45 protein-coding genes and 8 tRNA genes (1 of these 53 only partly in view) are annotated in these 49,537 nt (G+C 43.2%); 41 read left to right on the forward strand and 12 right to left on the reverse strand.

Annotated elements, in window-relative coordinates; all coding sequences use genetic code 11:
• Both ileS and BUC50_RS03165 read left to right on the forward strand, forming a co-directional pair.
• Positions 1-239: the end of an isoleucine--tRNA ligase gene (gene ileS / locus BUC50_RS03160; protein ID WP_013048349.1), read on the forward strand. 2,542 nt of this gene lie to the left of the window's left edge; 239 of the gene's 2,781 nt are visible here — the last part of the coding sequence; the start codon falls outside the window, past its left edge; the stop codon is at positions 237-239.
• Between the two features lie 55 nt (positions 240-294).
• Positions 295-1,275 (forward strand): RluA family pseudouridine synthase, encoded by a 981-nt coding sequence (locus BUC50_RS03165; RefSeq protein WP_273312207.1) that lies wholly within the window; start codon positions 295-297, stop codon positions 1,273-1,275.
• On the opposite strand, the gene BUC50_RS03170 is transcribed toward BUC50_RS03165, so the two are convergent.
• Complete coding sequence (locus BUC50_RS03170; protein ID WP_286677138.1) at positions 1,205-2,914, reverse strand: Rqc2 family fibronectin-binding protein; 1,710 nt, start codon at positions 2,912-2,914, stop codon at positions 1,205-1,207. The genes BUC50_RS03165 and BUC50_RS03170 overlap by 71 nt on opposite strands.
• Positions 2,915-3,035: 121 nt before the next feature.
• Here BUC50_RS03170 and BUC50_RS03175 point away from each other — a divergent pair.
• The 10 genes from BUC50_RS03175 to BUC50_RS03220 all read left to right on the forward strand — a co-directional run bounded on the left by BUC50_RS03175 (position 3,036) and on the right by BUC50_RS03220 (position 6,934).
• Positions 3,036-3,110 (forward strand) — tRNA-Ala (locus tag BUC50_RS03175).
• Between the two features lie 10 nt (positions 3,111-3,120).
• Positions 3,121-3,198: transfer RNA gene (locus BUC50_RS03180), tRNA-Pro, on the forward strand.
• A gap of 112 nt (positions 3,199-3,310) precedes the next feature.
• On the forward strand, positions 3,311-3,655 hold the full coding sequence (locus BUC50_RS03185) for a DUF3870 domain-containing protein (protein WP_013048346.1): 345 nt from the start codon (positions 3,311-3,313) through the stop codon (positions 3,653-3,655).
• Positions 3,656-3,818: 163 nt separating this feature from the next.
• Positions 3,819-5,015, forward strand: coding sequence for a DUF819 family protein (locus tag BUC50_RS03190; RefSeq protein ID WP_013048345.1), 1,197 nt, complete (start codon positions 3,819-3,821; stop codon positions 5,013-5,015).
• A gap of 1 nt (position 5,016) precedes the next feature.
• The gene (locus tag BUC50_RS03195) at positions 5,017-6,105 is read left to right on the forward strand and encodes a dipeptide epimerase (RefSeq protein ID WP_286677139.1); all 1,089 of its coding nucleotides are present in this window, start codon (positions 5,017-5,019) and stop codon (positions 6,103-6,105) included.
• Positions 6,106-6,476: 371 nt separating this feature from the next.
• Positions 6,477-6,553 (forward strand) — tRNA-Gly (locus tag BUC50_RS03200).
• A 21-nt stretch (positions 6,554-6,574) separates the two neighbouring features.
• Positions 6,575-6,651 (forward strand) — tRNA-Arg (locus BUC50_RS03205).
• Positions 6,652-6,660: 9 nt separating this feature from the next.
• Positions 6,661-6,737 (forward strand) — tRNA-His (locus BUC50_RS03210).
• Positions 6,738-6,754: 17 nt separating this feature from the next.
• Positions 6,755-6,831, forward strand: a tRNA-Arg gene (locus tag BUC50_RS03215).
• A gap of 27 nt (positions 6,832-6,858) precedes the next feature.
• A tRNA-Lys gene (locus BUC50_RS03220) sits at positions 6,859-6,934 on the forward strand.
• A 274-nt stretch (positions 6,935-7,208) separates the two neighbouring features.
• Here BUC50_RS03220 and BUC50_RS03225 read toward each other — a convergent pair.
• Genes BUC50_RS03225 through BUC50_RS03235 form a run of 3 tightly spaced genes read right to left on the reverse strand, consistent with a single transcriptional unit; the run spans position 7,209 to position 8,486 of the window.
• The gene (locus tag BUC50_RS03225) at positions 7,209-7,673 is read right to left on the reverse strand and encodes a protein-export chaperone SecB (RefSeq protein ID WP_013048334.1); all 465 of its coding nucleotides are present in this window, start codon (positions 7,671-7,673) and stop codon (positions 7,209-7,211) included.
• The gene (locus BUC50_RS03230) at positions 7,642-8,073 is read right to left on the reverse strand and encodes a helix-turn-helix domain-containing protein (protein ID WP_013048333.1); all 432 of its coding nucleotides are present in this window, start codon (positions 8,071-8,073) and stop codon (positions 7,642-7,644) included. The genes BUC50_RS03225 and BUC50_RS03230 overlap by 32 nt, the downstream gene beginning before the upstream one ends.
• Positions 8,074-8,084: 11 nt before the next feature.
• Positions 8,085-8,486, reverse strand: a complete 402-nt coding sequence (locus tag BUC50_RS03235; RefSeq protein WP_013048332.1) for a type II toxin-antitoxin system RelE/ParE family toxin — start codon at positions 8,484-8,486, stop codon at positions 8,085-8,087.
• A gap of 168 nt (positions 8,487-8,654) precedes the next feature.
• Here BUC50_RS03235 and BUC50_RS03240 point away from each other — a divergent pair, with 168 nt between their 5' ends.
• Entirely contained in the window at positions 8,655-8,777 is a 123-nt protein-coding gene (locus tag BUC50_RS03240) for a hypothetical protein (protein ID WP_274531981.1), read from the forward strand.
• A 380-nt stretch (positions 8,778-9,157) separates the two neighbouring features.
• Here BUC50_RS03240 and BUC50_RS03245 read toward each other — a convergent pair whose 3' ends face one another.
• Positions 9,158-10,315 carry a metallophosphoesterase gene (locus tag BUC50_RS03245; RefSeq protein ID WP_013048331.1) on the reverse strand — a complete coding sequence of 386 codons (1,158 nt, stop codon included), beginning with the start codon at positions 10,313-10,315 and terminating at the stop codon, positions 9,158-9,160.
• Between the two features lie 15 nt (positions 10,316-10,330).
• On the reverse strand, positions 10,331-11,917 hold the full coding sequence (cls, locus tag BUC50_RS03250; protein ID WP_013048330.1) for a cardiolipin synthase: 1,587 nt from the start codon (positions 11,915-11,917) through the stop codon (positions 10,331-10,333).
• A 198-nt stretch (positions 11,918-12,115) separates the two neighbouring features.
• Between cls and BUC50_RS03255 the strand changes: the two genes are divergently transcribed.
• Positions 12,116-12,200: transfer RNA gene (locus BUC50_RS03255), tRNA-Leu, on the forward strand.
• 420 nt (positions 12,201-12,620) lie between these two features.
• On the opposite strand, the gene BUC50_RS03260 is transcribed toward BUC50_RS03255, so the two are convergent.
• A complete protein-coding gene (locus BUC50_RS03260; RefSeq protein WP_273312252.1) occupies positions 12,621-14,126 on the reverse strand; it encodes a glutamate synthase-related protein in 1,506 nt (501 codons plus the stop codon).
• A 402-nt stretch (positions 14,127-14,528) separates the two neighbouring features.
• Between BUC50_RS03260 and BUC50_RS03265 the strand changes: the two genes are divergently transcribed.
• Together BUC50_RS03265 and BUC50_RS03270 are read left to right on the forward strand one after the other, a co-directional pair.
• Positions 14,529-15,479, forward strand: a complete 951-nt coding sequence (locus tag BUC50_RS03265; protein ID WP_286677140.1) for a restriction endonuclease — start codon at positions 14,529-14,531, stop codon at positions 15,477-15,479.
• Between the two features lie 384 nt (positions 15,480-15,863).
• Positions 15,864-16,580, forward strand: a complete 717-nt coding sequence (locus BUC50_RS03270) for a PDZ domain-containing protein (RefSeq protein WP_273015485.1) — start codon at positions 15,864-15,866, stop codon at positions 16,578-16,580.
• A gap of 165 nt (positions 16,581-16,745) precedes the next feature.
• On the opposite strand, the gene BUC50_RS03275 is transcribed toward BUC50_RS03270, so the two are convergent.
• Both BUC50_RS03275 and BUC50_RS03280 read right to left on the reverse strand, forming a co-directional pair.
• Positions 16,746-18,626 carry a TRAP transporter permease gene (locus tag BUC50_RS03275; protein ID WP_273312256.1) on the reverse strand — a complete coding sequence of 627 codons (1,881 nt, stop codon included), beginning with the start codon at positions 18,624-18,626 and terminating at the stop codon, positions 16,746-16,748.
• Between the two features lie 128 nt (positions 18,627-18,754).
• Entirely contained in the window at positions 18,755-19,741 is a 987-nt protein-coding gene (locus BUC50_RS03280; protein WP_213700254.1) for a TAXI family TRAP transporter solute-binding subunit, read from the reverse strand.
• Positions 19,742-20,013: 272 nt separating this feature from the next.
• Here BUC50_RS03280 and BUC50_RS03285 point away from each other — a divergent pair, with 272 nt between their 5' ends.
• Both BUC50_RS03285 and BUC50_RS03290 read left to right on the forward strand, forming a co-directional pair.
• On the forward strand, positions 20,014-20,976 hold the full coding sequence (locus tag BUC50_RS03285) for a helix-turn-helix transcriptional regulator (protein WP_286677141.1): 963 nt from the start codon (positions 20,014-20,016) through the stop codon (positions 20,974-20,976).
• Between the two features lie 76 nt (positions 20,977-21,052).
• Positions 21,053-21,385 (forward strand): ARPP-1 family domain-containing protein, encoded by a 333-nt coding sequence (locus BUC50_RS03290; RefSeq protein ID WP_213700252.1) that lies wholly within the window; start codon positions 21,053-21,055, stop codon positions 21,383-21,385.
• A 47-nt stretch (positions 21,386-21,432) separates the two neighbouring features.
• Here BUC50_RS03290 and BUC50_RS03295 read toward each other — a convergent pair whose 3' ends face one another.
• Entirely contained in the window at positions 21,433-21,900 is a 468-nt protein-coding gene (locus BUC50_RS03295; protein WP_213700251.1) for a pyridoxamine 5'-phosphate oxidase family protein, read from the reverse strand.
• Between the two features lie 161 nt (positions 21,901-22,061).
• On the opposite strand from BUC50_RS03295, the gene BUC50_RS03300 reads away from it, so the two are divergent.
• The 5 genes from BUC50_RS03300 (at position 22,062) to BUC50_RS03320 (ending at position 27,279) form a co-directional block, all read left to right on the forward strand.
• Entirely contained in the window at positions 22,062-22,391 is a 330-nt protein-coding gene (locus BUC50_RS03300) for a metallopeptidase family protein (RefSeq protein ID WP_013048304.1), read from the forward strand.
• Between the two features lie 136 nt (positions 22,392-22,527).
• Positions 22,528-23,541 carry an ABC transporter substrate-binding protein gene (locus tag BUC50_RS03305; protein WP_052292802.1) on the forward strand — a complete coding sequence of 338 codons (1,014 nt, stop codon included), beginning with the start codon at positions 22,528-22,530 and terminating at the stop codon, positions 23,539-23,541.
• A 43-nt stretch (positions 23,542-23,584) separates the two neighbouring features.
• On the forward strand, positions 23,585-25,207 hold the full coding sequence (locus BUC50_RS03310) for an ABC transporter permease (protein ID WP_052292838.1): 1,623 nt from the start codon (positions 23,585-23,587) through the stop codon (positions 25,205-25,207).
• A 3-nt stretch (positions 25,208-25,210) separates the two neighbouring features.
• Positions 25,211-26,293, forward strand: a complete 1,083-nt coding sequence (locus tag BUC50_RS03315) for an ABC transporter ATP-binding protein (RefSeq protein ID WP_013048301.1) — start codon at positions 25,211-25,213, stop codon at positions 26,291-26,293.
• 59 nt (positions 26,294-26,352) lie between these two features.
• Complete coding sequence (locus BUC50_RS03320; protein WP_013048300.1) at positions 26,353-27,279, forward strand: DUF4236 domain-containing protein; 927 nt, start codon at positions 26,353-26,355, stop codon at positions 27,277-27,279.
• A 132-nt stretch (positions 27,280-27,411) separates the two neighbouring features.
• Here BUC50_RS03320 and BUC50_RS03325 read toward each other — a convergent pair whose 3' ends face one another.
• Positions 27,412-29,358: a DUF2207 domain-containing protein gene (locus tag BUC50_RS03325; protein ID WP_013048299.1), complete on the reverse strand. Its 1,947-nt coding sequence runs from the start codon at positions 29,356-29,358 to the stop codon at positions 27,412-27,414.
• A gap of 26 nt (positions 29,359-29,384) precedes the next feature.
• Entirely contained in the window at positions 29,385-29,936 is a 552-nt protein-coding gene (locus BUC50_RS03330; protein WP_013048298.1) for a LemA family protein, read from the reverse strand.
• A 208-nt stretch (positions 29,937-30,144) separates the two neighbouring features.
• On the opposite strand from BUC50_RS03330, the gene BUC50_RS03335 reads away from it, so the two are divergent.
• The 18 genes from BUC50_RS03335 to meaB all read left to right on the forward strand — a co-directional run bounded on the left by BUC50_RS03335 (position 30,145) and on the right by meaB (position 49,432).
• Positions 30,145-31,296 carry a DVU_1551 family NTP transferase gene (locus tag BUC50_RS03335; RefSeq protein WP_013048297.1) on the forward strand — a complete coding sequence of 384 codons (1,152 nt, stop codon included), beginning with the start codon at positions 30,145-30,147 and terminating at the stop codon, positions 31,294-31,296.
• Positions 31,253-31,600 carry a 2Fe-2S iron-sulfur cluster-binding protein gene (locus BUC50_RS03340; RefSeq protein WP_041459338.1) on the forward strand — a complete coding sequence of 116 codons (348 nt, stop codon included), beginning with the start codon at positions 31,253-31,255 and terminating at the stop codon, positions 31,598-31,600. The genes BUC50_RS03335 and BUC50_RS03340 overlap by 44 nt, the downstream gene beginning before the upstream one ends.
• Positions 31,597-32,922 (forward strand): amidohydrolase family protein, encoded by a 1,326-nt coding sequence (locus BUC50_RS03345; protein ID WP_013048296.1) that lies wholly within the window; start codon positions 31,597-31,599, stop codon positions 32,920-32,922. Before BUC50_RS03340 ends, BUC50_RS03345 begins: the two co-directional genes overlap by 4 nt.
• Before the next feature lie 10 nt (positions 32,923-32,932).
• Positions 32,933-33,064, forward strand: coding sequence for a hypothetical protein (locus tag BUC50_RS03350; RefSeq protein ID WP_273015488.1), 132 nt, complete (start codon positions 32,933-32,935; stop codon positions 33,062-33,064).
• Positions 33,065-33,261: 197 nt separating this feature from the next.
• Positions 33,262-33,465, forward strand: coding sequence for a cold-shock protein (locus BUC50_RS03355; RefSeq protein WP_013048294.1), 204 nt, complete (start codon positions 33,262-33,264; stop codon positions 33,463-33,465).
• 246 nt (positions 33,466-33,711) lie between these two features.
• Positions 33,712-35,082 (forward strand): trigger factor, encoded by a 1,371-nt coding sequence (tig, locus tag BUC50_RS03360; protein WP_013048293.1) that lies wholly within the window; start codon positions 33,712-33,714, stop codon positions 35,080-35,082.
• Between the two features lie 45 nt (positions 35,083-35,127).
• Positions 35,128-35,709 carry an ATP-dependent Clp endopeptidase proteolytic subunit ClpP gene (gene clpP, locus BUC50_RS03365; RefSeq protein WP_013048292.1) on the forward strand — a complete coding sequence of 194 codons (582 nt, stop codon included), beginning with the start codon at positions 35,128-35,130 and terminating at the stop codon, positions 35,707-35,709.
• Between the two features lie 100 nt (positions 35,710-35,809).
• Positions 35,810-37,099: an ATP-dependent Clp protease ATP-binding subunit ClpX gene (gene clpX / locus BUC50_RS03370; protein WP_013048291.1), complete on the forward strand. Its 1,290-nt coding sequence runs from the start codon at positions 35,810-35,812 to the stop codon at positions 37,097-37,099.
• Positions 37,100-39,439 carry an endopeptidase La gene (lon, locus tag BUC50_RS03375; protein ID WP_013048290.1) on the forward strand — a complete coding sequence of 780 codons (2,340 nt, stop codon included), beginning with the start codon at positions 37,100-37,102 and terminating at the stop codon, positions 39,437-39,439. It abuts the gene before it with no gap.
• A gap of 2 nt (positions 39,440-39,441) precedes the next feature.
• Entirely contained in the window at positions 39,442-40,035 is a 594-nt protein-coding gene (yihA, locus tag BUC50_RS03380) for a ribosome biogenesis GTP-binding protein YihA/YsxC (RefSeq protein ID WP_013048289.1), read from the forward strand.
• A gap of 62 nt (positions 40,036-40,097) precedes the next feature.
• A complete protein-coding gene (locus BUC50_RS03385; protein WP_013048288.1) occupies positions 40,098-42,764 on the forward strand; it encodes a valine--tRNA ligase in 2,667 nt (888 codons plus the stop codon).
• Between the two features lie 3 nt (positions 42,765-42,767).
• On the forward strand, positions 42,768-44,102 hold the full coding sequence (locus BUC50_RS03390; protein WP_013048287.1) for a bifunctional folylpolyglutamate synthase/dihydrofolate synthase: 1,335 nt from the start codon (positions 42,768-42,770) through the stop codon (positions 44,100-44,102).
• Positions 44,102-44,872, forward strand: coding sequence for a purine nucleoside phosphorylase YfiH/LACC1 family protein (locus BUC50_RS03395; RefSeq protein WP_013048286.1), 771 nt, complete (start codon positions 44,102-44,104; stop codon positions 44,870-44,872). Before BUC50_RS03390 ends, BUC50_RS03395 begins: the two co-directional genes overlap by 1 nt.
• Before the next feature lie 87 nt (positions 44,873-44,959).
• The gene (locus BUC50_RS03400; RefSeq protein WP_013048285.1) at positions 44,960-45,928 is read left to right on the forward strand and encodes a Gfo/Idh/MocA family protein; all 969 of its coding nucleotides are present in this window, start codon (positions 44,960-44,962) and stop codon (positions 45,926-45,928) included.
• Between the two features lie 192 nt (positions 45,929-46,120).
• Complete coding sequence (locus BUC50_RS03405) at positions 46,121-46,321, forward strand: hypothetical protein (RefSeq protein WP_013048284.1); 201 nt, start codon at positions 46,121-46,123, stop codon at positions 46,319-46,321.
• Between the two features lie 43 nt (positions 46,322-46,364).
• A complete protein-coding gene (locus tag BUC50_RS03410) occupies positions 46,365-48,050 on the forward strand; it encodes an acyl-CoA mutase large subunit family protein (protein ID WP_013048283.1) in 1,686 nt (561 codons plus the stop codon).
• 15 nt (positions 48,051-48,065) lie between these two features.
• On the forward strand, positions 48,066-48,485 hold the full coding sequence (locus BUC50_RS03415) for a cobalamin B12-binding domain-containing protein (protein ID WP_013048282.1): 420 nt from the start codon (positions 48,066-48,068) through the stop codon (positions 48,483-48,485).
• 2 nt (positions 48,486-48,487) lie between these two features.
• Positions 48,488-49,432: a methylmalonyl Co-A mutase-associated GTPase MeaB gene (gene meaB, locus BUC50_RS03420; RefSeq protein WP_013048281.1), complete on the forward strand. Its 945-nt coding sequence runs from the start codon at positions 48,488-48,490 to the stop codon at positions 49,430-49,432.
• Positions 49,433-49,537 lie beyond the last annotated feature (105 nt).

Genomic DNA, 49,537 nt, shown 5'->3' on the forward strand with positions numbered 1-49,537 from the left:
AAGACTATGACCATTCCCTTTTCACTCCAGAAGAGTGGGGCATGTTTGCTATTGTTTCTGACTTTAAATGGGTAGAAGAAACTGGAAATCTGGCCATTACATGGCAAGATGAAGAAACAGGTTTGACTGTGGCAGTGGACAAGGCGAAGGGAGAAAAATGCCCTCGTTGCTGGAAATACTCAGAGGATGTAGATGCTCGGGGACTGTGTCCTCGCTGTGCCGAAGTAATAAAAGACTAACAATGCCAAGGGGCGGAGCTCGTTTCCGCCCCTGTTTTTTAGAAAAGGGATAAAAATGGTAGACAAAGAACGTGGCGAATTTTTCGAAGAGCAGGAAGAAAACATAGAACATAAAGTTACCCTTATACCACAAGGGGATGAAGAAGGCAAGCGAATTGATGCGTTCCTTGCCGAAGAGCTTGGTCTGACTCGAAGCTACGTTCAAAAACTGATTCGTCTGGGCAACGTGGAAATTTCAGGAATTCGACGCGCTCTGAAACCTGCCCTTAAAGTTACGGCAGAAATGGCTATACATATAGTGGTTCCCCCTGCTGAAACTCTGGAAATTGAGCCAGAACCGGTAAAATTCGGGATCATTTACGAAGACCCCTATATTATTGTTGTCAATAAACCAGCAGGCCTCGTTGTTCATCCTGCTCCCGGCAACTGGCATGGGACCCTTGTCCATGGCTTATTGTATAAATACCGAGACATGAGAAAATTCGATGAAGAGGTTCGCCCAGGAATTGTCCATCGCCTCGACAGCGGCACCTCTGGCCTTCTTGTTGTTGCTCGAACCCCAAAGATCTTACAGAACCTCCAAAACCAGTTTCGAAGCCGCTCTGTGGAGAAAAAATACCTTGCTCTCAGCTGCGGAAAACTTCGAAAGGCCGCAGGCTTTATAGAAGAACCCATAGGTCGAAGCCAACGGAACAGACTCATGATGACAGTAACAGACACGGGGCGCCCTGCATTGACAGAATATCGCATTCTCTGGACACACCAAAAGTATAGCTTTATTGAATGCACCCTTCATACAGGCCGTACCCATCAGATTCGGGTGCACCTCAAACATAGGGGGTGCCCTATTGTGGGCGATGGCCTCTACGGCACAAAACAAAGTCTGCAAAGAACACCAGGCAGGATGTTTCTTCATGCATGGAAATTGGCTTTTGATCATCCCATAAATGGAAGTCGAATGAGTTTCAGAGCCTGTCTCCCTCAGGAATTATCTCTTTTTCTGAAAAATATTCTTTCCACAGGTCAGGGTCAATAATAATCGTTTCAGGGTGGGTATAGGTTACATGAGCTATACCGCTGCCGGAAATATGGCGCACATGTTTTCGTTCCGTATAATCCACCTGAACCCTTGTTGAATGGCGGCCTTTACTAAAGAACGCGGCCAGTGATGCCGCTAACGTCAGCAAATCTGTACCCTCCAAATCTTCCTTTGTTCCTTCTGGCCGTTTAATAACTACATGGGAGCCAGGCAATTCGTGAACATGAAGCCAGATATCTTCCTGAGACGCCTCTTGGAATGTTACGTAACGGTTTCCTCTGGCATTAAGTCCTACAAGAAGAATGGCATCTTCATAAAACAAGCGAAGATGAGGTGGTCGCGTCGCTTCTTTCTTTGCTTTCTTCCCCTTTTTCTTCTTAGCAGGTGCCAACCATTCTCGAATATCACGACAAAGAGTATCTATAAGAGACGGAATCTCTAGCTCCTCTATAATTTCTAACTGATCCTCAAGTTCTGATATGCGCCCCTCAAGCGCTGTTATATTCTGTTCTATCTCTTCAAGATCGCCTTTTGCCTTCTTGTATTTCTTAAAATAGAGAGAAGCATTATCTGAAGCAGATCTATTGGGATCTAGTGGAATCTCCACAGTTATTTCCCCTTCGTCATTCCATCCCGAAAGAGACACGTTATCGGCTCTGGATGAAATAGAGTAAAGGTTGGCTAGCAACAATTCCCCACATGTTCTGTACCATGTCGCCTTTAGTGATTCGTTTTTTTGCTTCTCAACTCCTTTAAGATGCCGTTCAAGTGACTTTATCTCCCGCTTTACAATTTTCATTGTTTCTTTTTTTATCCGTTCGCTTCTGTCACGAATAAAGGGATCAACCACAAACATCTTTGACGCTATAAGGGCCTTGTTTTCCCCCACAGATGCCATATCTTCCAAGGAAAGGGGAAATATTGTTATATAACTGTTGTGCTTCTGTATGAGGCCTTTTGAAGGCTTCGTTTCTTCATATATCTTTCGAATGTTTACAGCCCACTCAAATGGGGAAAGATGGTGCCAGTAGTCTTTCATATAAGATCTCAGCCCTCGGCCAATGCCTTTCACCTGCATCATATCTTCAAGAGATGTCTCTGGCGACAGTTCTAATGGAGACGGTCCCTGCAGGGGAGGCGGCGTCACATAGGGGTGAGATGGCACAATGGTTCTGTAGCGGTTTATCTCAGGATGAATATGTTTTACACAGTCAATGATCACTTTGTTTTCATCGAGAAGGATAATATTGCTATTCCTATCCATAAACTCTAAAATCAGTGTTCTCTCGACATCGAAACCGGCCCCAACCTTACGTGAAAAGTTGAGAGCGATGATCCTGTCATAATCCACCTGCTTTACGGCAGTTACTTCTCCTTTGACCACATGGCTTTTCAGTGCATCTACGAACCTGTGTTTGCCGTCCGAAAAACGTTTTACCTGATCAAGCTCATTTTCACTGAGAAGGCAGCATCCAGAACTTTGAGGATGCCAGCTTATAAATAGTGAAAGGGGAATAGAAGAAAACCGCATCGCTAGCCAATTTTCAGCTCCCTCTACCCGAAAAAGGCGTTGGCCAGAAAGGATTTCATCAAGTTCTTCTGCCCATTGATGTACAAATTCTGCTCCATATATCATGATATATTTTCCTTTCTTTTTATAATAGAATAATAGATACAAACTATCGCGAGAGCAAGTATTCCGCTAAAAGCTTGACAAGTGCTGCTGCGATCATTACAATATTCGCCGTTGATCATGTGGGGCTGTAGCGCAGGGGGAGCGCGCTTCCTTCGCACGGAAGAGGCCGGGGGTTCAAATCCCCCCAGCTCCACCAGTGCTTAAACCGGGGCGTAGCGCAGTCTGGTTAGCGCACCTGCTTTGGGAGCAGGGGGTCGAAGGTTCGAATCCTTTCGCCCCGACCATTTTAGATAAGGGGGAAGCTGCAAATATGCAGTTTCCCCCTTTTTTTGTATAAAATCTAATGCTCCGGGGCGAAGGTAGACAAATTTTATTAGAACATGATAGAATTTCATCATGTCAAATTATGTTAAATATCCGGAGAATTCCATCCTTATAGTGGGGAATTCGCAAACAACAAGTTTTAATCCGATCAATCAGCAATTTGGAGCTTTCTTCATATCTTTCATTCTGTTGAAAGACAGTGAGGAAATTATTGATTGTGGCGTTTCCATGACTCTTAAAGTAACAGAGAGGTTTGTTCAGGAGGTCTTTTTAGGGCGCCGTCTTGTTCAGGATGAAGAAGTAATTGTTTCAAATGTTCTGACACGATATTTCGGGTCTTCCCAAAAAGCTATTATAGCAGCATACCGAGATGCAATAAAAAAGTATAAAGAGGTTACCGCCTTAAAGAAAGTTTAATAGGGAAAGGCTGCTTCGTCCTTAAGTTCGTTTGAGTTTGGCTCACGGATGTCAGGGGATGAAATCCAGCGGTTACCGGCGTATATGCGTCGGCAGCTGCTGGATTTTTTTATGTAAAGGCTCTAAATATAGGCCTAATATTTCATTTTGAGGAGGGGTTGCAGTGATAACCCAGGGTTTCGCGTATTTTGCTTTCTTGTTTTGCTTCGCAGGAATCGTTTCAACCTTAGAAATGAAGTACAAGAACTCTACCTTTTTTAAGTATGTACCAACTCCTGTCATTCTCTACGTTTCTTGTATGATCTTTGCTACCTTCGGTCTATGGGAGAACAATGACAGTATCAAGGCTACCTACCGAGTAATAAGAGGAAATCTTATCCCCGCAATGATTTTTATCATGTTATTACGGTGCGACATAAGAAAGATTCTCAAATTAGGGCCTCGCATGCTTATTGGTTTCTTTTCTGCGACTTTTACCATCATGATAGGCTTCGTAGTGATGTTTTTCCTCATGAAAAATGGTTTCCCTGGAGAATCGTGGAAGACCTGGGGAGCTTTAGCTGGAAGCTGGATTGGCGGCACAGCCAATATGGTAGCTATCCAGGGTGCATTGGGTATTAGCGACTCTTCTATGGGATACACTCTTCTGGTGGATAACGTAAACTATTCTATTTGGGTGATTCTACTTCTTGCAAGCGTTCCTTACGCACGGTTTTTTAATAAATGGACAAAGACCGATACTTCTACCATCGATTCTGTAGGAATGATGCTATCTGAAATGCAAGATAACGCTCGCACAAAAATGGAAACAGGAGACTTGGTACTCTTGGTAGGTTCCGGACTTTTTGTTTCTGCTCTATCAAGTTACGGTGCTTCAGTTTTATCGCCTATGCTAATCAATATTTTTGGCAAAAGCGACTTTCTGTCTGTGAGCACGGTTACCATCATAATAGCCACATTCCTTGGCATCATATGCGCCATGACTCCTATGAACAGCATTCCTGGCTCATCTCCAGTTTCTGTTACCATGCTTTATATTATTATCTGCCTCATTGCTTCCCGGGCTTCCTTCAAAGAGCTTACAGATGCTCCTTACTATCTGGCGGCGGGATTTGTTGTCTTGGGAATCCACGCATTGCTCATGGCTATCATAGCTAAAATTATCAAACTTGATCTTTTTACATGCGCCGTGGCAAGTCTTGCTAATATAGGGGCTGTTGCCGCTGCTCCTATTATTGCCGCTGCATATAAAGAAACCTTGGTGCCAATAGGTGTTCTTATGGCTCTTATGGGGTATGTAGTAGGTACATGGGGAGGACTTTTCGTCGCCAAAGTTCTTTCAATAATCGCGGGAGTTTAAAATGAGGATTCAAGATATTTATCTGAGACAACTGTCTATCCCCTTGAAAAAAACTTTTAAAACGGCCTTGAGATCCGTCTCAGAAGTAACAACCAATGTGGTGGTAATTGAAACAGACAACGGAGTTTGCGGATATGGGGAGGCACCTCCCACGGCGGTTATAACGGGAGACACTAATGGTGCCATTCATGGTGCCATTCAGGAGCGGATACGCCCTCTTCTAATAGGCAAAGATATTGACGATCTGGGGGCAATCCTTGATGTTGTAGATCGCGCTATATTACATAACACTTCGGCCAAAGCAGCAATAGATATAGCCCTTCATGATCTGTGGGGGAAAATGCTGAATCTGCCTCTCTACGCCCTTTTAGGCGGAATAAAACGAAAAGTGGTCACAGACTATACTATTAGTGTGAATGCCCCCGATGAAATGGTGAAAGACAGTCTTGAAGCCGTAGGGGAGGGGTACACAGCCCTCAAAATCAAAGTGGGTACTGATTTCCATCAGGATATGGTCCGTCTAAAAGAAATTCGCTCAGCGGTAGGGGATAAGATATTGTTGCGGGTAGACGCAAACCAGGGGTGGACACCCAAGGAAGCCATTCGCATCATTCATTTTATGGAAGATAACGGTCTAAATATTGAACTGGTAGAGCAGCCGGTTATTGCTTATGATTTTGAAGGCCTGAAAATGGTAACCGACACAGTAAACACCCTGATTCTTGCTGATGAAGCAGTATTTTCTCCCCGAGATGCCCTTACTCTCCTTACTATGAGGGCTGCGGATCTACTCAACATAAAACTTATGAAGACGGGCGGCATTCGCAATGCTCTTGCCATTTGTGCCATGGCTCGCTCCTCTGGGGTAGAGTGCATGATCGGTGCCATGATGGAAAGTAAAATCAGCGTAACGGCAGCATGTCATCTTGCCACTGCCATGTCTGTTATCACCAGAGCTGATCTAGACCCGCCTATTTTATGTTCAGCAGATCCAGTGGAAGGTGGCGCCCAATACGATGGCCCGGCAATCACTCTTTCAAAAGGACCTGGGCTTGGCATTACTAAAATCAATGGGCTTAAACCGGTGTAGCATGTTCATTAAACAAATTAAGAGCAGCGGGGCTACCCCCGCTGCCTCAAATATTATAAGGAGACCAACGCGATCTTTTTTGTTAAAACCAGGTTTGAGATGCTCAACCCTGGTTAGCATTACCTCGGAAAGGCCGTAATATTCGACCAGCAGAGCACAACTTAGCAACTTTGCATCCTCCGATAGCTTGTAGAACGTTTTGAAGCACCAGAGCCATAAAAACCGCTTCTTTAAAAGTTCAAACATAAAAAGAGCAAAGTCCTTCAAAAAATATAACAGTAGAACTTAAATAAGTCACAAAAAATGGTTGCAGGAATGCTGGTCATATGGTAGTATTTCCCGTGCTGAACGAAAGAACTTCGTTGCAACGAGCGGGAATAGCTCAGTTGGCTAGAGCGATGGCCTTCCAAGCCGTAGGTCGCGGGTTCGAATCCCGTTTCCCGCTCCATTTATTTAGACGCGTTCGTATGCGCCTGTAGCTCAGTCGGATAGAGCAACGGCCTTCTAAGCCGTGGGTCGCGGGTTCGAATCCTGCCGGGCGCGCCACTTGATACGGTGAGCGTAGCTCAATTGGTTAGAGTGCTGGACTGTGGCTCCAGTGGTTGGGGGTTCAAGTCCCCTCGCTCACCCCATTTAAAAATTGCGGTACGCGCCCGTAGCTCAGTTGGATAGAGCGACGGACTTCGGATCCGTAGGCCGCGGGTTCGAATCCTGCCGGGCGCACCATTTTAAAATAAATAGAATGTTTATCGTGGACCGTTAGCTCAATCGGCAGAGCACCTGACTCTTAATCAGGGGGTTACAGGTTCGATTCCTGTACGGTCCACCATTTCATGCCTTGAAATAGACAAAATCAGTAATAGTCAACTTTTCGCCTAGTTTTACCTCTGAACGAGAAACTTCTGAAAACATCTTACACGGTTTTGAAACAAAAACATCCGTCTACTTTTTTAATGAGTATGGTTGTCCAAATACTGTAATTGAGCGGCAGTTAGCTCAATTTGAATGTTGATAACAAAAGCAAAAGCCTAGTGCGAAAATCACGCTAGGCTTAAATGTTTTAGTATAAATTATACGGATTAATTATTGGCCAAATCTGTTTCTTATTCGTTTGGAGATTCAGGTGTTAAGGATCCTTCCTCCGTTCCTGGCACAAAAGAAATAGGTTTGAGGATATAAGGTGGAGAATAGGGACCGATTCCTGTTATAGTTTGGAGCATATTTCTAACGCCACTATAAAGGATACTTAACCCCGTAATGACTAACCTTTCTTCAAAGGCTTTCCTTTCTTTTTCACCAGGAGGAAATCCATTGCTCCATTTGAAGATGCCTACAGCTGCTATACTGAATTTATAATAGTAGTGCTCTGACTTTTCATCTTCATTCGATATAACTCGAAGAAAAACCTGAAATGTTCCAGAATTATCAAGAGGCGTATGAGAATAATTTACATTACAGTCAGGGACTACTTTTTTCTTTTTCTTTCCTGGCGGAAAAGCCTTAAATACTATCTCTGGGAAAAAATAATGATCGATTTCAAGCGGCACCGGGACATTCATTATGTTCATAAAATTTCTCCCCATGATTTTTCATTAATGGCACAAGAACGGTCTCATCACTGCTTCCCCATAACACGGGAACGACTTCATGTGCGTTTGTTAATCCTTGCCAATTAAAATCTGATACAGGTTCGATGTCTTCAATTTTTAAGGAAATCTTGGAATCAAGGGCAAGACAAAGTTGTATCATAGTTTTCAATGTAAAATTTGAAGAATTGGAATTAATAACTTTACTGATATATGCTTCCGATTTCCCCAAACGCTTTCCTAACTCCTTTTGAGAAATCCCTTTTGCTTCAATCGTTGCAATAAGAGAATTCAAGAAATCGAGTCTTAAATCTTCCATCCAATAGTCAACTGATTTTCTAGCCTTCTCGAAGGCTTTCTTAAACCTTCTTCCGTATTCCATGTTTAATCACCTCATTTAAACACTATGGCCCCAGATTCTTTTGCTTTTAAGTAATCCTCCCTAGCTTTTATTGCCCTATCCCTTTCAGCTTTTGGAGTTTTTTTCTGCTTTTTTACGAAGACATGGGAACAGATAATTAACTTTCCCTCATCGTAAAACCAGGGAATTCTATATGGGCCACTCTTAAATTGCCAAATTTCAGGAGCAATGGAGTGGCAACATATCGTTACAAGCTTTGGATCTTTTGCAGCAAGGTCGATTTGTCTCATTAATTTAATTCTGCTTCTTTCCCACCTAGAATTAGGAGGCATCCATTCTTCAGAAAAGAAAAAAGTACAATCAAGATCATCATTATTAGGCATAACAATTCCACAAACAGTGAAATTTCCTTTAACGATGATCTCTAATATCATTTTATTAACCTATAAGTTAAGTAAATTATGGTGTACCTCTTTATATTTGTCAAGTTCTCATTACACCTTATTGGATAACCCTTATTTAAGGTAGGGGAATAGTAGGCCAACTTCTTCACGCTCATATTGTTGAAAGGGGTAAAGTAATAATAATCTTTAGGTGGTTTTATGAGCCACGATTTCGTTTCTGTAATTTCACCATTTTCAACAATAGTTATCCCAAGAATAGATGGGCTGCATCTTTTCTCATTTGCTGCTTCAAAATCTATGGCAGAAAAACTGGTTATCTAAATAACCCCCTCTTGTAATAAAAGCGCATTAACTGCGAGACTCCTCACAATGACTTATTTTGATAAATATTTCCATGATCTAATTTTACGTTCGGAATAAGAGGGTCAATTTTTTATATTAAAAATACGTTTGCAAAACGCGTAAGTGCAGAATGTTGAAATAAAAGCATACAAAGTAGTAGGATCATATCTTTTAACTATGTGAGAACTTTCGGTGGGTTGTTATCATCATTAACTGCAAATCGTATGTGTTTCAGGCTTCTTTGCGGAAAGCCATATAACCATATCTTACGCCGACGTAGTTAATATTAAATACAGGTTACTTATAAATCTCGTAGAAGTCAAGACAAGTTAGATAAAACATGTTAATAGCTGCTTATACTATATACGGTCCACCATTTCATGCCTTGAAACCAGGTCGATTACGGTCAACTCAGGAAAAGCAAAGATTCGCACAGGCGGCCCCCATGTACCGGTGCCGCGGCTTACATAGAGCCATGAGCCCTTTCCCAAATCCATAAGTCCCGCAGTATGCTTATAAAAAAGCCATGTAAATACCATAAAAGGGAAGAGTTGTCCCCGATGCACATGTCCGGAAAGCTGCAAATCAAACTTCCCAACGGCATCGCGATGAATAAGGGGCCTGTGTTTTAAGAGTAAAGTAAATGTTGGCGTCTGATGCGAGTCTCTCAATAGCTGGCTTTCGTCCACTTCCGGTTGCCCCAGAATAAAATGTCCGCCTGGATCATCTACTCCGGCTATGCTAATAGGACCAATATTCACGACGGAGCCCCGCAGCACCTGAAACCCCGCTCTCCCAGTGAAATCCAGTGCATGTTCTATCCCTGCATAAAATTCATGATTTCCAGTTACTGCATATTTCCCATAAGGCGGATTGTAGTGAAGCATCATTTGAGAAATTGTTTCTACATCTTCAATTTCGCCATCTAAAAGATCCCCAGTCGAAACAATGACATCTGGATTTTCTTCTTGAATCTGTTTCATGATCTGTCGCAACATTTTCTTATTGATTAATATGCCAAGATGCAGGTCGGATATCTGTAAAATCCTAAAATTACTAATGTCATCAGGCAGCTTGTCTGTTTCTAGTTGAACACGGATGATACGAACTTTCATGCTCTCTCTGTAACCGTAAAAGCAGAGGATTAAAGCCACGCCTGCGGCTATCCATAACTCGCCGAAAGGGGAAAAGGGGAAATGCATCGTGGGCAAAAAGTAGAGAATGGCGTCAAAAACAATTGATGCAAAAATAAAGTAAAAGCCAAAAGCGATGCCTGTTACTCCCATCCATGCCAGAAGCGTATGTATTTCACAGAGTAGGGGAGAAGACCAGCGGGCTGGAATGACAGAGACTAATATCAACACAGTTCCGCAACCCCATGCCAAAACAACGCTTTCCCAGGAAAAGGGCGGCATATTTTTTAGCTGGAAGTAAAAATATAAAAAGTAAGAAAGGGCAGCATACAGAGCTATATAGGCAGCTATAACGCCACCCTCTGACCTTTTGATTCTTGTCAAAAAACTCATACTCCTTTACAACAGAGCCGACCAAAGCCTCCCAAGAGACTCTCGCACCTTATCATAAACGGGGCGCTGAGAATGAGTGCGCAAATCAAGCTCTACGCATTCTTTGAGGTCTTCTAGAAATTGTATTTCAAAATCCTTAGTTTTAGAACGACTATATATGAACGCCTGAATCTCAAAATTGATATCTAAACTACGGTTATCCAGGTTAGTGGTTCCTACAGAAACCCATTTCCCATCTACCATAACGATCTTCGAGTGAATAAATCCGTTTGCGTAGGTATATATTCTCACTCCGGCGCGAAGCATGTCATCAATATTTGATCGGGTTGCCCAAAAAACCACTTTATGATCAGGACGGGAGGGGAGAATAATACGCACATCAACACCGCTTAACGCTGCTGTTACCAATGCCATTTTCAAGCTATCATCCGGGACCAGGTAAGGTGTGGTTATCCAGACTCTTTTACGGGCCGCAGTAATAAGGAAAAAGTACCCTTGCAATATTGAGCGCCAGTCGGAATCTGGACCGCTCGCGGCAATTTGAAGAGGTAAAACAACATCAGGCAGGGCATTGCTATCCCAGAATGTTTCTGTTTCAGGCAGACTATGCCCGGTACAAAAAAACCAGTCGTTTAAAAAAATCTCATGAACACAGGCTACGGCTTCACCTTGGATGCGAATATGGGTATCCCGCCAAAAACCCATACGGGGGTCAAGGCCACGATAGGTATCGCCTATATTCAGGCCTCCGGTAAAAGCGACTTTTCCGTCGACCACAACTATTTTTCTGTGGTTGCGAAAATTTAAATCTCGACGGATCATGGGAAACGAAACAGGCAAAAATGGCTCGGCGTCAATTCCCTGCTGCCTCAGTTCCTTCACAAAACGGCGTCCCAACCGCCAGCTTCCGACGCTATCATATATAACCCGTATCTTAACCCCTTCCCTTGCCTTCTTTCGAAGGATTTCAAAGAGAGCAGACCCTGTTTCGTCATTTGATATAGAAAAGTATTCCAAGTGTATGTATCGCTTGGCCTCTTCTAAAGCTTCACGAATTGCTGGAAAAACCTCATCACCATTTAATAGCATGTCTACTATATTGTGGTAGGTGAGCCGACCGTGAGATGTTAATTCTAGAAGAGAAACAAGGCGTGAAGGTATTTCTTCGTTTTCCACATCCAACGGCGGTAAAAACGTTTCTCTATGGATAGAACGGTAAAAACGTTTTTTCTTATACCGTTTAAAAATGGCTCTCCGCTTGGGATCCGGCCCTAAAAGAAAGTAAAACAAAAACCCTATCACAGGAACAAGTATCAAGGCCAAAAGCCAGGCTATTGTGCGATCAGGGTTCTTCTCTTCCATAAAAATAACTCCCGCTGCGGTAATAATGTAGAGAGTGAAAATATAGGGCACATAGTCAAGAAAGATTTTCCAGCCCATCCTGGCTAATCTGAGAAGAGTAGGAAGAACAGCAATTTCCCCTTCCACCGTTTTTATAGCAAGGTACTCTATGTTTATCCATATCCACGGAATAGAGAAGACAAGAGCAAGCACAAATATTGTAAAAAGCAGGGCTTTTAAGGAAAAACGCAATAAGGCTCCTCCTTTCTCAAACTTAACTTTGAACGTTATGATTATAGCTGATAAAGAACTTGTTCAGAACACACTTCACTGCTTGCATAAGAGACATCAAAAGAAAGGGCTATGAGTTTCTAACGCTAATGTTGCCAATAGAAAAAGATGATGCTATGATAACGCACTGAACATCAAGGATACGACCTTTCAATATGTGCGAGAGTGGCGGAATTGGTATACGCGCTGGACTTAGGATCCAGTGGTTTCGGCCGTAGGGGTTCGAGTCCCCTCTCTCGCACCATTTCATTTCTAAAACGAATCTATCAGGATTATCCTTCTCTCTGCAATTTAAGGGAAATTGCTTCTGCCAGATTGACAACATTGATTTTGCTAATCATGTTGCGAATGGCTCTTTACAGATGATCGGAGGTAGCAGGGTCCCAATTCTTTTGAATTTATTCTACGTAAGGGCGCCAACAAGTCTGATGGAGGCGGGCAAAATGATAGCATTATAAGACTAAATTCAATAAAGATAGTATTTGCGATGTTTTAAAGCATCTCTGGCTGTGAAGTGGGCTTACCTTCGCCTCTACCTAAAAGTATCAGCAGCCAGCAGAAGAATTTTTACTGGCTGCCGATCTTATGTTTAGAGTTGATCAATATTAGGATATTGATCCCAAAGTTGCCTAAAAGGATTTGCTCAGAATGGCCGGTCTCTTATTTAACCCATAAGGTCGCTTGCGTAGTATGTGAGCGGAATCAAATCGCTCCTGTCAAAATATTTTAGATCAAACTTGCGGTTTAAAGCAGCAAAATGTCTCAGGCCAAATGCCAATTTATTGAGATAGGAGAAAACTCCAATTGCTCCTGTAGAAAAGTTGTCAGCTTCTTTTCCATATATCCCTCTGAGGTCAGCCAGATCATGAAAAACCTCATCTACAGTACTGCCAAATTTCTTGAAGAATTCGGGCGTTCTGCCTGCCTTTATCTCGTCTCCAATTGTCTTTCCTGTCATGGCAGCTGCCATAGAGGCACGACAGACACCAATAGCATTAATAAATCCATCTCCATATGCAAGAGACTTGAATATCTGATCTTCACTGGCAAAACCACCAGTCATGACCATTGCAGGAAGAACCTTGCCCTGTTTTTGTAGTTTTGCACAGATATCTACGACAACTTTTTCAAGCAAAATTGTCGGGAGAGACCATTCATTCATCATCTTCGAGGGGCTATAACCTGAACCACCACCAGCGCCATCAAATGTTACCATGTCAACTCTGTTTTCCACTGCCATATTGATTACACGTTCCACATCAGACGGATCGAAACCAGCCATTTTGAAGTAGACGTTTTTCATCCCCATGGCACGTAGTTCAGAAATCCGTTTTGCCATTGATTCTTCCGTCCACATCGGCAGTCTTCCGTAAGTGTAAAAATTAGGACAACAACCCTTTTCCTTAAGTTCTATTATTTTAGGATCAAATGGATTGGGAAATACAAGAGCTCCGCACTCAACTTTTTTTACGGCCTCGTCATAGTCCTTAATCCTGTTGGCCGGTTGAGTTCCCTTGGCACCCTGACCGAACTTAAATTCCAGAGCCTCAAAGCCATATTTGTTCAAAGCTATTTCAGGAACGCCCATAAGGTGGTCATCTACGTTGCACTGAAGCACCATCTGCCCGACTCCTCGATAATATTTATAAAAGCTATCATGGATTTTTTGAAGCATAGGGAACGATGAAATTTTACCGTTCTCTATTTTCAGTTCATCGTCTTTGTTCCTTGCATCTTCCCCTATCATGCAGGTAACTCCTGCCATAGCAGCGCCACCAAAATAATCAACCCAGTTCATTTTTATTAAAGCGGGCAAAACAATAGGCAGATCCAGCTTTATTTTATTATCATTACCATATTCAGAAGCCAGATTAACGTTAAATATCTCAGCATGTTCATAATCAGCCTCTGTCCCTATGGCGCCAAAAGCACGACCGTTTATGTTGAAATGAGAAAAATCTACTGGATAATCCTTTTCCGACGCAATCTGATTAGGGCCTGTAGTTGTGGGATAAACAGACATCTTTCCCAGAACTGCTGCCTGACCAATCTCACAAGTTCCCAAACATTTATCTGCACACAAAGAACACATTCCTGACTGAGGAGAAATATACTTACTTCTGTTTCTTGCTGCCGTAAAGCCTGAACTTAAACTTGGTGAAAATGACATAAAAAAACCTCCCCTTAAAAATTTTACCTTATCTCTTATATAACCTCTGTTTTGGTTAGAGCCATTGTATCACTTAATTTATATTGCGTGATCCATAAAGTACTCATCTTACCGCCTAATTCTTTCAATATTAATAATTTCTGTTCAATAAGCAATTTTGCAATTCCTTGTCTTGATATTTCGATATAAAAATTAGACCTAATCCGTACCAATCTGAAGTACAGTATGCCGCAAAACGCTGGAATTTCTGTCTCACACTAGAGATGTTCTTCAAAAATAACGTTTTGTCTCTGTTTGTAGAACTTTACTTGTAAAAAGGAGTGTTAGTAGTATTGTTGTGTGAGTAGAATTAATTTTTTGTTTGTCAAATCCAAATTCAGGAGTGGACAGAAATAGAGCACTATGAAAGATAATAAAGGAGTGGTTCAGATCATGACCATACCGGATTATCAATCTCTATTGTTACCGTTCTTAAAACACCTTTCCAATGGTAAGGAACATACGAAACAAGAAATGATCGATTTGCTGGCAACGGATTTCAAACTGACTTCGGCAGAACGTAAGGAACTGTTACCGAGTGGAAGGCAAAAAGTCTTTGATAATAGGGTTAGCTGGACAAGGACATATCTCAAGAAAGCCTTATTGTTGCAATCGCCAGCCAGGGGTAGATATACCATTACAGACAGAGGCAGACAAGTTTTAACTGAAAACCTAAGCAAGATTGATGTGAGCTACTTAAAGCAGTTCCCGGAGTTCGTCACTTTCTTGAATACCTCTAAGAATAACAACAAAACCCCCGTTAACAAAAGAGTCGCGAGAGCTGAAAGTAAAGATACCCCAGAAGAAATTCTGGAGGCATCATATCAGATCTTGCGGCATAATCTGGCCCAAGAACTACTCTCAAAGGTTATTGAGTGTAGCCCAGCCTTTTTTGAGAATCTTGTGGTAGAGCTATTACTTAAGATGGGTTATGGGGGATCTCGTAAGGATGCAGGTCAGGCCATAGGCAAAACCGGTGATGGAGGTATAGATGGAATTATAAAGGAAGACCGTCTGGGCCTGGATGTAGTATATATCCAGGCAAAAAGATGGGAGGGTACTGTGAGCAGGCCTGAAATACAAAAGTTTGTAGGGGCACTTCAAGGTAAAAAGGCACGTAAAGGAATTTTTATTACAACCGGATTTTTTTCTTCTTATGCCAGAGACTATGTAAAAGACATACAGAATAGCGTGGTTTTGATAGATGGAGAAGAGTTATCCAGTTACATGATCGATTTCGGCGTAGGGGTTTCTCCGCTAGCATCTTATGAAATTATGTCCATCGACTCTGACTATTTCATGGATGAACAATAAATAATGAATAATCAAACACCAGAAATTTGTGCATCTGCTGATTTGAAAGATGGAAACCTTGAAATCAAGAAAATTCATTTAAGACTGGGGGTTTTGGAACACGTACTTTAAAACTAAGGATTGAGTCTCTATAATGCTGTAAATTTCACAGAGCTAAAGTGGGATGGGATGAAAGGTTGAAAAAAGCCATACTATGATTAACAATATGAAATTTCTTTTCAGCAATGCCTCCTAACGCTCTAATAAAGAGTTGATAAGATTAGAACGCACCTATAAACCAGCTGATAAAGCCACAAACATCTGTTATTGAGAGCCCCCATAAACTGTCGGTCTGCCTCCTTAAAATGTTTTGAATAGCAAGGTTTAAATAAAGGAGGTAAAGAGATGAAACGTATTCTTGGAATGCTTCTTATCATATTAACCTTATTGATAGTTATGGCATCATCTTCCTTCGCCGCTAAACTCTATACTACGACAATCCATGAAACAACAGTGGAAGAAGTGCAAGACATGATTTTAGAAGTCATGACTGGCAAAAATTTTACAGTTGATGAAGTAGACAAATACAAAATTATAGTTGCAAAGAATTTTGGTGATGGGTTTTGGGTGACATCACAGCTATGCAAGGTAAAATTCAACATGTTAGAGCGTGACGGGAACATCAAGTTGATGGTTAGTGAAACGGAGTTAGTGCAGGGTCAACTTGCACGTCAACGATCAATCGACCATCTTATTCCTCTTATTAAAGAAATTCGCAATAAAATTGACGGAACACCAATGGATCAGATTGCCAGCGAAGCCGTTAATCAACTTCCTGGCTCCGGAAATGAACGGCAAAAAGCTCTTGGGATTATTCTAGGAGATAAAAATGGTGAGGGATACATTCTTATTGCAAAAGTAGAACCTGGGAGCTTAGCTGCAGATGAAGGTCTGCTGCCTAAAGACATCATTATTGAAGTCAACGGCCGTAGTACCAAAGAAATGGAAAGCAGCGCTCTAAAATCTTACCTGGCGAATAAATTTGCAGCAAATGCTTCAATCATGCTTTTTTATAATCGGAATGACACGACAGAAATGGTTATTTTAAAACAACAAATGTAGCTCTCTCTTTTTAAAATTTAAAAAACAGCAGTGAATTTTAAGAATAAGATCAACAAGGTGATAGAGCTTTTAAAACAATTTCTGCCATTGGCAGTATAAAACTGGGCGGCTTAAAGGCCGCCCATACTGTTTGTTATGCGTATAGAGTTTGTTATGTTAGTCAGGTCAGCAAGTAACTTCAACAACTTTTGGCTTGGATAGCATAAAAAGAAACACGGTGAATACCACACTGGCCATTGAAAGCAACGGATGATGATAGAGCGCAGCCAAAGCTGAGATGGCAAAAGCTGCTCTGTGCCATAAGGGCAGAGGACCACGGGCATAACCTGTCAAAGCGAAAGCGATGCCGGTAAGAGCTCCTATTCCGCTTATGAGAGACGTTAAATTCTCTGTAAGTATGCCCTGAAGTATAAGACCTGGATCGTAGCAGAAGGCGAAGGGTACAATAAATGCTAAGATACCCAGTTTACAAGCAGCAAAACCGGTTTTGTTAGGCGATGACTCCGCAACAGATGCAGCAGCATAAGCTGCCAAGGCTACTGGCGGAGTTATGTTAGACACAATAGCATAGTAGAATACGAAGAGATGTGCCGCTATGGGCAAAAAGCCTATTTTTACAAGTGCTGGAACACCGAGCGCAGCACCGAGAATGTAGGCGCTGGTCGTGGGAAGCCCCATTCCAAGAATAAGAGAAACCAGAGCGATGAGAATAAGGGCCAGCAGGGAATTTCCGTGGGCAATGCTGATAACAGCACTGACGAACTTAAAACCGATACCTGAAAGAGCTACCGATCCAACCACCAATCCAGCAGAAGCACATGCCGTACAGATAATGGGGATGTTTTCAGATCCATCGTGTATGGCTTCAAGAACCTTTTTGGGTCCCATACGCAGGGCAGGATTAATGAGCGACAGAGCCCAGGCTAAAGTTATGCCGGCAATGGCCCCATACATGGGGGTATATCCAACCAGAAGCATATAAACAAGCAGAACAACGGGAGACATCATATAAAGCCGCTTGAACACAGCTTTTTTAGAGGGCAGCTCATCAGCTGGAAGCCCTTTAAGCCCGTCTTTGACAGCAGTAAGGTGAACCATCAGAAGAACAGCGCCATAGTAGAAGAGAGAGGGGAGAATAGCGGCAACCATAATCTTATTGAACGGAACCCCTAAAAGGGCTGCCATAACGAATGCCCCGGCCCCCATGATAGGAGGCATAATCTGTCCCCCGGCACTGGCAACAGCTTCTACGGCTCCGGCAAAATGAGGTTGGTAGCCAATGCGCTTCATTAGTGGGATGGTAAAAGAGCCTGTGGCATAGACGTTGGCCACAGCTGATCCAGATATGGAACCGAACAGGGCCGAACTAACCACAGCGATCTTAGCTGGTCCCCCAGCTGCAGTTCCGGTAAAGGCCTGCGCAAAATCCATGAAATATTCGCCGACGCCGCTTTTCTCAAGGAAACCGCCAAAAATAAGAAAGATCATTACAAAGGTTGCGGAAACCCCTAGCGACGAAGAGAAAATCCCCTCATCTGTTAGGAACATACCCTCGATAATTCTGTCGAATTCTGTAGGCACTCCTCTAAGTACAGAGGGAAGAAAACTGGCATCACATACGTAAGTATAAACTGTAAAGACTAATGCTACGATCACAAGGGGCAGCCCTACGATGCGCCGAGTTGCTTCCAGAAGAAGCACGATCAACATGGTGCCAAGTATGAGCTGGGCGGTGGTGAGTTCATCAACTCCCTGCATACGCATCATGAGTTGGTCATAATTAATCATGATGTATAGGCCAGGAGCCGCGGAAGCAGCAGCAAGAATCCAATCATACCAAGGCACTGTTGTATCTGGAAGCTGGTCTTTTTTAAAGGGGACAAGGGGATAGAGCACAAAGGCCATAGGCAGCACCCACGTTAAGTGAATTGCCCTTTGGAGAAAGGCCTCAAAGGTACCAAATACAGCAGTATAAAGATGGAAGAAACCCATAGCAAGGACATAGACATATAATGCCTTTGCTACAAAACCGTCAAGTTTTCTCATGAAATGGAACCCTCCTTGACAAACAGATCGAAACTACGTTTCCCCCTAAGATTAGAAACATAAACGACAAAGGCGGGCTTGATGCCCGCCTTATTGGTTTTGAGTGTGCATAAAAAAGTTCTTTTAGGCTATTTCTTGGCGGCCTCTGTCCAGTATTTTATTGCTCCTGCATGGCTCCTGATAGGATCTCCAGGAATCGCCGTAGCGGGATTCAGTTCTTTTATGTCCACCACTGCCTTGGAAAGGGATTCCTGATTCTCATGCATTGTTTTGCAGAGGTCGTAAACCATTTTTTCGTCGAGGTCGTTGCGTACCACTATGCAGGTGTAGTCTCCCACAACCTTTACAGGTGTATCTTTAACGGATTTGTAGATGCCGGGATCTACTGTAAAGGTTACAGTACCGTAATCGGCACCAACTTTATCAAGGGTTTCCTGTTCCATTCCAAGTATCACAATATCAGTCTGGCTCTCTACCTGCATAACGATGGAGGCGACCTTGCCTACTGAGAAGGCAAAAATATCAATATGTTTGTCTGCGATAAGATCTGCGCCGTCAGAGTAGGAGGCATATTCTACAGAGCCACCCCATTCCTTCAGGGCCTTGCGATAGTCAAGCCCAAAGCCAGATTTAAAAATACCGTTGATAATAAACTCGGAGCCTGTACCGGTCTTAAGAGTTGCAAAACGTGTTGGGATCTTGCGGGCAACCAAATCATCAAGGGACTTAATGTTATGTTTTTCTACGAAATCTTTGCGGGCGAGGAAATATGTGTACTGTGTATAGAGGTTAGCAAGTATAGTAGCATTTTTAACCTGCTCTTCGAAGGGAGCGCCAGCGCCTTTTTGGGCTACGGCAACCATGGACGTGTTAGAAAAACCGAAATCACCTTTACCCTTATCAGCGTTGATGATGTTGGCCACGGCACCACCGGTAATGCTAGTGGTGGGAACAGTTTTCTGAGACCATAGGTCAGCAAGAGCACCACCCAGGGCAAACCAGTTACCACCCGGCGGTCCCGCCATAAAACGCAGCTGATCAGGCGTGTCAGCAGCAACCATTGAAGCGGAAAACACACAGGTCAAGGCAAGGAGTAAAATAACGAATTTTTTCAAACGAAACCCTCCCTTATAATTTTTAGAAAATGAAAACATAAACCCAGCTCATTCTGCGTACACCTTTAATATTTAATATATCTATCTTCAAAGATATTGTCAAATTTGATGTATAATTTACAGATGAATGTATTTAAATAAATACAATTGTTTTAAAATTTAAAATACGGTTGCATCCATATAATGAAAAAATAATAGATGAATTGCACTTTAAGGTTTTCTTTGAACTATAATAAAAAGGAGGGGTAATCTTGCCCAGAGACCTGAGCTCCGTGAGACTTTCCCGCCTAAATAGCCTTGTTCTTGCTTTTTACTCCACGCCTCGGATGAGTAAGAGAGAAATAATAACCCGCCTTGAGTACTCTAGTGATCGGACCTTTGAACGAGACCTTGCCTACCTCCGAGATGAATACGCGGTAGACATTTCTTACAACCGAAACACTAGTCAGTATGTTTTTTATGGCCGGGGGAAGTTTCTTGTCTCCACAGCATTGACAGAAAGAGAAGTTACATCTATGGCAGCAGGCCTTAAAATGGCTGCCCATTTTTTGCCACATCTGGAAGATGCCTGCACAGAACTTTGGGGAAAACTGAAAGGAGTTCTTCCTGAGGATATTCCTGAGAAAGGAGAGCAGCTTGCCCTTTCTACTGTAGTAGCTCTTCCTGTTTCTTTCATGGACTCTGCTGTATTTGAAACACTTTTTAACGCTATACAAGAGAAAAAAACTGTCAGACTCAGGTACTGTTCTCCTTACGGGGATGGTGCTCCTAGAGAACATGAAATTTGCCCCTGGGGAATGTACTTCCGTGCTCATGCCTGGTATTTATGGGCTTGGAGCTGTAGCAAAAATAGCCCTATGACTCTCAGGATTGGGCGAATCTCTTCTATAGTAGCTTACGGAACGCCTCCATATGTTGAGCCGCCAGAGAATTTTGATGTTGGAGATTATGCTTCTTCTGCGTGGTATGGTTGTACAGGAGAAGGAATCCATGACGTTTCGTTGAAGATTGAACCACCCCTCGCAGCTGTAGTAGCGGAAACCACCTGGCATCCTACCCAAAAGATAGAAGAAAATGAAGATGGTTCCATCATATTGTCGGCAACGGTGCCTAATCTTGGCGATGTTGCACGATGGGTAATGGCCAGCGCTCCCTATGCCAAAGCGCTCGAGCCCACAGAACTGAAAAGTCAGCTTTATGAACTGGGGACAAGCATAGTTAATAGCCATAGTTGATAACATCCATAACCTGTCGCCCTGAGTCCTTAAAATGGTTTGTAAATGGATAGAGCCATTAAGAGGAGGTTTTTTAATGGTTTTTTCGGCGATGGAAACATTAAACAAATTTGAGATTGGCGAAATACAGAATAAGAAAACCAAAAAAAGAATAACTAAAGAACGTGCCAGGCTTTTTTTACAATCCATCGTTGAAGCTGAGGAAACAAAACATCCTTCTGTAAGCTGCGGACACGACTATCGCTACGAAGGAATACAAGTAATAGCCTCTGCTCTCGTTGGGGGAAAGGAGCTTATTCATCTAACGGCTTTTTCTATCGATCAGAGCAGCTCTCTCAGCAAAAAAACCAAGAGAAGGCTGACACGTTATCGAAACAAGATGGAATTGAGGAGGTTCAACAACAAGTAGGCATGTATATGACCAAACTCATGAGTAGAGGATTCTGATATTAACTTTTAGCCCCTTCTAGCCTTCCCAGTTATCCTTTCAAGAGAGATGCCTATAACTTTTGTTCTATCGGAAGCTCGTTTTATATATTCCCTCCCTTCAGAGATATGCTCCGGTGAATATTTCCCAATGAGGGCAATCAGCGCGATTTCTTTTTCATCCCCTTTTACTTCTTTAGCCCTTCCAAAGGCTATGACACTCTCGTAGTTTGTAGTGAACTTTTCTGGCACTACTTCAGCTTTGCCCACCACACAAATTGAAACTTTATCGTTGTAAGCAATGTTTTCAAGTTTATGCCCTTCAATCGCACAGTGAAAATAAATGGAGTCATTTATAAAAACATAGTGGAGAGGTACTCCATAACAATATCCATCCCGTGAAAGAGTAGAAAGCACCATATAATTTCCCTCTTCAAGCAGTGCCAGAGCCTCTATATTAGAAAGTTCCCTGTCTTTACGTCTCATTTCTTTAAACATGGGGGCACATCCTCCTCTTTGTGATGAAGGAACACAAACTTTTTATCTAATGTTAAATTTGTAGAATATTAAGGGTAACTCTATCTTCCTAAAGTGGCATTGTCAAGATTAACGAGGGGATAGGATATAATTTTTAAAAATCCTTCTGGAGGCATTCAGACATGAATATTAATAAGTTTCGTGAAACGGCAAATAATATAATGGAAGGATTGCCAGAAGAGCTTTTTAAGCAACTTAACGGAGGAATCATTGTTCTTGACGAGAAAAAAGAAGATGGCGAGTGTCTAGTGATGGGAGAGTATGTGGAGGACCCATTCTTGGGGAAAACCATTCTACTTTATTACGGATCTTTTGTTGAGGATCTGGAAGACGCTTCGTTCAAGGAATGGGCAGAGGAGATAGAAGACACCATAATACATGAACTTCGTCACCATATAGAATCTCTGGCCGGTGTAGATTACCTTTCTGACGAGGAGAAGTTGGAACCCTAGGCATAAAAGAACAACTGGTATGCCTCACGATAGGACCACTTTGTTTTTTATTTAATGCAAATCTGGATATGGAGGGCTGTGTCAATAACAAGTATATTTATTTTAATAAATTTGCTAATGGGGAAGTGAGAGAAACATGAAAAAGTACACTTTTTGGGGTAGGATTGCTGCTTTTGCCATAGGAGGAATAATGATTTTCTCCGGCTTTGCCATGGCAGCTGAACAAGCTCTCAATGCCTATACCATATGGTCAGAGCGATATGCTAACGCAGTATTTAGCGCTTTTACAGAAGACACCGGAATTAAGGTGAACTGGATGCGATTTTCTTCTGGCGAAGTACAGGCCAGGCTAGAGGCTGAAAAGGGCAATCCTCAGGTGGACGTTGTTTTTGGCAACATGGCTGAAGCCTTCGTGAGCGGAACTCCCAAAGGTCTTTTCGAACCTTATATACCTCAGGGGGCCGAACCTATTCCCGCTAAATTTAAAGATCCTGACGGCTATTGGACAGGCGTTGCAATTGACCCTATATGTTTTATGTTCAATACAAAATTCCTGAAAGATCATGGCCTGGAAGCACCTGCTTCGTGGGAAGATCTTACCAATCCCGCCTATAAGAACCAACTGCAAATGGCCGATGCCAGAACATCTGGAACCGCCATGTACCGCATACTGAGCCTCATACAGGCCATGGGCGAGGATAAAGCATACGAATACCAGAAAAAGTTAAACGAAAATGTTCAGGTCTATACGAAAAGCGGCGCTGGCGGAGCTTTGCCAATAGGTAGGGGACAGGCAGCTGGAGGAATATTCTTTCTCGTAGACGCTTTGGAGATGCAGCAGAAAGGCTACGATGTAACTATCAGCTATCCAAAAGATGGGGTAGTTGCTGGCATCGAAGCTATGGCCCTGGTAAAGGGAGCTAAACAGCCGGAACTTGCGAAAAAGTTTCTTGATTGGGCCTCTACAGAAAGAATGCAGAGGATTTACGAAAAGAGTCAAATCAATCTGATTCCCAGCAATCCTGAAGTACAAATTTCTAATCCTGGTTTAGATATGTCAAAGGTGAATGTGCTGCCGCTAGATATTAAATGGGCCGGGGAAAACCGCGATCGGCTGGTGGAGCGCTGGGTCGATGAAGTTCTCAAATAACAATAAGCTTACGAAAAGGCTCGATCTCCCATTAACGCCTTTTATGATGGTGTTATGGGCCCTATTGGGCCTTTTTGTACTATATCCTCTGGCACGCCTCATGTACATGGTCTTTACCATCGATGGGGCTGCCAGCTTTACCAACTTTACACAGGTGTTTACAAACTGGTACAACCGCAAGGCTTTTTTTAACAGTCTTATTTTGGCAACTTCCGTAGCGGCAGGCGGAACCCTGGTAGGCTTCATTTTCGCCTTCGCGGAGACCAGGCTTTCTTTACCTGTTTTTATCAAGTGGTTTATTGGAGCTGTAGTTGTTCTGCCTTTTGTTTCCCCTCCTTTTACGAGCAGTATCGCTCTCACCCTGGTGCTGGGGCCGAATGGACTGCTGTTAAACTTTTTGGGCATACCGGATTTCAACATATATGGATTCTTGGGAACGTGGATAGCTGAAACGCTGACGTACTTTCCCGTAGCTTTCTTAACTCTGGCTGCCGTACTTAGGGCTATTGATCCTAATTTGGAGGATGCGGCTATGAGCATGGGCAGCTCACGGTGGCGAACATTTCGCACGGTTACTTTGCCTCTCAGTGCCCCAGGCCTGGCTAATGCCTTTTTACTTCTTTTTGGCAGCTCATTGGCAGATTTTGCCACCCCCCTCGTTATGGCTGGTCATACATTTCCTGTGCTGACCACGCAGGCATACCTTCAGATAACTGGAATGTATGACTTGCGTGGGGGAGCGGCTATTTCATTTGTATTGTTGATACCAGCAGTTTTGGTCTATCTTTTACAGCACTACTGGGTAGAACGCCGCAGTTACGTTACGGTAACTGGGAAGGTAGGAATTCGTACTACTCCCAAGGGAGCCAGTGGTTTTATTGAAATTCTTATTTTGGCTTTTATTTTTTTAGTAACGATCTTTATCATTTTTCTGTATTCCATTATATTTCTGGGTTCCTTAGTTAATGTCTGGGGTGTAGACAATAGTTTTACTCTTGAAAATTATGTTTATGTTTTTACTGTGGGGCTAAAGGCAGTTAAAGATACGGTTATCATTGCAATTGCTTCTACACTTGTTGGCAGCGTAATAGGCGTTGCTATAGGATATCTTGTGAGCCTGAAAGACCTTCCCTGGCGCAAGACTCTGGAGTTTACTTCGCTTCTAAACTACGTTTTACCAGGAACAGTGATCGGAATAGCTTATGTCATCGCCTTTAACTCTGGTCCAATTGTTTTAACAGGAACAATGTCTATTATTGTAGCCCTTTGCGTCTTTCGCTATGATGCCACTGGAATTCGAGCTACAATAGCATCGCTGCAACAAATTGATAAGTCTATGGAAGAAGCATCTCTTAGTCTTGGCGCATCCAGGCTGACGACCTTTTTTAGAGTCACTCTCCCGCTGATCATTCCTGCTGTCACAACAGGAATGCGCTATCTGTTTGTTGTTTCCATGACAGCGGTAAGTGCTACTATTTTTTTAGTATCTGTCCGCTGGAGCCTGTTGACCATTCGTATTCTGGAGTGTATTACTGAACTGCTCTTTGCACAAGCTGCAGCATTCTCTGTGGTTCTTGTGCTTATAGTTTTTATAGCTATCGGGATTATATCTGTTATGTTTCGTATAGCCTATCCTGATTATGTCTGCCAGACAAGGAGGCCATAGCGAATGTCTCTTTCTATTTCTCTCACCCATTTAACAAAGATATTCACCAAAGGAAAGGAATCTTTTAAAGCAGTAGATGATGTCCACCTCGACATAGATGCGGGCGAACTGATAACATTTCTGGGTCCTTCCGGTTGCGGCAAGACCACGATCCTCAGAATGATCGCCGGCTTTGAAAAACCTACTGAGGGGCAAGTGCTAATAGGAGGACGAGACATTACACATCTGGCAGTGAACAAAAGAGACATCGGCTTTGTTTTTCAAAACTACGCCCTTTTTCCCCACATGAGTATTTTTGACAATGTTGCCTACGGTCTGAAAGTGAGGGGACTTTCTCGCAAAGAAGCGGAGCTAAAGGTCAAAGAGGTCTTAAATCTGGTGGGATTAATTGGAGTAGATGAGCGCTTTCCTCACCAGCTTTCGGGGGGGGAACAGCAGCGTGTAGCTTTAGCGCGAGTTCTCGTTATTGACCCCAGGGTTCTTCTTATGGATGAGCCCCTTTCCAATCTGGATGCAAAACTAAGAATATATATGAGGGCAGAGATCCGGAAGATCCAGAAAAAACTTGGAATAACGTGTATCCATGTTACCCATGATCAGAAAGAGGCCCTTACCATAGCTGACCGGATTGTAGTTTTGAACAAAGGGAAAATAGAACAGGTCGCTGCTCCTTTTGAGCTATATGCCAATCCAGCCACCCTTTTTGTCGCCGATTTTATCGGCCAGGCCAATATTTTCAAAGGACAGGTTGAAGCCCTTTCAGAAGAAAAAATAGATGTTTTTATCTATAATCGCATCGTAACAGTTAACTACAAATCTAACTGTAGTTTTAAAATAGGAGATGAAGTGGCGCTCATCGTAAGACCCGAAGCTGTAAGCCTGGGACAGTCTGAAAAATCAATGCTGAGCGGGCAAGTTCTTAGCTCAGTTTTCGTAGGGGATAGGATAGAGTACAATATTGAGATTAAATCAGGTCAGCTTGTCCATGCCTTTGTACCCTATAGTCACGACAGCACTATTTTCCCAGAGGGAAGCAGAGTGGGGCTGCTTATCGACCCTGAAGATGTATTAGCCCTTCCACTTTAGCGAGGTTGAATGACTGGATGGGATGTGCTATGTTAAAAACATTAAAGGGAGGAGATGAAATGGGCTTCCGTTTTTTTAGACGTTTCAGGATTGCTCCTGGCATTGCCATTAATTTGAGCAAAACAGGAATTTCGGCCTCTTTAGGCCCCAAGGGGGCAAAAGTAACCCTTGGACGACGCGGCACTAGAACTACAATTGGGTTGCCCGGGACAGGGCTTTACTACACAACCTTACACTCAGGTAAAAAAAGAGCTTCACCAAAATCCAAAAAACCAGCAACACCTCAGTATGAATCTCTTACACGAGAAGAAATTATCAAAAAGAAGCTAACCCTCAATTTTTTAAGCAGGCTTTTTTTACCTAAATCAGAAGAAAACTTTGTTGACGGGCTAAAGGCCTTTTTGGAAAAAGATGAAAAGAGAGCTTTAGCTTGTTTTCAAAAGTCATTAAACCTTCCTGACTCAGCTTTTATGGCCGGCCTCATTCTCCTGAACAACGACAATCCCCAACAAGCCATTATTGCTTTTCACCACGTGCAGAACAAAATTGACCTTCTCGGATCTCTTTTTAAAAAAATTGGCATCTATATGTCCCTATACTTACCTTTAACAGAAGAGATGCAAGTGGAGATATGGCCCGATAATAGAGGTCTGTATCTTGCTTTAATAGAAGCCAAGCAACGACTGGCGAAGCATGACGAAGCCATCATGTTGTTGAGAAAAATCGTAGATGAATCCCCAAATGATATAGCCTTTCGTCTTTCATTAGCCGAATTGCTCGCAGATGCTTCTGAAAGAGAAGAAAAATCTCATGGTATTTATAAAGAAATTGTAGCCCTAAGCAATAATGTTGAGAACGAGACAGCCCTGCACAGTGCTTTGTTGTTTTACAGGGGGAAGGCCCTCTATTATCTTGGATACCATACTTTAGCACGTAACACTCTGACTACAGCCCTTGGACGAAAAAAAGGCAGGCCCAGAGAGTAGCTCACTGCGATAAGATATGAGCGTGCACGAGTATACGAGGCATTGGGACAAAAGAAAAGAGCCCAAAACGAATTCGAAATCGTAAATGAGGAACGCAAAGTTCTTGACCTTATCAATCGATAGAAAAAAGCATTACCAGCCCCCACCGCCCCCGCCACCCCCGCCGCCTCCGGAAAGGCCTCTGCCGCCACTCCCGCTTTTTGAGCCGGGAGCAACGGAAGCCGACGCTATGGATGAAGCAATGGAGGAAGCCATATTAGCCATTGCTCTGCCAGTGTAAAGGTCGGAGATATCTGTTCCCGTATACCACTCAGGGTGATAGTCGCTTTCTTGGAGAATACTATCGAATCGGTTCGCCCAGGTATCAGCTGTGTCAAGGGCAAAGGCGTAAGGGAGCAAGCGTTCGAATATTTCAGGTGTTTCCTGTGGAGGGTGGAACATTTCAAGACGATAACGCTCAGCAGTGCCCATATACATGGCAAGCCCGTCAACTTCCCCTAGAACGTCATTTCCTTTCTCTGAGCGAATTGTCATAAGCTTGCGAAAGAGGAGAATCATAACAACAGTCGCTAATATGGGAATAAGTATGTACCAACTCTTTTTGTTCAGCCCAAGAAAGAAAAATTGAGCGATGCCTGCAAAGAATAAGATTGGGAAGAGTGTGGCAAAGATTTTCTTCATGATTTGCCCTCTTTCCCTCCAAATATTCCAGACTGACAGAATAACAGACCCTACTATGGAAAATATAAACGTTCCTGCTACAGAAAAAACAGCCATTTCTGCCTGGCCGCCCCACCCAAGCAACAGATAAATAATGGCAGGAATAATAAATCCTGCCGCCCATGGTAAGGTATTCTTTGAAAAAAGAGGTTTGGCGGCCTGTCGATAGTATTTCAACAGTTTAGTTCTGGCTCTGCTGAGAATCTTATGGTTGTTCTGTCTGAGAAGGAGCTCGATTCTGCCTTCATCAAAAAGAGCGGAAATAAGAATGTCCTCTTCAATGGAGCGTTTTTTTCGGGAAAGCTGTTCCTGATTTAGCTTCAGCGAGTATCGTTTCCCAGCTAAAGAAGAAGAAAAAGATACGACTTTCTTCATCAAATCGCTGTTTCCTAAAAGGCCAAGTCGTTTTACCGATTCTTCGAAGGTCAATTCTTCTATCACTATAAAGCCCCTCACAGCAAGATTAAGTATTTCTGCCGTAAAACAGGCGTTATCCATGCCCAGACGTTTCACATATCTCATAAACCCTGGGCCAATCCCTTTGGTAGGTGTAAAAAGGGGGATGACTGGTTTTCGAGGAGGGTCATTTCCCCAACGATGCCACGCTGCAGCATAATATGCCAATAAAAGCAGGGGGGCGCCGATGAAAAACCAGATTCCATATCTATCAAAAAAAGTGTATCTCAAGAGGGGGTTAGGCGGGGTTACAATACCTTTCGGCCATGTATAGGCCACAGTCAGCCCTTCTCTGGGAGCAAGGCTTCTTGTTGTCTGCACCGATCCATCAGAAAGGAGCTGAGCATCTTTTCCCGTGGCCCCTTGATATCCCGTATAAATGTCCACTGATGAAAAAGACACCTTTTGGGGAAGGGAAATGGAAAATCGCACCTTTCGTATGGGGAAACCCCAATCATTACCGGTAACGTTCCAGTAAAGCTCATCATGTTTTTCATAGAAACCAACCTGACCAGTAGTTACATAGATAAGAGAGTAAGTTTGTTCTCCAAAGGGAACTCTTCTATTGGGATCGCCAAGATAAATACGAACGCCGTTAGAGCGGGATTCTGTTCTGTATGGAACTTTCTTGCCGTTAAGCAAAGCTCCTTTAACAAAAAAACCTACCCTAACGATTTTGCCAGAAGTATCTCTGTAGATCGTTGGGAAATCTCGGTAAATTCCCCGTTGAATTTGTTTTCCCTCTGCCCATACAGTGATATCCTCACGAACCTCGAGGGAGGCATCTACCTTGACAGTCGCATAAGAAGAAAACGATAGAATGACTTCCTCTGCTCCAGCAGAGTTTGTAAGAAAAATTAAAAACAAAAAGATGAGCAAAAAAAGCCGGTGAAAACTCTTCATGGCGAAGCCTCCCAGACCGCAAAGAATTAGAAGGACACCTTCGGTGTTGTTCGCTCTTCCTCAGCAGTTTCAAAATAATCCGCTTTCTCATAGCCAAATCTTTTTGCAACGAGCACAGCAGGAAAGGTTTCAATGGCAATGTTATAATCCCTTGCAGCCCCGTTATAATACCGGCGAGCCATTTGTATATCGTTTTCCAGGGAGGTTAACTGCTCCTGAAGCTGATGAAAGTTCGAGCTTGCCTGAAGGGCAGGGTAGTTCTCCGCTACTGCAAAGAGGGTTTTGAGGGCGCCGGTAAGCATGTTTTCCGACTCCGCCCGTTCGCTCACTGTATGTGCTCTAGTGATAGCCGCCCGCGCTTCTGTAACCCGTTCAAAAACCTCTTTCTCATGAGTTGCGTATCCTTTTACTGTTTCCACGAGGTTAGGGATGAGATCAAACCGCCTCTTAAGCTGCACATCAATGCCGCTCCACGCCTCATTCTTCAAGTTAGACATTCGTACAAGTCTGTTGTATATGGAAACTACCCAAAAAACGATAAGAGCGACGAGAAGAAGAATCGAAAGTATTACCACCATGTGTATTCCCCCCCTTGATACTTAACTTAAGAAATATAGACCTTTTGACCATTCTACATCAAAAGAGCTCATTAACGTCTGATGAGATTACATGTAAAATTTTAATCATTTTTTCGTAATATGCTGGGAATAATTAAAAGTTTCTATTGTCTTCACTATATGGACTCCGTATAATGATAAATAAATCATAACCTTCCAGGAGGGATGCATGTCTAACACAACCCCTGAATTTGCAGCTGTTATATTGGCAGCAGGCGCATCTACCCGCATGAAGCAATGTAAACCTCTGCTCACTATAGAAAAGCAAAACATGCTAAGCCGCCTTGTAACAACATATAGAGTTGCCCGTGTTTTTCGTGTTTTCGTTGTAACGGGCGCCTATCGAGAACATGTTGAAAGAGAATGCTCACGACTTGCCTGCTCTGTAGTCTATAATGAAGACTATGAAAAAGGCATGTACAGCTCGGTGCTGAAGGGCATCCGATCCCTGCCTTCTGACATTACAGCCTTTTTTCTACACCCTTCAGATATTCCCCTGGTACGCCCAAGCACCATTCGTTTTCTTTGTGAACACTGGAAAGATTCTTTAAGCGTTCTTTCCCCAGTTTTAAAGGGGGAAAAGGGACACCCGCCTCTTATATCAGCAAAATTAGTGCCTTCTATTCTGGCGTGGTCTGGATATAGGGGCTTAGCGGGGCTCTTGCAACAGTATGCTGATTCTTTTATGCAAATCAACATTCCAGACCACTTTATCCATCTTGACATAGATACTCCTGACGATTATCGAAAAGCACAACGGGCATGGAGCGCACGTAATATCCCTACACTAGAGGAATGCGAAGAACTTTTTCGTCTGGCGCAGACACCTCAGAAGATCATAGAACATTGCCGCGTTGTGGAACAGATGGCTCGCCATATTGCCCTCTCTATTTCTTCTTTTCAGCCCTGCCGCTTTTTATTAGCAGAAAGAGCCGCCCTTTTACACGATATCTGCCGTGAATCCCCCAAGCATGATATTGTTGGCAGCGCTTTTCTTGCGAATTTTGGATTCGATGAAGTAGCAGAGATCGTTAAGCACCATATGGACCTTCCTGAAGAAGCATCTCTAGAAGCCAAGATTGTCTACCTTGCAGACAAAATAGTTAAAGATTTTAATGTGGTTTCCCTTCAGGATAGAATTGAGGAGACGACTCAAAAATTTAAGGGTGGGAAAGCTGAAAGACAGGGATTGGCACGTCTTCGCAAAGCCTTGGACATTCAAAGAGAATTCGAAAACTTGACAGAAGGTGGCCTCGAGTTAGGGGAGGGGAGTAGCAATGAACGGGACCTTCGTCATAAATGGGAAAAAGAGAGAACTTAATTTTACAGATGAAACGATCCTTCTTGATCTTTTAAGGTCAGCAAAACACACTGAAGTTCACTGTGGCTGCAGTGAGAGCAGCTGTGTCTGCTGCACTGTTCTTCTTAACGGACGCCCTGTAAGTTCATGTGATGTAGATGGTCCGTATAGGGCAAAATCTGCAGCCGAAATAGGGATCAATGGCACGGCACCTGCCATTGCTAACGCCATATACGATGCAGTCGGAGTCAGGCTTTATGATCTTCCTTTTACCCCTGAAAAAGTTTTAGTCGCACTAAAAAGGCATAAGAGGGTGATTTTATGATGAAGAAACAGATCATAGCCAACGGCCCTCTTACAGACGGTGATATTTTTTATCCCTCCGGGGCTCTTCTCATAGTGAATGGCAAAATAGCAGAGGTTGCAACATGTGAATCCATGAGGCGCAAATGGCCCGATACCCCCGTAATAGACGTTGAAGGACGACTTATCGTCCCAGGAATGACCAACTTTCATCATCACCTTTACTCGTCACTTGCCGTTGGATTACGCCCTCGTGGAGAAACTACGTCTTTTCTGGGAATCCTGGAAAATCTGTGGTGGCCCCTTGATTATCTACTTGACGAGGAGTCTATTTATTTTTCAGCGTTATACGGTATTTTGCGTTCAATACAATGCGGTATTACAACAATCTTTGACCACCATGCGTCTTTGGGACACATTAGAGGAAGTCTCAGTTTAATTGGCCGCGCTTTTAGAGAGGCTGGAATTAGGGGGGTACTCTCTTTCGAGATTTCGGACAGGGCCGGGAAAAACACCATAGACCAGCAACTTGAAGAGAATATATCTTTTTGGGAAAGCCATCAGAGGGATCCATTTCTCCATGGAATGTTAGGCCTTCATGCGAATTTTACCCTTTCTGAAGATACTCTTAGAAAGGTAAAGGAGGCAAAACCCCGCAATCTTCACATTCATATTCATTGCGGAGAAGGGGAAGAGGACCTTGCCTATTGTCAGCAGTTAGGATATAGGGGACCAATCCATCGTCTTGCATCCTTTAATCTTTTGAGCCGGGATTCTCTTCTCATCCACTGCATCCATTTAACAGAGGATGATTATGCTATTCTGAAAAACATTTCTCCGTGGGTGGTTACGAATCCTGATTCTAATGAAAACAACAGAGTGGGAGAAATGAACCGCCAACGGATTACAAAATTTGTCATAGGAACAGACGGCATGTCACCAGATATTTTGGCTTCTTTGCGAAACTATGCCATTACAGCAAAGGACGCACCAGAGCCTTTTGAGCGCCTTGAAAGGACCTTCTGGGGCTGGTCCCGCCTCGTTAAAAGAAATACGTGGGGCTTCCAGGGAGTGTTTGCTCATGACGAGCCGGCCGACATCACCGTTCTCAACTACAAGCCTGTAACACCCATCCATGAATCCAACATTATGGGGCATCTTATTCATGGTGCTCAACGAAGTCATGCTTATTTAACCATGTGCAATGGAAATATATTATGGAAGGACGGGTCATTCTCTTCTCTTAACGAGGGGCTCATTTTTAACAATGTACGCCTGGTTGCTGAAAAACTCCATAAGCGTTTTTCCTCCGCAAAAAGGGAGGGATTCCCGTGGTGGAAGTAAAAAGAACTATATGCGACGTTCTTTTACAAACTTCGTTCCTATGGCAGCAGAAAGCATGTCTGCTTTTTTTGAACGGTTGCACGCTGTTGAAAAGTTCATTGAAGGCCAGATCTTGTCTTTAAAGCAGGAGAAGAAGCCATGAAGAACATCAATCCACGCAAATCTTCAGCCTTCAAAAAAGAAATTGCACAAAAACTGCTGGAGCGTTTTCTTAACAACGTTAATATTCCATAAAAACTGTATTTACGAATACTTGACAGTCATTTGTAAATACTTTATTGTAACGGTGCTGATAGGCGCCATCAGTAATACAAGCTTAAAATTTTAGGAGGCAGTATTTTGACAACTCAGGGAACAGTCAAATGGTTTAATGCGTCAAAAGGGTATGGCTTCATCACTACCGACGAAGGCAAAGACATTTTTGTTCATTTCAGCGCAATTCAGACCGAAGGCTTCAAAACCCTCGAGGAAGGCCAAAGGGTCTCTTTTGAGATCGTAGAGGGGCCTAAAGGCGAGCAAGCGGCTAACGTAGAAAAAATCTAGTTTATTTATCCAGCATTCTTCTATTTCGATGGGAATAAAGGCAGCACTTTAACCCGTGCTGCCTTTTTATTTTTGTTATAAAATTTTTAGCTATATCTTTACAATTCGTAAAGGAAACATGTACAATGCATAGCGGTTTAAAAAGGCAGACCTGAAAATTTCTTTGGGTCTGCCCTTCTAAGTTTGTACTTTTTAATGTGCTATACTACGGCATGTCGTCTGCCAGTTGAAAGGGGTTGCTAAAGTATGAGATCCGAGCTTGTATCTCAGGAAAAGAATTTCGTCACTATAAAGGTAGAGTTAGAGGTCACAGAATTTCAAAAAAGCATAAATATGACTGTTCGTGAACTGACCCAGAAAATAAATGTTCCAGGCTTCCGAAAGGGGAAAGTCCCTCGTAATATTTTGGAGATGAGAGTTGGAAAAGAGGGTATCCTTATAGAAGCCCTTGAATCTATTATGCCTGATACCATTGACCAGATCGTTAAAGATTATGAATTAGACCTTATCGACCAGCCAGAAATGGAAATAGAAAAGCTCGAAGAGGGAAAGGATGTTCTTCTCACTTTGACTTTTGAGGTTGCGCCTGAAGTTAAACTGCCTGAGCTTGAAACCATTGAGATAGAAAAATTAAAGGTTAACGTCACTGACGAAATGGTGGATGAAGCAATCAAGAACATGCAGAAACAAAATGCGGAACACGAAAAAGTTGACCGGGCCGTAGAAGATGACGATGTTGTGGAAATAGAATACGTTACAAACGTTCTTGACGAAGAAGGGGAAATTATAAAATCCCATGAACCGGCAACAGTCAATGTAGATCTTGGCCTTCAGGATTTGAGACCTGGAATTAAAGAGGCACTAAAAGGGCATGTCGCCAACGAAAAAGTTGAAGCAACTGTTCAGGTAGAAGAGGACTATGCTGATCCAGAGGTTGCGGGAAGAGAGATTCGGTACGATATGTCTATCAAAGAAATAAAGGTAAAGAAATTACCGCCATTGGAAGCGGCTTTCTTTGAAAAGACCTTAGGGCATTCTGTAGACAGTGAAGAAGCTTTTCGTGAAGAGGTAAAGAATCGCCTGGTGGACCGCATGACCCAAGAAAGCGATACCATGGCTGAAAATGCAGCTGTTGCAAAAGTGGCAGATAAAACGGAAGTTGAGCTTCCAGAAACTTTGATTAATCGACAGATTGAGCATATTAAAAAGGAAGACACTGAAAATGCGCAAAAAAGATTTAACAAGACCATGGAAGAAATTTTAGCAGAATCTGGAATGGAACTGGAAGATTATGAAAGCAGAGTTAAAGACCAGGCAGAGCGGGCAGTTCGTCAGTATCTTGTTCTCGATGCTCTTTCAGAATCCTTTGATATTTCCATTGAAAAAGAGGACTTTGAATCTGAAGTAGAACCCCTTGCAACAGCGTATAATATAAGCACCGATACTTTGTTGAGATCAGTATTTAAAGATCAGAACAGAGTTATGGAAATGGGGAGCCGGATCCGTTACAAAAAGACAACGAAAGAGCTTTTGAGCAAAGTTTCCATTAAAGAAGTGGAAAAATTTTCGTCCTTGGAAAAAAACACTGAAGAGGACATCGCAGAACAGGCCGAATAGAACGATCTGTCTTTGAAGTATTAGTAAGATAGGTGGTGAAAATACATGCTTATACCTATGGTTATAGAACAGTCTGGAAGAGGGGAGCGGGCGTATGATATTTACAGCCGTCTTCTAAAAGATAGGATTATCTTTTTGGGACAAGAAATTGATGATCCCATAGCAAACACTGTTGTTGCCCAGCTTCTTTTTCTTGAAAGCGAAGACCCAGATAAAGATATACATCTTTATATCAACAGCCCTGGAGGAGTGATTTCTTCTGGACTTGCTATCTACGACACGATGCAATATATCAAAAGTCCTGTATCCACGATCTGCATTGGACAGGCAGCAAGCATGGCTGCTGTACTTCTCGCAGGAGGTGCGCCTGGTAAACGGATCGCTCTGCCTAACGCAAGAGTTATGATCCATCAGCCCCTTGGAGGCGCTCATGGACAAGCGACAGATATTGAAATTCATGCAAAAGAAATTCTCAAGATTAGAGAAAAGATCAATGATATACTTGTCAAACACACGGGGCAAACTCGAAAAAGAATTAAGGCTGATACGGACAGAGACTTTTACATGTCAGCTGCAGAAGCGCTTGAATACAGCATCATCGATAAGGTCATCGAATCTAGAGTTTAGATTTTCCCAGAGTTTCTGCCTGCGGATTTCGACAAGGGAGCCCGTGTATTGGTGCTCCCTTCTTTCTGTTTCACGCCCCCGGCTTTAAGGAGGTTTGTGTATGTTTAAATTTGAAGACAAAGGTAAAGGGGAAAATAAAGGCACCCTGCGTTGTTCTTTTTGCGGGAAGGAACAAAATGAGGTAAGAAAACTTATCGCTGGGCCAGGTGTCTACATTTGCGATGAGTGCATCCACTTGTGCAATCTAATTCTAAATGATGAAGTTGGCGGCGACTCTGTCAAGGGAAGCGACGTTTTCAACGTGTCCTTAAAAGACACTCCTAAACCCGCTGAGGTTAAGAAGTTTCTCGACCAGTACGTTATTGGACAGGAAGACGCAAAAAAAATCCTTTCCGTAGCCGTATACAATCATTTTAAGCGAATTAGCACCATGAGCGAAGAGAATGATGACATTGAGCTGCAAAAGAGCAATGTCTTACTTATAGGGCCAACAGGTTCTGGCAAAACCCTTTTAGCACAAAGCCTAGCCAAAAAATTGAATGTTCCCTTTGCCATGGCCGACGCTACAACCCTTACTGAAGCCGGATACGTGGGTGAAGACGTAGAAAATATTCTTGTTCGCCTTTTGCAGGCCGCAGACTATGATATTCAAGCGGCGGAGCGAGGAATTATCTACATAGATGAGCTTGATAAGATAACACGAAAGTCTGAGTCTGCTTCGATAACACGAGACGTTTCTGGAGAAGGGGTACAACAGGCATTGTTAAAGATTCTGGAAGGGACACTTTCCAATGTTCCTCCTAAGGGCGGACGAAAACATCCATACCAGGACTTCATACAGATGGATACGTCTAATATCCTTTTTATCTGCGGCGGGGCCTTTGCAGGAATTGAAGAGGTTATAGGGCGAAGAGTCAATAAGAAGATGATTGGTTTTGGCGGGGATATTCTCAGCGTGAAAGAGCACCGAAACTATGAGCTAATGCGTCAGGTGCAGCCTGAAGACCTTATGGCTTTTGGATTTATCCCCGAACTCATAGGACGTCTTCCCGTTGTTGTTCCGCTCGAAGAATTAGATGATGATGCCCTGGCTCGTATTCTTGTGGAGCCCAAGAATGCTCTGATCCGGCAATATCAAAAAACCTTTGAAATAGAGGGTGTGAAACTTTTCTTCGAACAGGACGCTATCAAGGCCATAGCGAAAGAGGCGCGCAAGAAAAACACCGGCGCACGTGGCCTAAGATCCATCATGGAATATCTCATGCTTGATCTTATGTATGAAATACCTTCACGCTCCAATGAAGTGGAGAAGATTATTATTACAAAAGAAGTGGTCGAAAAAGGAGCTTCTCCCATAATAAAAATTAAGGGGCAAGAGGAGGTAGCATAAGTGACAATAACGGAATCGGTACAGGCAGAACGATGTTATATTCTGCCTGTACGTGATCTTGTTCTTTTCCCAGGGGTCATAGTCCCTCTATATATAGGAAGACCCCGCTCATTAAAAACGATTGAAAAAGCAAGTATTGAAGATAAACCCCTTTTTGTTGTAGCTCAAAAAGATTTAACAACAGAAGAACCTATGTCTGAAGATATCTACACCATAGGAACACTATGCAAAGTGCTTCAAATGATTCGCATCCCCGATGGCACAGTAAAAATTCTTGTAGAAGGAAAACAGCGGGGGCGTATCAGGGAATTTTTTGAAGACGAAGAAACCTTTCAGGGTAATATTGCAATCGTGCAGTGGGTTTCAGCACTTCCAGAAAACATGGAAGCGCTGAAACGGAGTGTTCTTGAGCTTTTCGAAAAGTACGTGTCAATAAATGCAAAAATTCCAAAAGAGGTTATCGTTTCACTTGCAAACATTGAGCACCCCTGCGATATTGCAGATGTGGTTGCGTCTCATTTGAAAATAAAAACAGAAAAGAAACAAAAACTATTGAGTATCACTAATCCAGAAAAATATATTAAGCTTCTCATCAAAATTTTGATGGAAGAAATAGAGCTGATGGAGCTAGAGCAATCGATACAGGAACAAGTACGTCAAAAAATGGAAAAGGGGCACCGTGAATATTACCTTAGAGAGCAACTGAAAATCATTCAAACGGAACTGGGAGAAGAGGATTTTTCATCAGAAACAGAAAATCTTCTTAAAAAAATAGCAGAATCTGAGATGCCGGAAGAAGTCTGCAAGAAAGCCCGTATTGAAGTTGACAGGCTCTCAAAAATGCCTCCTATTTCTTCTGAAGCCAGTGTATTACGTACCTACCTGGATTGGCTTCTGGCATTACCTTGGAATACCTATACAGAAGAAAACCTGGATATTACAAAGGCACAAAGAATACTCGATGAAGATCATTATGGCCTTGTAAAGGTTAAAGAACGCATTCTTGAGTTTTTGGCGGTTCGTCAATTGGCAGGAAAAGAGGCGAAAGGACAGGTTCTCTGTTTTGTAGGACCTCCTGGAGTAGGAAAAACTTCTCTCGCGCAATCCATAGCGCGGGCCCTTGGACGCCGCTTTGTTAACTTTTCTCTTGGCGGAGTACGGGATGAAGCGGAAATACGCGGTCATCGCCGAACCTACGTGGGAGCTCAACCAGGGCGAATCATACAGAAAATGAGACAAGCTGGCACTAAAAATCCTATTATGCTAATGGATGAGATCGATAAGATCGGACAGGATTTTAGAGGCGATCCCGCATCAGCTCTTTTAGAGGTTCTTGATCCGGCGCAAAATAGCAATTTTACTGATCATTATATCGAATCGGCATTTGACCTGAGCAATGTAATTTTTATCACTACTGCCAATGTAACCCATACTATCCCTGCACCATTGCTGGACAGAATGGAAGTTATCCGATTGCCGGGGTATGTTGCCGAAGAAAAAATTCACATAGCGAAGAAGCATCTGCTGCCTAAGCTGTTCAAAGAACATGGATTGACAGACAAAATGATAAGCATTACTTCGAAAACAGTGGAGAAAACTATTAGGGATTACACGCGGGAAGCAGGAGTTCGCAATCTTCAAAGGAGCCTGGCCACTCTCTGTAGAAAGGTAACGCTTAAAATAGTAAGAGAGGGAAAAGACTCTACCCTTAAAAAGATTACAATAGGGGTAAAAGACCTGAAGGATTATTTGGGAGCGCCACGGCTCTACGATGTGCAGCTTCCTCAAAACAAACAAAAAGGCACGGTTGTGGGTCTTGCATGGACTGAAAGCGGCGGAGATGTCCTCGTTATCGAAGCCGTTGCCATGTCTGGAAAGGGCGATATTATACTCACTGGCAATTTGGGGAATATTATGCAGGAATCAGCTCAGACGGCTCTTGGCTTTCTGCGAGCCCGTAGCGCCGAACTAGGTCTGGACCACATAAACTGGAAAAACCAGGATATACATATTCATGTTCCAGAGGGAGCAATTCCAAAAGATGGGCCATCTGCAGGCATAACCATGGCTGTAGTCATGCTTTCAGCTTTGAGCAGCAGACAGGTGCTTCCAGGGATAGCAATGACGGGTGAAATCTCTCTTCAGGGAAAAGTTCTGCCGGTAGGGGGCATTCGAGAAAAGATTCTGGCTGCAAAACGTCAAAAAATTAGCAACATTATTATTCCTGGCGCCAACCGCATAGATGTAGAGGAAATGGAGCAGTGGGTCACTAAGGGGCTCTCCTTCTATTTTGTTGACAATGTGTCAGAAGTTTTTGACATAGCTCTGGAGCGGAGGTAGAAATGGCTCAGCGCTGGAAAGCACAGCTCGCAATGACTGCATTTAAAGAAGACCAGTTTCCACCCCAGACTCTTCCTGAGGTGGCTTTTGTGGGGCGTTCGAATGTAGGCAAATCAATGTTGCTTAATGCCCTTATGGAACGGAAATTAGCTCATGTCGGTTCTACGCCAGGAAAAACCAGAAGTGTCAACTTCTACAAAATAGAAGCGGAAGTTGACTTTTTTCTAGTGGATCTTCCAGGCTATGGATACGCAGCCCGAGGCTTCAAAGAAAAAGAAAAATGGGCAAAGCTAATTGAACAATACATTACACAAAGAGAAACATTGCAGCTTCTTGTTCATTTGGTAGATTTTCGCCACGGTTTGCTGAAAAACGATCAAGAGCTGCAAGAATGGATTTCTCAAATAGGCATTCCATCCCTTGTTGTATTTACAAAAGCCGACAAGATTTCGAAGGGGCGACATAAGGGGATGCTGCATTCTTATATCAGGAAGGGACTCAAATCCATAGAAGTTCCCTTTATAGTTTCAGCTCAGGACAAGTCAGGAGTAGGAGAATTCCGTCAATTTCTGACACAATATCTTAATAGAGGGTAAATACTTGATTTTAATTTTCAGATAAGTTTACCGATATAGAAATAATGGAGGGGAGACTTTCAATGGCAATCCGTACAAAAGAAATAGCAAAGACTTACGATCCAACGCCCATTGAGGATAAATGGTATTCATGGTGGTTAGAGTCAGGGCTCTTCCATGCTGAAGTTGACACAACGAAAGAAGCCTTTTCAATAGTCATACCGCCTCCGAACGTTACCGGCTCCCTTCATATGGGGCATGCTTTCAACAATACTTTTCAGGACATCGTTTGTCGATATAAACGGATGAACGGTTTTAATGTTCTGTGGCTGCCTGGTACAGACCACGCTGGTATTGCCACACAGAATGTGGTAGAGCGGGAACTTGCAAAAGATGGCATATCGAGACACGATCTGGGCAGGGAAGAATTTGTCAACAAGGTTTGGGAATGGAAAGAAGAATACGGAAGCAGAATCATAGAACAGATGAAGAAGCTAGGGAACTCATGTGATTGGGAAAGAGAACGGTTTACTCTCGACGAAGGTCTCTCCCAGGCCGTACGAACTGTTTTTGTCAGACTTTATAAAAAAGGCCTTATTTACAAGGGGCGCTACATCATTAACTGGTGCCCACGCTGCCATACGGCTCTTTCCGACATTGAGGTTGAGCATGAAGATCTGAAAGGCTGCCTTTATTATGTGAAATATCCCTTTGTAGAAGGAGAAGGGTATCTTCTTGTAGCAACAACCCGCCCTGAAACTATTTTAGGGGACGTTGCTATTGCAGTTCATCCTCGGGCCGAAAAGTACCGCCACATGATAGGAAGGAAGGTTTGTGTACCTCTTACAGATCGAGAAGTGCCCATTATTGAAGATATCATGGTCGATCCGGAATTTGGAACTGGCTGCGTGAAAATAACGCCTGCCCATGACCCTAACGACTTCTTAGTAGGTCAACGGCACAACCTCGAGCAAATTCAGGTTATCGATGCCGACGGATTCATGAATGAAAATGCCCCCGCCTATAAAGGGCTTTCTATTTTAGAAGCACGGGAACGAGCTGTGGAAGATCTTAAAGCTCAGGGCCTCATAGAAAAGATAGAAGAGATCGACCATTCTGTCGGCCACTGTTACCGTTGTCACACTGTAGTAGAGCCCTATCTTTCTGAACAGTGGTTCGTTAAAGCCAAGCCATTAGCAGACGCGGGGATTGAAGCCGTGGAAAAGGGAGATATCACATGGATTCCTGAACAATGGCAAAAAATCTACTACCAATGGATGGAAAACATTCGTGACTGGTGCATATCGCGCCAGCTATGGTGGGGCCATCGTATCCCGGCATGGACATGCGCGGAATGCGGTCACATAACTGTTTCTGAAGAAGATCCTACCCATTGTGAAAAATGTGGAAGCGCTCGCATCCAACAGGACGAGGACGTTCTTGATACGTGGTTCAGCAGCGCTCTGTGGCCTTTTTCCACTCTGGGGTGGCCAGAGAAAACCGAAGAACTCAATTATTTCTATCCTACATCCTTACTGGTAACAGCCTTTGATATCATCTTCTTCTGGGTAGCCCGCATGATTATGATGGGTCTTGAGTTTATGGAAAACGAGCCTTTCAAAGAGGTCTACATACATGCCCTTATCCGTGATGAGGAAGGCCAGAAGATGAGTAAATCAAAGGGGAACGTCATAGACCCCCTCACAATGATCGATAAATACGGAGCAGATGCTCTTCGTCTCACCCTTGCGGCGTTGACTGTTCAGGGGCGGGATATTCTATTAAGCACAAACAAAATTGAAACCTACCGCCTCTTTATGAACAAGCTTTGGAATGCCAGCAGGTTTGCCTTAATAAATCTAGAGGAAAACTGCTCTGAAAAACCGCTTCCGGATAAAGGCGAGCTTAGACTTCATGACCAGTGGATCCTTACACGCACACAGCAAGTGACAGAGCAGATTACAAGGCTTCTCGACGGTTATTTTATTGGGGAAGCAGCCCGAATGCTATACGACTTCATTTGGGGCGATCTGTGCGACTGGTACCTCGAAATGTCTAAACCTGCGTTGAAGGGAGATGAAGGGGAGTCACGGGTTAAAAATACCCAGGCAATAGTAGAATATGTCTTTAAAACAGTACTGAAGCTCATCCATCCCTTTATACCTTTTGCTACAGAGGAACTGTGGCACACATTTGGATTCAGCGATGACTCAATTGAACGTTCAGAGTGGCCAAAAGCATCTTCAGCTCTAATTTTTAACAATGCTTTGTCTGAAATGGGAACCCTTCAAGAAATAATTCGTATAATCAGAAACTTACGGGCAGAGGCAAGGGTAGCACCTCAGCAAAAAGTCGAGCGGGTTATTCTTCAGACAGATGATGATGCTTTAAAGGCACTCGTATCTGCAAATATGGATATGATCTCACTCCTTGCGAAGGTAGAGAGAGTTGATATTATTTCAGATAGCGACAAAAAACCTCATGGATGCCTCGCCTCAGTTATGACCAATGGGGAAATCAGTCTGGAAGTGGGAAGCCTGCTTGACATCAAAGCTGAGATTGAGCGCCTGGAACAGGAACTCAAGAGTGTTGAAAAGGATATAGATAAAATGGAGAAGAAACTGGCCAATGAAAACTTCACATCCAAAGCTCCTCAAGAGGTTGTGGATAAAGAACGAGGCCGTCTTGAGGAAAACAAAAACCACCACCAGCGAATCGCGGACAATATAAGCAGCTTGAAAAGGTCGTAGAATATGAGCATTAGAACTCTTTACGAAAAAGTAGAAAATGAATTAATAAGCGCTTCAAGCCCTGGAATACATCCAGGCTTGGAGCGTATTTCCAAGTTGCTAGAACTGTTAGGCCATCCGGAAAGTGCCTTCCCGGCAATACATGTTGTCGGAACAAATGGAAAAGGATCTACCTCAGCCTATGTAGAATCAATTTTGCGATCATCTGGAATGCATGTCGCGCTTTATACAAGCCCCCACCTTGTACATATGGGGGAGCGGCTCCTTCTTGACGGAAAAATGCTTTCCCCTGAAACATGGAAAAAGGCCGCGCGAAAGGTTATAAAAACCATAGGTCAAGACAAGAGGCTCTCAGAGGATCCCCCTACATTTTTTGAAGTTTTTACTGCCGCTGCCTTTGTCATCATAGCGGATTCCCAAGTGGATGCCGCTGTTATAGAAGCGGGGATGGGGGGAAGGCTTGACGCCTCAAACACTCTAACAAAGGTTCTAATCACCATTATCACTTCCATATCAAAAGACCATATGGACTTTTTAGGTGACACTCTAGAAGCCATTGCTATGGAAAAGTTTGCCGTCATTCGTCCAGGCGTACCGGCAGTTTTCGCGGGGGGCGCTCCTTCATTATGTACCTTGTTCGCGAAAGAGTGTCAGAAAAAGGGAGCACCAGGGGTAGTATTGCCTCATGCATATTCATTTACAACTAAAGGACTTTCCATTAAAGGAGCTACATTCACCCTTCATGGCAAAGACGGCATTGTGGAATATACTGACCTGCACACCCCATTGCTCGGTGTCCACCAGGTATCTAACAGCAGTCTCGCTGTAGCCTCTATGGATATTTTAAAAAGGGAGCTAAGCCAGATAACAGAGCAAACCATACGTCAGGGTTTAACACAGACCCACTGGCGGGGACGAATGGAGCTTCTTCCAACCCATCCTCCTATCATGCTGGATGGAGCTCATAATGACGATGGTATTGCCCGCCTTGTCGAGAGCCTGAACGCTCTGGAAATAAACGGGAGTAAAGTAAGATTGACTATAGTCTATGGATCCATGAAAGATAAAGAGCATAATGTGGCGTTGCACCGATTAAGTCAGTTGCAGCCACAGCTTATTTGCACTGAAGTCCCTGGCATGGAGCGCTCGGCTAAAGCTTCCGCATTACAAGAGGAAGCGGCTTTATATAAATGGGCTAATGAACCAGAGGGCATTGCAGATCCAGTGGAAGCACTTCAAAAGGCGCAGAAAAACAGTGACATTATAGTCTGCTGCGGAAGCCTTTATCTTATTGGATATGTACAGACCCATATGGCAGAAGGAGCTCGTTTTTTATAATGACCGCACGAAACTTCTCTCTTGATGAGAAAGAGGGGCATTATATTCTTGAATATCTCTGCCCAGAGGAAAAGGCCTTTTTTAAAGCCAGGTTATTTATGAAAGGCAGCCTTATAGGAAAGGCCATGGGGGATCCGGCTCTTAGCAGGAAAGCAGTGGCTTCTCTTTCAAAAGAAGAAACTTCACAAAAGAAGCTTTTAGCCCCTAAACAAAATCACGGGACCCGTATTCTCACAGAAAGAGAAGAATATTGCCTGCCTGAACGACCGTTTGCAGATGGGGTTTTTTTAAAAAGCACCCTCTATGAAGGGAGTCTTCGTTTTGCAGATTGTGTGCCGGTCATATTGGCATCTCCAGTTCCCCATCCATGGCTGATGCTGCTTCATTCAGGGTTTAAGGGAACTGTACAAAATATTGTAAAAAACAGCCTGGTAAACCTTGACCAAAAAATGAATTTGGACTTCAATCGTATCTATGCATGGATCGGTCCTGGCATCAGTAAAACATTTTATTTTAGAAAAGATGATGAATGGTCACTGCTCGGGCAGAAAGAACTTTCCTCCGCCCATTGGCAAAAGGAAGGGGAGCGTGTATATTTTGATCTGCCTGGCGCCCTTGAAAGCCAATTGCTGGAAAATGAACTATTAGAAGGACATATTACCACTATCCCTCTTTGTTCATATAAAGATCGGCAATATTGTTATTCCTATCGGAGAAAGGACATCAAAGAGAGGATGTTCCTATTAGCTTCTCTGATAATCGATAAATAACAGATACCACTTTCTCTATTTTTTACGTGACAATAAAGAAAGAGGCTTATAACGCAACATTGAAAAAGTTACAAGGAGTGATCCTAAATGGACCTACAACGAGTAGGGGTAATAGGAGTGGGACACCTAGGACAGCACCACGCTAGATTATATACCGAACTTCTCGGCACACAGCTTGTGGGAGTAGTTGATGAGAACGAAGCACGCGCAGCTGCTATCGGAGATAATCTTGGGGTTCCTTATTACACAAATTTCGAAGAATTTATCAAGAAAGCACGGCCAGATGCAGTAAGTGTTGTAGTTCCAACAAGTCTTCATTATGAGATAGCAAAGAAAGCTCTGGAAAACGGAATTCATGTTCTTATAGAAAAACCAGTGACAACAACAGTGAGAGAAGCGGAAGACCTGCTTAACGTGGCTGCAAAAAGAGATCTCGTTCTCCAAGTAGGTCATGTGGAACGTTTTAACAGCGCTGTACAATATACATCTAAGATAGTTCATGAACCCCTCTTTCTTCAGTCGCGCCGACTCGGACCCTTTTCTTCCCGAATCAGCGACGTGGGGGTTGTCCTTGATTTAATGATCCATGATATTGATATTATTCTTTCACTAGTGCATTCGGAGATCGACTCCATCTCCGCAACAGGAAGATGTATACGAACAAACCATGAAGATGTTGCTTCTGCGCAGATATCTTTCAAAAATGGAGCAATGGCCCATATTTTAGTAAGCCGCGTTTCAGAGCGCCGTCTTAGACAGCTTGAAATAATGGAACCAGAGCGATATCTAACCATAAACTATGAAACGCAGGATGTTTCAATCAACAGATGCGTACGTCATGAGAATGGCACACTTGTGGAAGTTATAGAACATCCAGTATTCCCCAAGAGCGAGCCTCTTAAGCTGGAACTTCAGCATTTTGTTACATGTGTACGAGAAGGGAAGCAGCCCCTAGTAGGGATAATGGACGGCAAACGTGCCCTCGAAGTCGCCATTTCAGTTCTCAAACAAATTCATCTAAGCGAAGGGAAAGAAGAATCGATCATCTCGCAATAAAGATGCCCCTCCTAAGGCCGGTGAAATGTTTTTCTCCGGCCTTATTTTTTATGTATTTAAATAGAAATATATTTTTATCATTTTTATTTCAATGTTATTATGTTCACAATGCATTATTGTTGTGTTTTTGTGGTTTTATATAATATATGCTTCGCTCAATTTTGATAAAATATTAATTAGTGAGGGATTCTTATGCCAACTGAAAATATAAATGCGCTTATAGCTCTTGCTATGTTTGTTGGGGCTCTTTTTGTTGCTAGACTCGTTGTTAAAATAGGTAAAGGAGAACTTCCTGGCGGTGCTATATGGGTTGTTTATCTTCGAATGCTTCTTGGATTTTTATTGGCAGGAGCAATTATATTAGGTTTTTATTCTTTTGCAGGGATAAAATAAAAATTGGAAAGAATGAGACTTTTTATTTGGGAGGCGAAGTACCATGACTGAAGAAAAGAAAAAAATCCCTGAACTTTTTGAACTTAGAAAAAAGTATGAGGGGAAAGTTGAAAAAGTGTTAGAAAAGCGGCCTGAACGACGAAAAGAATTCCGCACAGGTGGAAATCTTCCTTTAAACCGCGTTTATGACCCAACTGACCTAGAAGAATTTGATTATGCAAGAGACTTAAACTATCCAGGGCAGTACCCCTTTACTCGAGGCGTGCAACCTACGCTTTATAGGGGCCGTCTGTGGACAATGCGTCAGTACGCAGGATTTGCAACTGCAGAAGAGTCCAATGAACGGTATAGATATCTTCTCTCCCAGGGAACTACAGGTCTATCTGTAGCTTTCGACCTTCCTACCCAAATTGGATATGACTCTGACCACCCTATGGCACAGGGGGAATGCGGGAAAGTGGGAGTAGCCATTGATAGCCTTGCCGATATGGAAATCCTTTTCGACAAAATTCCTCTTGATAGGGTTTCTACTTCCATGACAATCAATGCTCCCGCAAGTGTGTTACTCGCCATGTACATTTGTGTTGGAGAAAAACAGGGCGTTTCCATGAGTGATCTTTCTGGTACTATACAAAACGATATTTTAAAAGAATACATAGCCCGAGGCACCTATATTTTCCCCCCAAAACCCTCTATGCGTTTGATAACTGATATATTTGAATTCTGCAGCCATAATGTCCCTAAATGGAATACTATTTCTATTTCCGGTTATCACATTCGGGAGGCCGGCAGCACGGCGGCACAAGAAGTCGCCTTCACATTAGCCGACGGTATCGCTTATGTAGAAGCAGCAAGCAAAAAGGGGCTGGATCCAAACGTGTTCGGCAAGCGCCTTTCCTTCTTCTTCAATGCTCATAACGATTTTTTGGAAGAAGTAGCGAAATTCAGGGCAGCCCGAAGAATGTGGGCCCAGATAATGAAAGGACGCTTTGGAGTAACCGATCCTAAAGCTCAGATGCTTCGTTTCCACACTCAGACCGCAGGTTGCACCCTCACTGCTCAGCAACCGGAGAATAATATAGTCAGGGTCACCATTCAGGCCCTCGCAGCAGTTCTGGGCGGAACCCAGTCCCTCCACACCAACAGCATGGATGAGGCTTTGGCCCTTCCTTCCGAAAAGAGCGTTGGCATCGCTCTTAAGACCCAGCAGATCATTGGCTATGAATCAGGCGTTGCGAACACAGTGGATCCTCTTGCGGGAAGCTACGTTGTTGAAAATTTGACGAACGAAATTCAGAAAAGAGCAGAAGAGTATATCGGGCAAATAGATGAAATGGGCGGCATGCTCGCTGCTATAGAAAAGGGTTATGTCCAGAAACATATTCAGGATTCAGCCTACACGTACCAGAGAGCTATTGAAAGCCAAGACTCCATTGTCGTCGGAGTGAACAAATTCCAGTTAGAAGATGAGAAGATAGATATGAAGCTTCTCAAGGTCGATGAATCAGTGGGAGAACGCCAAATCGAGAAACTTCGAAAGATGAAAGAAAGCAGAGACAACATAAAGGTGCAAAGCACCCTTGATGAAATACGAAAAGCAGCTCGGGATGAATCCATTAACACGATGCCTCTTATTATCGATGCTGTACGCAATTATGCGACTGAAGGCGAAATTTGTGGCGTATTGAGAGAAGAATTCGGAGAATACACAGAAAATATTATTTTGTAAGTGGAGGAATGAGCTATGGCTGTAAAAAAGATACGAGTTGTAATAGCAAAACCAGGCCTCGATGGTCATGACAGGGGAGCGAAAGTTGTAGCCAGGGCCCTCCGTGACGCAGGCATGGAAGTTATTTATACCGGGCTTCGTCAAACTCCTGAACAGATTGTAGATACAGCGATACAGGAAGACGCTGACGCTATAGGAATAAGCATTCTATCGGGCGCTCACAGCTTCTATTTTTCTAAAATCATTAACCTTCTTAAAGAGAATAATGCGAGCGATATTATTGTCTTTGGCGGAGGAGTCATTCCTGAAAGTGATATTCCTGCTCTTATTGAAATGGGAGCCGGAGCCATCTTCGGCCCTGGAACGCCAACTTCAGTATGTGCAGAGTGGCTTGAAAAGGCCGTTGCTGAAAAAAAACAGAAAGAGACTGTTTAGCTGTGACACTTCTTGCTGAAAAGGCTTTACATGGTGATATCAGAGCTTTAGCGCGCATTATTTCTCTTGTAGAAAATGAGGCGCCCGAATCAGAAGAAATTATGAAATATCTCTATCCTCATACCGGTAAGGCCCTGGTCATAGGGATAACAGGAAGCCCGGGCGCTGGGAAAAGCACATTGGTCGATAAACTAATCCTTGAGTTCAGGAAGAAGAAAAAAACAGTTGGAATCATCGCCGTAGATCCCTCTAGTCCTTTTAGCGGAGGAGCAATTCTAGCAGACAGAATTCGTATGCAACGTCACGCTAACGATCCGGACGTATATATTAGAAGCATGGGGACGCGAGGTTCACTAGGCGGCGTCAGCAGGAGCACCAGAGAAGCCGTTAAAATATTAGACGCTTGCGGCAAAGACGTTGTCATTATTGAAACAGTAGGGGTAGGCCAGTCTGAAATAGATATAGTGAAACTGGCAGACACTGTCTGTCTTGTGCTTGTGCCCGGCATGGGTGATGACATTCAGATAATGAAAGCGGGCATTATGGAAATAGCAGACATCTTTGTAGTGAACAAGGCAGACAGACCAGGAGCAGAAAAAATAGAAACTGAAGTAAAGCTTATGCTTGACTTGATCGGAAAAACAGACTGGTTTCCACCTATTCATATGACCGTAGCGGAAAAAGGAGATGGGGTAGCTGAGTTAGTAGAAGGCATCGAGAAACATGGGGCTTTTCTAAAGCAAAGCATTCACGGCATAAAGAAACAAAAACGCAAACTTGCAGAGGAAATAAAAGACATACTCAGCCGTGACATCGCAAAAAATGTGGAAAAAGCCTGGGAACGTCAGGGAACTGACGACAAAATCGAAGCCATCTTAGGTAAGGAACTAGACCCCTATACCGTTGCGCAAAATATATTGAACAACATAGTCACAAATGAAGGATAAACTGAGAGGGGGCAGTTGAGACATGACGAACCGAAGCATTGACGAGCTATGCGCGGATCTTGAGCGCAAGCGTGCGCAGGCCCGCGAAGGCGGTGGTCCCAAGTC

The organism is Aminobacterium sp. EBM-42, from assembly GCF_001896635.1.
Classification (GTDB): Bacteria; Synergistota; Synergistia; order Synergistales; family Aminobacteriaceae; genus Aminobacterium; species Aminobacterium colombiense.

What these genes read in the sequence shown, in the direction of transcription:
- BUC50_RS03165 (WP_273312207.1), top strand. Translation starts at nt 295, where the DNA reads ATGGTAGACAAAGAACGTGGCGAATTTTTCGAAGAGCAGGAAGAAAAC.
- BUC50_RS03170 (WP_286677138.1), bottom strand. Translation starts at nt 2,914, where the DNA reads ATGATATATGGAGCAGAATTTGTACATCAATGGGCAGAAGAACTTGAT.
- BUC50_RS03185 (WP_013048346.1), top strand. Translation starts at nt 3,311, where the DNA reads ATGTCAAATTATGTTAAATATCCGGAGAATTCCATCCTTATAGTGGGG.
- BUC50_RS03195 (WP_286677139.1), top strand. Translation starts at nt 5,017, where the DNA reads ATGAGGATTCAAGATATTTATCTGAGACAACTGTCTATCCCCTTGAAA.
- BUC50_RS03225 (WP_013048334.1), bottom strand. Translation starts at nt 7,673, where the DNA reads ATGAACATAATGAATGTCCCGGTGCCGCTTGAAATCGATCATTATTTT.
- BUC50_RS03230 (WP_013048333.1), bottom strand. Translation starts at nt 8,073, where the DNA reads ATGGAATACGGAAGAAGGTTTAAGAAAGCCTTCGAGAAGGCTAGAAAA.
- BUC50_RS03235 (WP_013048332.1), bottom strand. Translation starts at nt 8,486, where the DNA reads ATGATATTAGAGATCATCGTTAAAGGAAATTTCACTGTTTGTGGAATT.
- BUC50_RS03240 (WP_274531981.1), top strand. Translation starts at nt 8,655, where the DNA reads ATGAGCCACGATTTCGTTTCTGTAATTTCACCATTTTCAACAATAGTT.
- BUC50_RS03260 (WP_273312252.1), bottom strand. Translation starts at nt 14,126, where the DNA reads ATGTCATTTTCACCAAGTTTAAGTTCAGGCTTTACGGCAGCAAGAAAC.
- BUC50_RS03265 (WP_286677140.1), top strand. Translation starts at nt 14,529, where the DNA reads ATGAAAGATAATAAAGGAGTGGTTCAGATCATGACCATACCGGATTAT.
- BUC50_RS03270 (WP_273015485.1), top strand. Translation starts at nt 15,864, where the DNA reads ATGAAACGTATTCTTGGAATGCTTCTTATCATATTAACCTTATTGATA.
- BUC50_RS03275 (WP_273312256.1), bottom strand. Translation starts at nt 18,626, where the DNA reads ATGAGAAAACTTGACGGTTTTGTAGCAAAGGCATTATATGTCTATGTC.
- BUC50_RS03290 (WP_213700252.1), top strand. Translation starts at nt 21,053, where the DNA reads ATGGTTTTTTCGGCGATGGAAACATTAAACAAATTTGAGATTGGCGAA.
- BUC50_RS03295 (WP_213700251.1), bottom strand. Translation starts at nt 21,900, where the DNA reads ATGTTTAAAGAAATGAGACGTAAAGACAGGGAACTTTCTAATATAGAG.
- BUC50_RS03300 (WP_013048304.1), top strand. Translation starts at nt 22,062, where the DNA reads ATGAATATTAATAAGTTTCGTGAAACGGCAAATAATATAATGGAAGGA.
- BUC50_RS03305 (WP_052292802.1), top strand. Translation starts at nt 22,528, where the DNA reads ATGAAAAAGTACACTTTTTGGGGTAGGATTGCTGCTTTTGCCATAGGA.
- BUC50_RS03310 (WP_052292838.1), top strand. Translation starts at nt 23,585, where the DNA reads ATGATGGTGTTATGGGCCCTATTGGGCCTTTTTGTACTATATCCTCTG.
- BUC50_RS03315 (WP_013048301.1), top strand. Translation starts at nt 25,211, where the DNA reads ATGTCTCTTTCTATTTCTCTCACCCATTTAACAAAGATATTCACCAAA.
- BUC50_RS03320 (WP_013048300.1), top strand. Translation starts at nt 26,353, where the DNA reads ATGGGCTTCCGTTTTTTTAGACGTTTCAGGATTGCTCCTGGCATTGCC.
- BUC50_RS03325 (WP_013048299.1), bottom strand. Translation starts at nt 29,358, where the DNA reads ATGAAGAGTTTTCACCGGCTTTTTTTGCTCATCTTTTTGTTTTTAATT.
- BUC50_RS03330 (WP_013048298.1), bottom strand. Translation starts at nt 29,936, where the DNA reads ATGGTGGTAATACTTTCGATTCTTCTTCTCGTCGCTCTTATCGTTTTT.
- BUC50_RS03335 (WP_013048297.1), top strand. Translation starts at nt 30,145, where the DNA reads ATGTCTAACACAACCCCTGAATTTGCAGCTGTTATATTGGCAGCAGGC.
- BUC50_RS03340 (WP_041459338.1), top strand. Translation starts at nt 31,253, where the DNA reads ATGAACGGGACCTTCGTCATAAATGGGAAAAAGAGAGAACTTAATTTT.
- BUC50_RS03345 (WP_013048296.1), top strand. Translation starts at nt 31,597, where the DNA reads ATGATGAAGAAACAGATCATAGCCAACGGCCCTCTTACAGACGGTGAT.
- BUC50_RS03350 (WP_273015488.1), top strand. Translation starts at nt 32,933, where the DNA reads ATGCGACGTTCTTTTACAAACTTCGTTCCTATGGCAGCAGAAAGCATG.
- tig (WP_013048293.1), top strand. Translation starts at nt 33,712, where the DNA reads ATGAGATCCGAGCTTGTATCTCAGGAAAAGAATTTCGTCACTATAAAG.
- clpP (WP_013048292.1), top strand. Translation starts at nt 35,128, where the DNA reads ATGCTTATACCTATGGTTATAGAACAGTCTGGAAGAGGGGAGCGGGCG.
- clpX (WP_013048291.1), top strand. Translation starts at nt 35,810, where the DNA reads ATGTTTAAATTTGAAGACAAAGGTAAAGGGGAAAATAAAGGCACCCTG.
- yihA (WP_013048289.1), top strand. Translation starts at nt 39,442, where the DNA reads ATGGCTCAGCGCTGGAAAGCACAGCTCGCAATGACTGCATTTAAAGAA.
- BUC50_RS03385 (WP_013048288.1), top strand. Translation starts at nt 40,098, where the DNA reads ATGGCAATCCGTACAAAAGAAATAGCAAAGACTTACGATCCAACGCCC.
- BUC50_RS03390 (WP_013048287.1), top strand. Translation starts at nt 42,768, where the DNA reads ATGAGCATTAGAACTCTTTACGAAAAAGTAGAAAATGAATTAATAAGC.
- BUC50_RS03395 (WP_013048286.1), top strand. Translation starts at nt 44,102, where the DNA reads ATGACCGCACGAAACTTCTCTCTTGATGAGAAAGAGGGGCATTATATT.
- BUC50_RS03400 (WP_013048285.1), top strand. Translation starts at nt 44,960, where the DNA reads ATGGACCTACAACGAGTAGGGGTAATAGGAGTGGGACACCTAGGACAG.
- BUC50_RS03405 (WP_013048284.1), top strand. Translation starts at nt 46,121, where the DNA reads ATGCCAACTGAAAATATAAATGCGCTTATAGCTCTTGCTATGTTTGTT.
- BUC50_RS03410 (WP_013048283.1), top strand. Translation starts at nt 46,365, where the DNA reads ATGACTGAAGAAAAGAAAAAAATCCCTGAACTTTTTGAACTTAGAAAA.
- BUC50_RS03415 (WP_013048282.1), top strand. Translation starts at nt 48,066, where the DNA reads ATGGCTGTAAAAAAGATACGAGTTGTAATAGCAAAACCAGGCCTCGAT.